The organism is Mycobacterium sp., from assembly GCF_032159775.1.
Lineage (GTDB): Bacteria > Actinomycetota > Actinomycetes > Mycobacteriales > Mycobacteriaceae > Mycobacterium.
In genome coordinates this window covers 1-50,900 of record NZ_JAVHWK010000109.1, presented here as the reverse complement: position 1 = coordinate 50,900, position 50,900 = coordinate 1, and the positions used below count along the sequence as shown (strand labels likewise).

At 65.3% G+C, this 50,900-nt stretch carries 43 protein-coding genes and 1 pseudogene; 20 read left to right on the top strand and 24 right to left on the bottom strand.

Translation table 11 applies throughout. From position 1 onward, the window contains the following. Both QOJ24_RS12440 and QOJ24_RS12435 read right to left on the bottom strand, forming a co-directional pair. Nucleotides 1-218: pseudogene (locus QOJ24_RS12440) on the bottom strand (hypothetical protein); the annotation flags it as partial. Then, complete coding sequence (locus QOJ24_RS12435; protein ID WP_526261540.1) at nucleotides 199-729, bottom strand: hypothetical protein; 531 nt, start codon at nucleotides 727-729, stop codon at nucleotides 199-201. The pseudogene QOJ24_RS12440 and the gene QOJ24_RS12435, both read right to left, overlap by 20 nt. Nucleotides 730-953: 224 nt before the next feature. On the opposite strand from QOJ24_RS12435, the gene QOJ24_RS12430 reads away from it, so the two are divergent. Further along, nucleotides 954-1,442 carry a hypothetical protein gene (locus QOJ24_RS12430; protein WP_526261538.1) on the top strand — a complete coding sequence of 163 codons (489 nt, stop codon included), beginning with the start codon at nucleotides 954-956 and terminating at the stop codon, nucleotides 1,440-1,442. Nucleotides 1,443-1,550: 108 nt separating this feature from the next. Here QOJ24_RS12430 and QOJ24_RS12425 read toward each other — a convergent pair whose 3' ends face one another. The 10 genes from QOJ24_RS12425 to QOJ24_RS12380 all read right to left on the bottom strand — a co-directional run bounded on the left by QOJ24_RS12425 (nucleotide 1,551) and on the right by QOJ24_RS12380 (nucleotide 17,296). After that, entirely contained in the window at nucleotides 1,551-3,212 is a 1,662-nt protein-coding gene (locus QOJ24_RS12425; protein WP_526261536.1) for an acetolactate synthase large subunit, read from the bottom strand. 48 nt (nucleotides 3,213-3,260) lie between these two features. Continuing rightward, the gene (locus tag QOJ24_RS12420) at nucleotides 3,261-4,289 is read right to left on the bottom strand and encodes a glycosyltransferase family 4 protein (RefSeq protein WP_526261546.1); all 1,029 of its coding nucleotides are present in this window, start codon (nucleotides 4,287-4,289) and stop codon (nucleotides 3,261-3,263) included. 22 nt (nucleotides 4,290-4,311) lie between these two features. After that, complete coding sequence (locus tag QOJ24_RS12415) at nucleotides 4,312-5,757, bottom strand: glycosyltransferase family protein (protein WP_526261534.1); 1,446 nt, start codon at nucleotides 5,755-5,757, stop codon at nucleotides 4,312-4,314. Nucleotides 5,758-5,984: 227 nt separating this feature from the next. Beyond that, nucleotides 5,985-8,468 (bottom strand): MMPL family transporter, encoded by a 2,484-nt coding sequence (locus QOJ24_RS12410; protein WP_526261532.1) that lies wholly within the window; start codon nucleotides 8,466-8,468, stop codon nucleotides 5,985-5,987. Nucleotides 8,469-8,473: 5 nt separating this feature from the next. Continuing rightward, on the bottom strand, nucleotides 8,474-9,166 hold the full coding sequence (locus tag QOJ24_RS12405; protein WP_526261530.1) for a thioesterase II family protein: 693 nt from the start codon (nucleotides 9,164-9,166) through the stop codon (nucleotides 8,474-8,476). Nucleotides 9,167-9,179: 13 nt separating this feature from the next. Then, nucleotides 9,180-13,370 (bottom strand): type I polyketide synthase, encoded by a 4,191-nt coding sequence (locus tag QOJ24_RS12400; RefSeq protein ID WP_526261528.1) that lies wholly within the window; start codon nucleotides 13,368-13,370, stop codon nucleotides 9,180-9,182. Further along, nucleotides 13,367-15,115 (bottom strand): fatty acyl-AMP ligase, encoded by a 1,749-nt coding sequence (locus QOJ24_RS12395; protein ID WP_526261526.1) that lies wholly within the window; start codon nucleotides 15,113-15,115, stop codon nucleotides 13,367-13,369. The genes QOJ24_RS12400 and QOJ24_RS12395 overlap by 4 nt, the downstream gene beginning before the upstream one ends. A 216-nt stretch (nucleotides 15,116-15,331) precedes the next feature. After that, nucleotides 15,332-15,601: an acyl carrier protein gene (locus QOJ24_RS12390; protein WP_526261524.1), complete on the bottom strand. Its 270-nt coding sequence runs from the start codon at nucleotides 15,599-15,601 to the stop codon at nucleotides 15,332-15,334. 143 nt (nucleotides 15,602-15,744) lie between these two features. After that, a complete protein-coding gene (locus QOJ24_RS12385) occupies nucleotides 15,745-16,473 on the bottom strand; it encodes a glycoside hydrolase domain-containing protein (protein WP_526261544.1) in 729 nt (242 codons plus the stop codon). A gap of 34 nt (nucleotides 16,474-16,507) precedes the next feature. Next, on the bottom strand, nucleotides 16,508-17,296 hold the full coding sequence (locus tag QOJ24_RS12380) for a cutinase family protein (protein WP_526261522.1): 789 nt from the start codon (nucleotides 17,294-17,296) through the stop codon (nucleotides 16,508-16,510). A 397-nt stretch (nucleotides 17,297-17,693) separates the two neighbouring features. On the opposite strand from QOJ24_RS12380, the gene QOJ24_RS12375 reads away from it, so the two are divergent. Then, entirely contained in the window at nucleotides 17,694-18,995 is a 1,302-nt protein-coding gene (locus QOJ24_RS12375; protein ID WP_526261520.1) for a heparin lyase I family protein, read from the top strand. A gap of 111 nt (nucleotides 18,996-19,106) precedes the next feature. Here the strand turns inward: QOJ24_RS12375 and QOJ24_RS12370 are convergent, their stop codons facing one another. After that, a complete protein-coding gene (locus QOJ24_RS12370) occupies nucleotides 19,107-21,479 on the bottom strand; it encodes a lysylphosphatidylglycerol synthase transmembrane domain-containing protein (RefSeq protein WP_526261518.1) in 2,373 nt (790 codons plus the stop codon). Nucleotides 21,480-21,872: 393 nt separating this feature from the next. On the opposite strand from QOJ24_RS12370, the gene QOJ24_RS12365 reads away from it, so the two are divergent. Beyond that, nucleotides 21,873-23,474 (top strand): sensor domain-containing protein, encoded by a 1,602-nt coding sequence (locus QOJ24_RS12365; RefSeq protein WP_526261516.1) that lies wholly within the window; start codon nucleotides 21,873-21,875, stop codon nucleotides 23,472-23,474. A gap of 19 nt (nucleotides 23,475-23,493) precedes the next feature. Here QOJ24_RS12365 and QOJ24_RS12360 read toward each other — a convergent pair whose 3' ends face one another. Next, complete coding sequence (locus tag QOJ24_RS12360; protein WP_526261514.1) at nucleotides 23,494-25,089, bottom strand: aldehyde dehydrogenase (NADP(+)); 1,596 nt, start codon at nucleotides 25,087-25,089, stop codon at nucleotides 23,494-23,496. A 105-nt stretch (nucleotides 25,090-25,194) separates the two neighbouring features. Here QOJ24_RS12360 and QOJ24_RS12355 point away from each other — a divergent pair, with 105 nt between their 5' ends. After that, entirely contained in the window at nucleotides 25,195-26,403 is a 1,209-nt protein-coding gene (locus QOJ24_RS12355) for a DUF7159 family protein (RefSeq protein ID WP_526261512.1), read from the top strand. Between the two features lie 12 nt (nucleotides 26,404-26,415). Here the strand turns inward: QOJ24_RS12355 and QOJ24_RS12350 are convergent, their stop codons facing one another. Continuing rightward, a complete protein-coding gene (locus QOJ24_RS12350; RefSeq protein WP_526261510.1) occupies nucleotides 26,416-27,105 on the bottom strand; it encodes a M15 family metallopeptidase in 690 nt (229 codons plus the stop codon). A gap of 78 nt (nucleotides 27,106-27,183) precedes the next feature. After that, nucleotides 27,184-28,494, bottom strand: coding sequence for a sensor domain-containing phosphodiesterase (locus QOJ24_RS12345; protein WP_526261508.1), 1,311 nt, complete (start codon nucleotides 28,492-28,494; stop codon nucleotides 27,184-27,186). Nucleotides 28,495-28,825: 331 nt separating this feature from the next. On the opposite strand from QOJ24_RS12345, the gene QOJ24_RS12340 reads away from it, so the two are divergent. Both QOJ24_RS12340 and QOJ24_RS12335 read left to right on the top strand, forming a co-directional pair. Then, nucleotides 28,826-30,100 (top strand): diguanylate cyclase domain-containing protein, encoded by a 1,275-nt coding sequence (locus tag QOJ24_RS12340; protein ID WP_526261506.1) that lies wholly within the window; start codon nucleotides 28,826-28,828, stop codon nucleotides 30,098-30,100. 52 nt (nucleotides 30,101-30,152) lie between these two features. Beyond that, nucleotides 30,153-31,196: a PQQ-dependent sugar dehydrogenase gene (locus tag QOJ24_RS12335; protein WP_526261504.1), complete on the top strand. Its 1,044-nt coding sequence runs from the start codon at nucleotides 30,153-30,155 to the stop codon at nucleotides 31,194-31,196. An 83-nt stretch (nucleotides 31,197-31,279) separates the two neighbouring features. On the opposite strand, the gene QOJ24_RS12330 is transcribed toward QOJ24_RS12335, so the two are convergent. Beyond that, nucleotides 31,280-31,666 (bottom strand): DUF2237 family protein, encoded by a 387-nt coding sequence (locus QOJ24_RS12330; RefSeq protein ID WP_526261502.1) that lies wholly within the window; start codon nucleotides 31,664-31,666, stop codon nucleotides 31,280-31,282. Nucleotides 31,667-31,700: 34 nt separating this feature from the next. Between QOJ24_RS12330 and QOJ24_RS12325 the strand changes: the two genes are divergently transcribed. Further along, complete coding sequence (locus tag QOJ24_RS12325) at nucleotides 31,701-33,056, top strand: alpha/beta hydrolase domain-containing protein (RefSeq protein ID WP_526261501.1); 1,356 nt, start codon at nucleotides 31,701-31,703, stop codon at nucleotides 33,054-33,056. Nucleotides 33,057-33,065: 9 nt separating this feature from the next. Here the strand turns inward: QOJ24_RS12325 and QOJ24_RS12320 are convergent, their stop codons facing one another. Then, entirely contained in the window at nucleotides 33,066-33,548 is a 483-nt protein-coding gene (locus QOJ24_RS12320; RefSeq protein ID WP_526261499.1) for a hypothetical protein, read from the bottom strand. Between the two features lie 189 nt (nucleotides 33,549-33,737). On the opposite strand from QOJ24_RS12320, the gene QOJ24_RS12315 reads away from it, so the two are divergent. From QOJ24_RS12315 to QOJ24_RS12300, 4 genes are all read left to right on the top strand, one after another. Next, a complete protein-coding gene (locus QOJ24_RS12315; protein ID WP_526261497.1) occupies nucleotides 33,738-35,252 on the top strand; it encodes a serine/threonine-protein kinase in 1,515 nt (504 codons plus the stop codon). Nucleotides 35,253-35,404: 152 nt separating this feature from the next. Beyond that, on the top strand, nucleotides 35,405-35,560 hold the full coding sequence (locus tag QOJ24_RS12310) for a hypothetical protein (RefSeq protein ID WP_526261495.1): 156 nt from the start codon (nucleotides 35,405-35,407) through the stop codon (nucleotides 35,558-35,560). A gap of 94 nt (nucleotides 35,561-35,654) precedes the next feature. After that, on the top strand, nucleotides 35,655-37,475 hold the full coding sequence (gene stpK7, locus QOJ24_RS12305; protein WP_526261493.1) for a serine/threonine protein kinase StpK7: 1,821 nt from the start codon (nucleotides 35,655-35,657) through the stop codon (nucleotides 37,473-37,475). A 278-nt stretch (nucleotides 37,476-37,753) separates the two neighbouring features. Beyond that, nucleotides 37,754-39,073 carry a DEAD/DEAH box helicase gene (locus QOJ24_RS12300; protein ID WP_526261542.1) on the top strand — a complete coding sequence of 440 codons (1,320 nt, stop codon included), beginning with the start codon at nucleotides 37,754-37,756 and terminating at the stop codon, nucleotides 39,071-39,073. Here the strand turns inward: QOJ24_RS12300 and QOJ24_RS12295 are convergent. Beyond that, the gene (locus QOJ24_RS12295) at nucleotides 39,065-39,586 is read right to left on the bottom strand and encodes a DUF5994 family protein (protein ID WP_526261492.1); all 522 of its coding nucleotides are present in this window, start codon (nucleotides 39,584-39,586) and stop codon (nucleotides 39,065-39,067) included. The genes QOJ24_RS12300 and QOJ24_RS12295 overlap by 9 nt on opposite strands. 307 nt (nucleotides 39,587-39,893) lie before the next feature. On the opposite strand from QOJ24_RS12295, the gene QOJ24_RS12290 reads away from it, so the two are divergent. Together QOJ24_RS12290 and QOJ24_RS12285 are read left to right on the top strand one after the other, a co-directional pair. After that, a complete protein-coding gene (locus QOJ24_RS12290) occupies nucleotides 39,894-41,084 on the top strand; it encodes a glycosyltransferase (protein WP_526261490.1) in 1,191 nt (396 codons plus the stop codon). A 95-nt stretch (nucleotides 41,085-41,179) separates the two neighbouring features. Beyond that, nucleotides 41,180-41,500: a hypothetical protein gene (locus QOJ24_RS12285; RefSeq protein WP_526261488.1), complete on the top strand. Its 321-nt coding sequence runs from the start codon at nucleotides 41,180-41,182 to the stop codon at nucleotides 41,498-41,500. Here the strand turns inward: QOJ24_RS12285 and QOJ24_RS12280 are convergent. Together QOJ24_RS12280 and QOJ24_RS12275 are read right to left on the bottom strand one after the other, a co-directional pair. After that, complete coding sequence (locus QOJ24_RS12280) at nucleotides 41,497-42,693, bottom strand: N(5)-(carboxyethyl)ornithine synthase (protein ID WP_526261486.1); 1,197 nt, start codon at nucleotides 42,691-42,693, stop codon at nucleotides 41,497-41,499. The genes QOJ24_RS12285 and QOJ24_RS12280 overlap by 4 nt on opposite strands. Next, a complete protein-coding gene (locus QOJ24_RS12275; RefSeq protein ID WP_526261484.1) occupies nucleotides 42,677-42,814 on the bottom strand; it encodes a hypothetical protein in 138 nt (45 codons plus the stop codon). Before QOJ24_RS12275 ends, QOJ24_RS12280 begins: the two co-directional genes overlap by 17 nt. Nucleotides 42,815-43,046: 232 nt before the next feature. Here QOJ24_RS12275 and QOJ24_RS12270 point away from each other — a divergent pair, with 232 nt between their 5' ends. Together QOJ24_RS12270 and QOJ24_RS12265 are read left to right on the top strand one after the other, a co-directional pair. Beyond that, nucleotides 43,047-44,276 carry a fatty acid desaturase family protein gene (locus QOJ24_RS12270; RefSeq protein ID WP_526261482.1) on the top strand — a complete coding sequence of 410 codons (1,230 nt, stop codon included), beginning with the start codon at nucleotides 43,047-43,049 and terminating at the stop codon, nucleotides 44,274-44,276. A gap of 76 nt (nucleotides 44,277-44,352) precedes the next feature. Further along, nucleotides 44,353-44,511, top strand: coding sequence for a DUF6307 family protein (locus QOJ24_RS12265; RefSeq protein WP_526261481.1), 159 nt, complete (start codon nucleotides 44,353-44,355; stop codon nucleotides 44,509-44,511). Nucleotides 44,512-44,516: 5 nt separating this feature from the next. Here the strand turns inward: QOJ24_RS12265 and QOJ24_RS12260 are convergent, their stop codons facing one another. Beyond that, complete coding sequence (locus QOJ24_RS12260; protein ID WP_526261479.1) at nucleotides 44,517-45,305, bottom strand: aminoglycoside phosphotransferase family protein; 789 nt, start codon at nucleotides 45,303-45,305, stop codon at nucleotides 44,517-44,519. A 43-nt stretch (nucleotides 45,306-45,348) separates the two neighbouring features. Between QOJ24_RS12260 and QOJ24_RS12255 the strand changes: the two genes are divergently transcribed. The 4 genes from QOJ24_RS12255 (at nucleotide 45,349) to QOJ24_RS12240 (ending at nucleotide 48,798) form a co-directional block, all read left to right on the top strand. Beyond that, on the top strand, nucleotides 45,349-46,002 hold the full coding sequence (locus QOJ24_RS12255) for a rhomboid-like protein (protein ID WP_526261477.1): 654 nt from the start codon (nucleotides 45,349-45,351) through the stop codon (nucleotides 46,000-46,002). Next, nucleotides 45,999-46,406, top strand: coding sequence for a cysteine hydrolase family protein (locus QOJ24_RS12250; protein ID WP_526261475.1), 408 nt, complete (start codon nucleotides 45,999-46,001; stop codon nucleotides 46,404-46,406). The genes QOJ24_RS12255 and QOJ24_RS12250 overlap by 4 nt, the downstream gene beginning before the upstream one ends. 31 nt (nucleotides 46,407-46,437) lie before the next feature. Beyond that, entirely contained in the window at nucleotides 46,438-46,686 is a 249-nt protein-coding gene (locus QOJ24_RS12245; protein ID WP_526261474.1) for a hypothetical protein, read from the top strand. A gap of 144 nt (nucleotides 46,687-46,830) precedes the next feature. Continuing rightward, a complete protein-coding gene (locus QOJ24_RS12240; protein ID WP_526261472.1) occupies nucleotides 46,831-48,798 on the top strand; it encodes an MFS transporter in 1,968 nt (655 codons plus the stop codon). 7 nt (nucleotides 48,799-48,805) lie between these two features. On the opposite strand, the gene QOJ24_RS12235 is transcribed toward QOJ24_RS12240, so the two are convergent. Both QOJ24_RS12235 and QOJ24_RS12230 read right to left on the bottom strand, forming a co-directional pair. After that, entirely contained in the window at nucleotides 48,806-49,972 is a 1,167-nt protein-coding gene (locus QOJ24_RS12235; RefSeq protein WP_526261470.1) for a zinc-dependent alcohol dehydrogenase, read from the bottom strand. A gap of 13 nt (nucleotides 49,973-49,985) precedes the next feature. Continuing rightward, nucleotides 49,986-50,519 (bottom strand): hypothetical protein, encoded by a 534-nt coding sequence (locus QOJ24_RS12230; protein WP_526261468.1) that lies wholly within the window; start codon nucleotides 50,517-50,519, stop codon nucleotides 49,986-49,988. A 124-nt stretch (nucleotides 50,520-50,643) separates the two neighbouring features. Here QOJ24_RS12230 and QOJ24_RS12225 point away from each other — a divergent pair. Further along, on the top strand, nucleotides 50,644-50,900 hold a 257-nt coding region (locus QOJ24_RS12225; protein ID WP_526261466.1), incomplete at its 3' end, for an acyl-CoA dehydrogenase family protein.

Genomic DNA, 50,900 nt, shown 5'->3' with positions numbered 1-50,900 from the left:
ACGCTTCGAATGACGTATTCGCGGGTGCTCGGCGCGAGCACGGACGAGTCGACGCCGAAGTAGTCGAAGAACCAGTACACGTGGGCCCAGCCGAAGTAGAAGAGCAATGCCGCAAGCAAGGTCGTCGGTGCGATGAATTGACCGAGGATCCGGACGAGCCGGGAGAAGCCCGCGAACGGCGAAGCCGCCGGCGTCGGCTCAGCCGAGTGGTCTGACATTCGTCACTGTCTGGGTGGCCGTCGGCGCGGGCGTGGACTCCGTCGGCTGAGACTCGGACTCGGTCGGCTCTGGCTCAGTCGATGACCTCGTTTCGCAAGGCCACGTTCCGGTGAGCAGGGTGAGCGTCGACCCAGGCTTGAGGGTGATCGGGTCGCTGGTGTCAGGCAGCGTGGAGGCGAACTGGCACTGGTCGTAACTGTCGTCGTCGCCCATGGCGACGGTTACGGTGATGCACAGTTCGCCGTTAGCGCATTCTGTCCGGACGAGACGCTCCACCCGGTGTCTGACCTCATCGATCGGATTGCCTTGCCACGCATTGGTGGATGGAATCGATATCGGAGCAGTCGGAACGTTCGGAGCATCGGTCTTGCGCGGTTGGCCGGGAACGCTCGGCTGGCCGACGGCGGTGCTGGCGGCCCCGTTCGTGGGTAGACCGGCGCCGCTACAGGCGGCAACGACGGCGAGGGCACACACGGATGCGGCAAGCCCTAGGAACTTGGCGAGGGACATCGATGCTCCTTCACACCCGAATTCGAGTGAAGACCATTCCGCCGCATTGTGGGCAGTAATCAGTAATCCGTTAATGGACTGTGACACCGGCTGGATAACGCGCACTTTTTTCGGGTTTCGGTGTTAATTCTGCGGCGGGTGCCATATTGCGCCATGCGGAGATTGACCCTGATACGGTCGATTTCCCATCAGAAAGAATTGCTATGGTAGCTATCTTGCTCAGTTTGCCGAAAACGTCTGTGGCTCTTGCCGGGGGAATGGCGTTGCTGTCGGCCGGGTTCGCCGCCGCACCGGTGGCCTTCGCTGCTCCCGAGTTGAGTGTCTACATAACTGGTCCGGAACAGCTACGGGTCGGCTTGAGCGGAACCTACAACGTCTCCGCGACCAATGACGGTGACGTCGGCGCACCGGCTGAGATCTTCATCATCTTCGCGGGCCAACTGGATCAGACTGACCAGGTCACGGCCAGCGGTGGCCTCGATTGCGAGGTCCGCCACGATGCAGGCATCAACGCGGCGGTTCGCTGCACAACTCCCCAACTTCTGGCGAAAATGCGTTACGACATCGTGGTGCAGGGGCGGGGGTCGGCGCCGGGCGCAGGCCAGCTGGTCGCGAAAATCAATGGGGATCCGTCTGTCCCAGAGGGCGGTTTCGGCAACCCCGCAACGGCGTCTGCCGACAATACTTTTCAAAAGAACGTCGCGCTGAGTTAGCGACAGGCGGGTTGGCCGCGCGCGGGATGTGTGGGAGCCGCCGCGTGTCCTCGTCCTGCTCCGTCGCCATAGATGGGATCTCGGTGTAGCTGGGGCCAGCGCGGTTCGTCAGGACAGCGACTCGTCCAAATCGCCGAGTGCGGCGATCAGGGCGCTGTTGGCCGAGTAGTCGACCGGGCAGGCGATGATACTGACGGTGTCATCTGCGAGCGCTGTGCGCAGTGTCGGAAGCAGTTCGTCGGCGGCCGAGATCCGGTAACCCTTCGCGCCGAAACTCTCGGCGTAGGCGACGAAGTCGGGGTTTCCGAAGTGGGTTTCCACGTTGTGGCCGATCTCGAGGTCCATCTTCCAGCTGATCAGTCCATAGGACTTGTCGTCCCAGATCAGGATCACCATCGGTGTTCCGAGTCGCAGGGCAGTCTCGATCTCCTGCGAGTTCATCAGGAATGCGCCGTCGCCCGTGGCGACGAGCACCTTCGCGGCAGGCCGGGCGATCTTGGCCGCGATCGCCCCCGGCACCGTCCACGCCATGGTCGAGAGTCCGTTGGAGATCAGGCACGTGTTGGGCTCATAGGTCGGATACAGCCTGGCCATCCACATCTTAAGTGCGCCGGTATCCACCAGGACGATGTCATCTCTGTTCATGGCTGCTCGCGTGTCGGCGACGATGCGGGCGGGGGCCAACGGGAAACTGTCGTCTGCGCGTCCGCCGTCCAGTTCGGCGAAGAGCAGTTCGCGGATCCGGTCATGACCGGGTGAGGAGCGATGATCCCGCGCGACCCGGGTTGCCAGGGCATCAAGGGTTCCGCCGATGTCGCCCAGCAAGCCGACGGCGACGTCGTAGTGCGCATCCACCTCAGCGGGAAATCGGTGGATGTGGATGATCTTGGTATCGCCGTCCGGATTGATCCGGACCGGGTCGAACTCCTGTAGCTCGTAACCGGCGGCGACGATGACGTCGGCTCGGTCGAAGCCGAAGTTGACGTAATCGTGGCGCATGAAGCCAACCGCACCGAGGGCGAGCCGATGGTCGTCCGAAAGGACACCTTTGCCGTGAAACGTTGTCGCCACTGGGATATCGAGCGCCTCGGCGAATCGGCGTACCGCCTCAGCCGCTCCACCACGGGCAGCCCCGTGACCGGCCAGCAGGATGGGGTTCTGGGCGCCGCCCAGAATCTCTGCAGCCCGCTCCAGCTGTGCAGCAGAGGGATCTTCTGGTCGTGGCACATTGACCGGCAGTGGGCTCGAATCCGCTGGTGCTGCTGCCTCCTCGACGTCCTCTGGTACCGCAAGATAGACGGCGCCAGGGCGCTCGGTCTGCGCGAGCTTGAATGCCTTCCTGAACATCTCCGGCACTGAACCCGGTGTCGCAACAAGCGCAGACCATTTCGTTGCCGGCCCGAACATCGAAACGAGGTCAATGCCCTGGTGCGATTCCTTGTAGCTGCGACCCATTCCCACTTGCGCCGAGAGAGCAACCAGGGGAGTCGAATTCGTGGTCGCGTCTGCGACGCCGAGCAGTAGGTTGATCGCTCCGGGGCCGAGGGTCGCCGAGCAGACGCCGGCGCGGCCGGTCAGGCGACCGTAAACCTCGGCCATGAACGAGGCGCCCTGCTCGTGACGCGTCAGCACGTATTCGATCGACGATCTCGACACCGCCTCGGTGAAGCGGATGTTCTCCTCGCCTGGGATACCGAAGACGTGCGTGACCCCCTCGTTCTCCAGGCACTCGACGATAAGCTCCGCGGTCGTTCGAGTCGGTTCGCCCATAGAACCGAGCGTAGCCGCGGCAGCACCGTGTAGTTCGAATCCTGCGCTTCAGCTCAGTCCTTCATAGACCGCCTCGTAACCGGCAACCATGCGGTCCAAACCGAAGCATTCCTGGACATGAGATCGGCATGCCTCCGGATCGATATCGCCGACAACCTCCAAGGCGGCTCCGAGGTCCGACGGCTCGTCGCAGACGTACCCGGTTTTGCCGTCGACGACGACCTCTGCGACCGAGCCGGCCCGTAGGGCCACGACGGGTGTGCCAGTCGCCATCGCCTCGATCATCACCAGCCCGAATGGCTCCTCCCAACGGATCGGAAACAACAGGCACCGCGCCGCAGCGAGAAGTTCACGCTTCGCCAGGCCGCCGATAGGCCCGATGACCGTGTCGCTGTCGGTTAATCGTGGCCGCACCTGCTGCTCGAAATATGGGCGGTCGGCCGGTTCGACAAAAGCTCCGGCGAGGACTGTGGGAATGCCCGCAAAGTGAGCGGCATCCAACGCCAAGTGCGGCGCTTTCTCTGGACAAAAGCGACCAAGGAACAGCGCAAAGTCATCCTTTATCGCGCGAAAGGGCCAATCGGTGACACGAAGGCCGTGGTGAACGGTCCCTACCCAGTTGAGATCTGGCGCCAACATTCGTTGACGAGAGCTGATCGCCACGAGGCCGAGGTCGCGACCGAGAGCCGCGTAGTAGCGTCGCATGTCTGCGTCAATCGTCGCGTGCAGTGTGGATACCGTCTTGGCGCCGAGGCTGCCGTAGTCCGATGCATTGAGGGCGCCGGACATGGTGTGGTCATGAACGATATCCAAGCCATCGCGGTCTGCGATTCGCGCGATTGCCCGGCGTACTTCTATGGCGTGCACGATCTCGGGGCGAACCTGTCCGAGTCGTTCTGGCACAGCCTGAGGAGATACCGCGACAAACCGCGCGTTCGTCGTGGATCGCCCCGCACCGAGCACGAAGACGTTGTGGCCGCGCGCGACAAGGCCATCGGCCAGATCCGCGACGACCGTCTCGGTTCCGCCGTAATCCTTTGGCGGAACCTCGAAATAGGGTGGCGCGACAAGAGCCACTCGTAGTTGTTCGGAGTTCACATCATTCGCTCTTCACCACAACATCGCCCGACGCGGCGATATCGCCGTCCATCGACTTGAGCAGTGCCCTCCAGGGATCCGCCGGAAACAGTGACTCTACGGCTCGCCGGTTCCGTTTCAGGCCGGCGATCAGCACCGCGTCCTGACGAGCAAATCTCGCCAGCACGTCGACAAACTCCGTTGCCGCTTGGCTCATGCCACTTCCGCCAGGCTCGAACATGGTGCAGGACACGCCGGCGGCACCGTAGACCTCGTCGAAGGCGTTGTATCTCGTCGAAACGGCGGGAATCTCCGCGGCAGCTGCCAAGCCGGGACCCAGGCCGACCGTCTCGAAATCGCTGACGGAAGGCGTGAAGACAACACCGCCGCTGGTCACCCGGGCCAGCCGCAACAGATCGACTTCATCTAACCGCCAGTCTCCGTTCGCTTCCCGGAACGTCTCCAGAGGGACGCCGTCGAGGAATCGGACGTATTCCGCGGTACCAAGCTCGTCGCGGAGTGCGACGAGCTCCTCTGCGTACGCCGGATCTTCATCCAGGCTGCCGAAAATGAGGAGGTAGGGCGGAGGGCGGGAACGGCGGGAGCATTCACTTACGACTTCCGCGTGAAATCGCAGTGCCTGATTCACGCCCTTCACCCGGTATATGCGTACCGGGCTCACGAGTATTGGTCGTTGGAGATTCAAGTCGAACTGCTGTGCAAATTCACGATGTCGTTGATCGATTCCCGGTGGAACGGAGGGCAGCATGTTGGCGAGGATCTGTGGGCGCGCTGTGGTGATGTAGCTTTCGGCCTCCCGCGCAAGCGCTTTGGAAACGACGATCCACTTGATGTGCCGCGCGTCGGCAGGCAGAGGCGTCACGTCGTTAGGGGCGCGCGGATAAAACCGTCGATCAATCGCGGTGTCCCAGCGCCCGTTAGATCCACAGAGATCATGGTCCCAAACCACGAGTCCACCTGGTCGTCGGCAGAAATGAAGGTCTGCGGCCATGTACAGCGCGGAGGTGACACTCACCGCGTGCGGAAGAGTGAGGTTCATCGCGAAGACCCAATCTGGCTCATGCCGCTCCAACCAAGTTGAAAAATGGTCGAAGTACACCTTTCGCAGGTTTTCGATCCGGTCCGCCGTTGACGTCTGCTGGGGTTCATCGAGTTGATCGAATATGGCGACGCATCGTCGGACGTCCTCCAGCTCTACCGACAACTCGGCACAGTTCAAACCTGCGATCGAACTGTTGATCGTTGGTCTGAGCCACCGCGGATATCGGTGAGGATTCGGACCGTTCGGAAAGAATCGCGCTTTGTCCGATCGCCATGAGAACCCGAGATCAGCGACGACCACATCGTCGAAGAGTTCCATCGACTGTCCGAGGTGAAACACGTTGCGAAACACCGTCAGCAGTCCCGATACAGGCAGGCCATCGCCAGAAACGAGCCCGATCTTCACCCCGACTCACCTCTCACGGCTAGCAGCGCGTTCCCGATGCGGCTAACGACGGTACGGCTGAAGCGCATCAGACCTCCTCCCGCACGAAGCGTGACAGACCTGAACCATTCGGAACACGGGTTTGCAGAAGTCGCAGCCGGTTGAATTGCCGCCACGGGCTCATATTCGCGCGGCATCGGAGGTTGCGCCGGTACTGCGAACCGGGAGTTGTCTTCACGCGTGACGTATCAGTGGCGTGGACGTTGTCGGATCGTGGTGTCGTCGGAAAACTGGTCGCTGCTACCCGGGTCAGCGGCGACATCGTCCGTTACCCCGGGCGTCGCATGCCGGACGGTGTCCGGTTCGGGCGCGTCGATCGGCCGGAGTCGCTGTGTCTCTTCGTCTTGCCGGGTGGTCGGCCTTGGGTGCCGGACGGTGTCGGGTTCGGGCGCGTGGATAGTTGGGAGTCGTTGTGTCTCTTCGTCTTGCCGGGTGGTCGGCCTTGGGTACCGGACGGTGTCGGGTTCGGGTGCCTGGATCGGTTGGAGCCGCTGCGTCACCTCGTCTTGCTCAGGTGCCTGTGGTGGGATCTCGGTGTGGCTGGGAGCTTCGCTGAAGCCGATGCGTGCGTGCAGCCACTTCAACGACCGTGGCGCCCACCAGTTGAGGTCGCCCGCGACGCGCAGAAACGCGGGAACCACGACTCCGCGGATCACGGTGGCGTCAATGACGATGGCCAACGCGGTGCCGATGCCGAACATCTTCATGAACGACAGACCGTTGGCGAAGGACAACAACGTGATGGTGAGCAGGAGTGCGGCACTGCTGATGATCCGGCCTACCCGGCCCAGTCCGACGACGATGGCATCGTTGTTCGACAGCCCCGAATCGCGGGCTTCTTTGATTCGGCTGAGCAGAAAGATCTCGTAATCGACGGACAAGCTGAACGCGATACAACAGAGCAAGACGACCATGGACAGGTTCAGCGGCGCTGGAGTGACTCCGAGTATGTGCGCCAGGTGTCCGTGCTGGAAGATCCAGACCATTGTGCCGAGTACCGCGCTCAGCATCAGCAGGTTCAGGACGAGTGCCTTGATCGGCACGACGATGCTGCCCGTGAACAGGAACAGCAGCACGAACGTGGCCAGGGCGATCAGGAGAATGGCTACCGGAAGCCGGTTGCCGACGGCCGCGCTGGTGTCGATGAGCGTGGCGGTCGGACCGCCCACTTCGACTTGCTGGTCGACGATCTTCGCGCGGATGGCGTGTACCACCTGCTGCGCGGCATCCGTCTGAGCGGGTGCGGACAGATACACCAGTCCGTAGGCAGCGCCGTCGTTTTCAAATCCTGGCGTCGGTCCGGCGGTGAGCTTGCCGCGCTCATAGGTGCCGCTGGCCGCAATCACCCGGACCACACCGTCGATCGACGACACCGGTCCGACAAGGTCATCGAGTGCCCGGGTGTCGTTGCGGGACAGCAGTGTTACGGCCTGCGAGTTGTCTGCCGGGTAATTCTGACGTAGCGATTCAGTCACCAACCGAGCGTTGGAGTCGGACGGCAATGCCCGTTCATCGGGCATCGCGAGCTGCACGCCAACGAAGGGAATGCCGAGCACCAGCAGCACCGCAATCACCGGAAGGGCGCACAGCAGTGGCCTCTTCGTGACCGCCTCGGCACACCGTCGCCAAAAGGCCGAATCCGCTGAGAGTGGAACCTTTCGGCGGATTAACGCGAGCGAGTCGATCCGCTTTCCGAGCAGAGCCAGCAGCGCCGGCAACACCACGATGGCGCTGAGCGCTGACAGGATCACGACGGCGCTAGCAGTAAGGGCGGTCGAGCGAAGGAAGTAGAGGGGGAACACCAGAAGTCCGGACATGGCCAAGGTGACCGTCGCCGCGCTGAAGATGATTGTCCGACCTGCGGTCGTGACGGTCGCGACGATGGCCGCCTCATGGTCTTTGCCCTTGTCGCGTTCTTCACGGAATCGCGACACCATCAGCAATCCAAAGTCGATGGACAACCCGAGGCCGAACGCCGTTGCGACCGTGAGCGCGTGCACCGACACATCGGAGACGGTGACCATGATCGACAGCACCAGCAGAGTCATGACGATCGACGTGATGCCGATCGCCAGGGGCAGAAACGCGGCAACGAGACCGCCGAAGACGATCAGCAGGACGGCGAGCAGGATGGGCAGCGCAACGCTCTCGCTGATGACGAGATCGTGACCGACCCGGTCCTCGATCTCCACTGACACGCCGAGCGGGCCGCCTGCGCGCACTTCGACCGCCGGGTCGTCGGCGGGCAAATTGTCGATGATCCGAATCGACGTCTTCGTGGCTTCGTCAAGGGTCCCGCCCACGTGCACGAGGATGACACCGGAACGTCCGTCCGTACCGCGTAGATCGGCTGCGGCTTGCTGGCTGAACGATCCGACCACCTGCGCCGACGGCTCGGCCTTGACGAGCTGCCGCACCCCCTCCGCGGCGCCCGCGACGGCAGGATCGTCGAGGACCCCGGCGCGTGCGATGACCTCCAACACGAGGTTCGGCGTTGTGGGAAAGCTCTGGTCGAGGTAGTCAGCAACCTGTGACGACTCCGCGGCCGGGTCGACGAATCCGCCGACGCCGAGTTTCTCGGTCACCGTGCCGCCGAATACGATGCTGATGGCGAGTAGGGCCAGGACGGCGATCAGGACCAGCTTGGGCCGCCGCACTGTGAAAACGGCCAACTGGCTCAGCATTTTTCGCTCACGTGCCGGAGTCTGTTCAGCAGTGGGAGAAGAGTGGCGAACAATTGCGGTCCGTCACTGAGATAGAAGTGATCGCCCCGCAGCACGTGCACCGAGAACGCGCCGGTTGTCCGCGAACGCCATTCGTGCAAATCGGATTCGGTCACCAACGGGTCGTCGCTGCCACCGAAGGCGTGAATCGGGCAGGGTAGCGCCACTGGTTCGGCTTCCTCGTCTGTCGTGCACAACCGCAGGTCGATTCGAGCCGCCGCGACGGCGTTGTCACGAAGAGCCGGCCATTCGGTGAGCTCGGGCGGAATGCCGCCCAGATGGGATAACAGCGCCGTCAGCTGGTGATCGTCGAGGTGGTCGACGGCTGGGACCGGTGCCGGAAGATGCGGTGGCGCAAAAGAAGACACAATTAGTGCGCGTGGCAGAGGATAACCCGATGCCGCGCGCAGACACGCCAGCCTGTATGCGAACAGCGCGCCAAAGCTGTGGCCGAAGAACACGTGCGGACCGTCGAGTGTCGGTCGCAGTTGATCATTCGCCTCCTCCACGATCTGGCGCAGGGTGGCGAATCGCTCGCGGTTGGGAATCTCCACCGGAACGACGTCGACTCGCGGACCGAGGCCCTTATTCCAGGCGTTGAACATCGCCGCGGCACCGCCGGCGTGAGGGAAGCAGAACAACCGCATGGTTTGTGCGCCCTCAAGAGGCTTCTGCGAGAAGCGCGAGTTCCTCGGCAATCGCCTTCACTGTGTACCGGATCTGCTCGTCAGAATGGCAACTGGTGACGAAGAACCGCAGTCGCGCTTTGTCTTCCGGCACCGCCGGGTAGATGATCGGGTTGGCGTTGATGCCGCGCCCAAGAAGAGCGTTGGAGAGTTTCAGTGCCGTGGCCGAGCTGCCCACAATGCATGGAATGACCGGCGTGCCCTCGCTGTCTCCGGTGTCCAGGCCGGCTTCGCGCGCCAGCCCAAGGAATAGTGCAGACAGCTCACGAAGTCGCCGGAGGTGCTGCGGCTCGCTGCGGATCGTGCGGATCGCCGCGAGCGATGCCGCCGCGGTGGGAGGTGGCATGCCGACGCTGTAGACGAAGCCCGGCGTCGTGTATTTGAGGAACTCGACAAGTTCCCGGCTTCCGCCGATGTAGCCGCCGCAGCCGGCCAGGGCCTTCGACATGGTGCCCGCCCAGAGCTCGACGTCGGTGCGGTCGACGCCGAAGTGTTCGCCTATGCCGCCGCCGGTCGCGCCGAGCACACCGATGCTGTGTGCTTCGTCGATCATGAGCAACGCATGGTGCTTGCGCTTGACCGCGATGAACGCGGGCAGATCGGGGATGTCACCGTCCTGGCTGTAAATGCCTTCGATGATGACGAGCACCCGGCGGTATTGGTGGCGGATGCGTGCGAGCAGCTCGTCGAGCGCGGCGTGGTCGTTGTGCGGGAACGGGCGGCGCGTTGCGCCGGAGAGCATGCAGCCCTGCATGATGCTGTCGTGCGCGAGGCTGTCGTGGATTACCAGGTCGCCTTCGCCGAGCAGGTGCCCGATCACCGTGACGTTGGTGGCGTGGCCGCTGACCAGGGCGATCGCGTCCTCGGTGCCGAGCAGTGTCGCCAGCTCGAGCTCCAGTTCACGGTGGACAGGCTTCTCGCCGGAGATCGGGCGCGACGCCGAGCAGGAGCTTCCCCATCGTCGCACCGCATCCGACACCGCCTCGGCCACCGCGGGGTGGCCAGACATACCCAGATAGTTGTAGCTGGAGAAGTTAATCACCTGGGCGCCGTTGATGATCGAGGTGTCACGGGTGACGCCGTCGTTGACCATGAAGTAGGGATTCTCGATGCCGATCGCCTCGCCGAAAGCGAACCGGTCGGCCAGCGCCTTGACCTCCTCGAACTCGCCGATCTGATATTGCGGGGTAACTGTCGCCGCCTCCCGAACATCCGCTGCTGTGACCTCATGTGGCTGGCCGCCCGCCATGCCGATCACGTCGGCGATCGTTGTCGCCGGGCCGAAGCCCGCCGGGTCGAGAGGTACACCTGGGATCTTGCGGGTGAGCCCGCTGAACACATCGGCCACCATGATCGAGTCGAATCCGAGGTCGCCGGAGATGGTCTGCGTTGAGCGCAAATTCTTCTCGGGAAATCCACTGACGCGCGCGATCTCAGAGCGGACGATCGCTGCCGTGTCAACAGCTGGATTCGCTTGCGGCGCAGACTCGACCGGTGCCACGGCCGGCGTGCTGCCCTGCCCGTATGCGGCGAGCACGGCGGCCTGTTCGCGAAACAGCGCGATGAGATTGTCCATCGTCGAATCCTTTGGTGAGTCGGTCGCGGTAATCGCCTTCGGGGCAGCGCGCTGAGCGCCCTCCCTGATCCAGAACCGGTTCGCTGTGCTGAACGCGTAGCCGCTGAGCCGATGTGCCACCCGGGCTTCGTTGGGGTAGAGCAGGTTCCAGTCAGGATTCAGGCCATCGCGATAGAGCGCGGCGACCGTGTCCGTCAGATCCGTCGCGACATTCAGTGCAGGCGGCGCGCCTTGGTGCGATCGCGTGATCATCGGGCCGAGAGTGCGTTTAGCGCCGAACTCGACCAGGTGCGTAGGTTCGGCCTTCATCGCTGCGGCCGCTGCGTCGGCGAATCGAACGGTTGCGCCAACATGGGCAGTCCAGTAGACCGCGTCCATCGGCTCGTCATCGCCGAGCAGTCGGCCGTGCAATGTGGAGAAGACCGGAAACGCGGGCAACCCGTAGTTGCACTCCGCCGCCACCGCCGCGAACTCCGCTGTCATCGGCTCCATGAGCTGGGAGTGGAAAGCATGCGACACGTTGAGCTCACGCACGGTGATCCCCGCATGTTGCAAGGTGCGCGCGGCGGCTTCGAGCGCTTCCGTTGCACCGGACAACACCACTTCGCTCGGGCCGTTCACCGCGGCCAAATCGAGCGGAAGGCCTGCGACGTCTTCGGCGGTGGCGCGGACCGCGAGCATGCCGCCGCCGGCAGGCAGTTGCTGCATGAGACGACCGCGAGCGACAACCAGGCGGCAGGCGTCGTCGAGACTGAATACCTCGGCGATGGCGGCCGCGGCGTACTCACCGATGCTGTGCCCGAGCAGCCAGGCTGGTTCGGCACCGAGCCGAATTAGTGCCTGTGCCTGCGCATACTGCATCGCGAAGATCGCGGGCTGCGCGAATTCTGTGCGGTCGACGCGGTCGTCGTCCATGACCTCGCGAATCCGGCACCCGAGGTGGGGCGCCAGCGCTTCGTCGACTTCGTCGAACGCCTCGCGGAAAACCGCGCTGCTCTCGTACAGTTCGGCCGCCATGCCGGGCGACTGCGTGCCTTGGCCACTGAACAGCCAACCCGTCGACATCCCCGCCGCGGTGCCGATCTCGAGCTCGCCGCGCAGCGCAGCGACGGCCTCGGTGCGGTCTTCGGCACTGATCGCGACCCGCGCCTTGCCGGAGGCCTTGATCCGGTTGGTTGACCAACACAGCTGTACCAGCGGGACATCGCTGTTTTCGATATCGAGGGCCAGCTGCAAAGCATTGCGGCGGAGAGCCTCTGGATTGTCTGCCGAGATGGTGAGGACACCGGCGCCGTTCGCCGTCGGCGCGCGTTCGGCCACTGGGACCACTGGGGCGCTGGCGAGCACCATGTGACAGTTGGTGCCGCCGAGACCAAAGCTGGAGACACCGGCATGAACGGTTTCCGCCGGCAGCTCCATCTGTTCGGACAGCATCCTCAGTCCGCCGTCGGCGAGCCGAAGCTGTTCGTTCTCTGTGTCGGCGAAGCGCGACGGTGGAGCAACGCGATGGTGCAGGCCGAGCACGACCTTGATCAGACCGGCGATACCCGCTGCACCCTCGGTGTGGCCCAAATTGCCCTTGATCGACCCGATCGCGCAGGGTGTCTCACGGCGCGAACGATGCGCGTGTGCAAGCGCTTTCGCCTCGATCATGTCACCAAGGAGGGTGCCGGTGCCGTGTGCCTCGATGAAGTTGATCTGCTCGGGCACGATCCCGGCAGACCCGCACGCCGAGGCAACGACCTGCTGCTGCGCCCACCGGTTCGGCGCAGTGATCCCATTGCTGCGGCCGTCGCTGTTGACGGCGCTGCCCTTGATCACGGCGTAGACCGGCAAGCCCGCAGCGACCGCGTCCTGCAGACGCCGCAGAACGACGACGGCGACACCTTCACCCCTGCCGATTCCGTCGGCCTTGCCGCTGAACGGTTTACAGCGGCCGTCCGGCGCGGCGAGGCCCGCCTTCGAATAGAAGACGTTCAGGGCCGGGGTCAATGTGAGGTTGACGCCCGCGGCGACCGCCTGATCGCATTCCGCATTGCGTAGCGCCTGCGCGGCCAGGTGCGCTGCGACCAACGACGACGAGCACGCCGTATCCACAGCGAGGCTCGGGCCTTTGAAATCGAGCTGATAGGAGAGCCGGTTTGCGGTCATGAAGTAGCCGTTGCCCGAACCGTCCTGCGCCGTGATCTCGCGGTAGTCGCTCATGTGCAGGTGGGCCCACTCGTTGGCCATCACGCCGACGAATACCCCGGTGTTGGAACCGGCCTGCCCGCGCGGGTCGAGGGTCGCGTTTTCCAGCGCGCGCCACGCCGTCTGCAGGAGAAGGCGTTGCTGCGGATCCATTGCCATGGCCTCGCGCGGGGTGATGCCGAAGAAGTCGTTGTCGAAGGCATCGGCATCGCTGATCAGCCCGCCGGCACGGTGATTGATGGAGCCATCGCGATGCAAGTCGGCCGCGTTCCAGCGCTCGGTGGGAATCTCGTCGATAGCGTCCGCACCGTCGAGCAGCAATTTCCATAGGGCGGCGGGGTCATCTGCCTTCGGGAAGCGGCAGTCCAGCCCCACGACCGCGATGTCGACAGGACTCATTTGAGGTGCTCCTCGTGGACGACGTCGGTGAGCTCGCCGTTTCGGAACGCTGCCCGCATTGATGCGCGCTGTACCTTCCCGCTCGTGGTGAGGTGGATCCCGGCACGGTTGACGAACACCACGGCCGGGGCGGGAACCTCGAAGGCCCGCGCGACGGCGCTCTTGACGGCGGCGGCGAGCTCGTCAAGGCTCGTGTCGCCGAGCAACTCGGTCTTGACGGCCTGTATCAGAACTAGGCGCTCGGCGTCGTCGACGTCGACCGGGACCACACACCCGCGTGAACCGGCCACCGCCGGGTGCACATCTTGCACGAACTCTTCGATGTCCTGCGGGTACAGGTTGCGGCCGTTGACAATCAACAGGTCTTTGAGGCGGCCGGTCACGTACAGCTCGTTAGCGTGTAGTAGCCCGAGGTCGCCGGTGCGCAGATAGGGCTGCTCGCCGTCCGAGGTGTGGGCCGCAAACCGTTCGACCGTCTCCTCGGGGCGGTTGTGGTATCCACTTGCCACGCTGGCGCTACGCAGCCATATCTCTCCTACCTGGTCTTCGGTCAGCACACAGAGGGTTTCGGGCTCCACGATCCGCACCTCGACGCCGGGCGCCGGCTCGCCGGAGCTCACCAGACTGATCGCGCGGTCCTCGGCCGGTAGGTAGCGGTGTTGTTCGAGGGCGTCGGCGTCGGCGTCGAGGTGGCGCGGCACACCGCGGCTCACGGTGGCCATCAGCGTCACCTCTGCCATGCCGTATCCGGGGCGCATCACCGACGGTGCGAATCCGGCCGGGGCGAGCAATTCCGTGATGCGCTCGACGGTGCGGCGGCGAACGGGCTCCGCGCCGTTGAGCGCGACCTCCCAAGCAGATAGATCCAGGCCGGCGAGTTGCTCTGGAGTAACCCGGCGCGCGATCAGGTCATAGGCGAAATTCGGTGCAGCGGTGATGGTTCCGTGGTAATCACTCAGCGCCTTCAGCAGTCTGATCGGCTGCTTCAGAAAAGCCAGCGGCGACATCGTGACGAGGTTTCCTCCATTGAAGAAAGCCAGCAACTGGCCGATGAGGCCCATGTCGTGCCAGTGCGGAATCCAGCCGACGAGCACCGACGTGGCGTCGGCGCGCAGAGCTTCCGACATCGCGGTCTCGTTGTTGACCACGTTGCCGTGAGTAACGGCGACGCCTTTCGGGTCGCCCGTCGACCCGGACGTGTATTGAAGGAATGCGACGGTGTCGTCGGCGAGGTGCGGCATGGTCCACGAGTCCGCATCGCCAAGCGGCGCCTCATCAACGGCCACGCAGTGCAGCGGGCGATCGAGATCAAAACCCTCGATGCCCGCGGCGAGTAGACCGCGCAGCTTTTCGGTGGTCAGTGCCAAGCTGCTGTCCGCGTCGCGAAGTATCCCGGCGACGCGCTTCATGCTCCGCTCATCGAGGGGCAGCGGCGTGGGCACAGCGACCACTCCGGCATACAGGCAGCCGAGGAACGCCCGCCAGAAATCGATTCCCGGCTCGAACAAGAGCAGCACTGGTCGCTCGGCCTCCTGGCGGGTGCTCAGCCAAGCGGCGACCGTGCGCGCATCACGGTCGAGTTCGGCGAAACTCGTCACTTCGGGGACGAGATGTCGTCCGGACTCGTTCAAGTGCGTCAAGCAGCGGGTGTCGGCGTGCGTCTCGAACTGCGACCGCACGTGGGACACGAGGTTGTTGTGGCCGATACCTGGCGTCGGTCGGTTTCCGTTGTCACCGATGGTCATCGCTGCTCCTCTTGGGGGCCGCGCCGGCGAGCCGGCGGGACCTGGGTAACGCAGACCATGCGCGACGCCCCCTGGACGGCACCGGCCCCGCTGCGGCCACTCCCAGCAAACCGGTGCTGTGATGATAGTGGCCCCATAAGTATGGTTTTTCAACCCCTAGATACTGGTCAGATGCGAGTGCTGGCCGCATCGGACCGTTCAGCGCTTGGCAAATGTTTATGCAACCTGCTGCTGCTGATGCTGGCCGACGGCGGTGCTGATGAATTCGGCGATGGCTGAGAGGGTGGGGTAGTCGAAGATCATCGTCGCGTCGACGTCGATGTCGAAATGGAGTTCGACGTCACCGACGAGGCTGACCGCGTGGACCGAGTCGACGCCCATTTCGGCGAGCGGGACCATGGGGTCGACCGCGGTCACAGGGACCTCCAGGTACGACGCGAGCCGAATGGTGAGCCAGCGGAGGATCGGGCGGCGGTTGGCGTTCATGTGGGACTCCTTGAATAAGGTTTCGCCACTGCGTGCGGCTTGCGATTAATGCTCACGGATAGGCATTGGCTCCGTAATTGCAGAGAAGCCAGATTCCGCGCCGATAAAGGAAGGGTTTTCTATCTGCGAGGCAAGGCTCGGGTTCAGCGAGACAGATCCCACTGTCCGAAGTCGGCCGCCAAAATGTCGTCCTCGTCCACGTGCGTGCCGCCCAGACTGATGCCAGGGTCCGACGCGGTGACGATGACTCGCTGATACAGCACAGCAGCTGGTTCGCGTTCGCCATCCGACCATGCCCTGGTCTGCCATGCCCAGCGGTATCCCGGAGTGGTCGATTGCCCGATGACCCCGTCGGCGATCGCCCACCCGCACACCTCGGCGTGGCCGTAAACACCGGTGCGCTGCACGCCCAGCACCGAGTTGATGCCCCTAAGCCATTTGACCGCAACATTTTTCCAGGTGCCGAAGTCGATGTCCTCGTCGATGCTGAAGAAGATCGGCGCGGTATCCGGACCTCCCGCCGCGGCGTGCAGCCGAAGGGCGGTTTGGGCGTCGGAGACGCCGCCGTCGTAGCCGCGGGTGAAGTCGGACGGCGTCGGCCATCCGGGCTTGCCGTACTGGTAGCAGCTGACGACGTGAAGCCCTAACCCGCGCAACGCATCCGCGTACTCGCGCGTGACGGGCTTGAAGTCGAAGGTGGCACCCGGCCGCAGCTCGGACACATAAACCAGGGCGCCCGCGTAACCGGCGGCGGCAACTTGATCTGCCGGGACCAGTCGCTCGGTGAAGTCGATGAGGGTTGAGTTGGCGGCCGATGCGATCGGCGGGCTGCCGGTCAGCGCGCCGAGGCCCGCCAGGACCGGACCACACAGCGCGTATCCGAGGACCTCACGCCGTGAGAATCCCCTATTCAGGTCCGACGACACGGCATTCGGTTGTACACGAGGTGATGGTCTCCGGGCTGCTTTGCAGATGCGGTTGCGGGGGAGCGGCTGCAGGCGCCTGTCCGTTCCCCTCGGGTGGGATGGCCGTCAACACCTTGCCTGCGGCGAATATCGCCGCCCGGTCGACCATCCCGGTCTCGACGTACTGCGTATGCGCGTTGAAGTCTCGGCCACTCGAGCAGACGAAGTCGTCATCGACGCACAACTCGACGGTCTTGTCCGCGTACAGCGGTCCGACATCGACGTCCGGCTGATTGATCGCACGCATGAACCGGTCGTTGGGCTTCCCGAACAGCGTGACCGCAACGACGCGCTTGGCGACGTCGTCGGGCATCGGGTTCGGTGCGCCTTCCGGTGCCCCGTCGGGGATCATGTCGGCGGTGACGTAGCCGGCCACGGCGGCGCCTTGGGAGAATCCGCCGAGAACGATGTTGGTGTTGGGACAATTCGCCGCCATCGACTCGACGCGGGCGCTCGCATCCCGCACTCCGTCAAGTGCTTTGGGGAAATCGGTGGTCGCGGGATAGTCGACTGGATACAGGTCGAGGGTCTTCGTGCCGATACGCGACCGCAGCGCCTTCACGAAAGCATCGCCAGTGGGTCCCGCGCCGGGTTCCTCGGTGGTACCGCGCGCGAACACCACTTCTACGTCGGGGCACGGTTGGGCGAACGCGGTCGCAACACCGCCCATCGGAGTCGAACTCGCTATGGTCGCCGCGCCAAAGAATATGGCGATATCGCGTCGCCTCATGGCGCAATGCTGGCATACGCGCAGGCGATCGGGATTCGAATATCGAACAGCTAATGAACGTCTTACCAATCGGCCAGAAGTAGCTTAGCCGCTAATTTCGTCCGCCACATTGCAGCATTGCGAAAGCGCGGGTGCGGTCGACTGTTGAATTGCCTGGTCGACTGCGGGCCTACAAGCGGCCGATGGCCACGTGGTGGCCACGAGCGCCTGAAGCCTCGCCGAACGATGTCCGATTAATGCAGACGCCCTTGTTGGTACCTGTCGAATCAAGATCAATTGTTACCAAAGTGATAGTAGATGCTGTTGTTACTTAAGTAAAACAAGTGAATGCTGAGCTAGCTGCGTTCACTTACCTGCGGAGTCGCCGATGTTCGCTTTACGTGGTGCCCTTGCTCTCGTGTCGACCACGGCACTTGTCGCCGCTGTTGCAGTCACCGTGTCGGGAACACCCGCTGCGACAGCGGCAGACTCGGCATCGCTGGAAGCCGAGTCGATGACTGTCACACCCTCAAACGCCGGCAGCACGGTGCGTGACGGCAGCGCATCTGGAGGCCTGGCGCTGAGCCTTCGCGCGGGGGCGACTGCATCGAAAGCCGTTGCCTTGACAGCGTCGTCGGCTGTCGTCGTTCGCGCCCGTGGTCAACGAACGTGCGGAGGCGCGCCGGTGATGAATGTGATCGTCGACGGCAGGAGCATCTCGACGGTGCAGGTGACCGCTACGTCGTGGACCGATTACACGACGCCGATCGCCATTCCGGCGGGTTCACACACCATCGGAGTCGCCTTCGCCAACCAGGGCGGGTCGTTCTTCTGTACCCGGAGCCTGTTGGTGGACAGAGTGACAGTGGTCGCAAGCGCTTCACAGACGACGACGACGCCGAGTGCAACGACCACCACGCCGAGCCCGACCACGACGACGAATCCGCCTACGCCGACGAGCAGTACGCCGATCCCGACGAGCCCGACATCGGTACCGGCACGCGTGTTCAACGGCGACTACTCCACGGGCAACTTCGCGCAGTGGCAGACCGTGCAGACCAAGTTCTACAACTCGACTGCTGCGAACTATCAACCGGCTTATCCCGCAACTATCGTGTCCGACCCACTGAAGGGCTACGCCGGGCGCTTCGAGGTTCGATCAGGGGATGTGCCGAATTTCGGTGGCGGTGAACGTTCCGAGGTGTCCGCCGACAGCCAGAGCGGTGGAACCGAAGGACAAACCAGGTGGTATCAGTTCTCGACCCGGTTCGATCCCACCTTCCCGCAGAATCATGCCGATCTGGGCTGGGGAGTGACTAACCAATGGCACTCCAATTCGAGTACCGGTAGCCCGCCGGTGGCATGGGTTGTGAACGCGCGAAACGGATACTGGTCGTTGTTCATCCAGAGGCAGTCGTCGCCCGGCACCTACCTGAATACGTTCTCCATCTTCGATGTCCCCCTCGGCACCGACTGGCGCGACGTGAAAATGCAAGTCAACTGGTCTACCTCAGACACCACGGGCTGGATCAGGTTGTGGCTCAACGGTGTACGACAGACATTCGTTAACGGTACGAACACCTATTACGTCCGCACGATGATTCCAGGCACGTCCAGCGTCTACTACAAGGAGGGTTACTACCGACAGGCCATGCGGCCAACGGGCATCCTGTACCACTCCGGCTTCCGGAGCGCGACGGACGAAGGCGGGCTGAACTAACCACCACGCTCGAACCTCACGACGAAGTTGGCCGCATGCAGCACCGACACCGGGGGATGTGAGAGCACGACCGCGAGTTCCGTCATGTCGCAACCCTATCGGCGAGCGCGGCTAGATCATGTCCTTGTCGGCCAGCCATCGCATCAGGAACCAGCCGACGAATACCGGTAGCCAACACGTGAGTACCCGGTAGAGCAGCACCGAGGACACAGCAATTCCGGCAGGCACGCCGAATGCCGCGAGACCGCCGATCAGCGCGGCTTCCACCGCACCGACCCCGCCGGGAGTGGGTGCGGCCGACGCCAGCGTTCCGCCGATCATCGTCACCACGGTCACGGTGACGAAAGAGGTGTCACCTCCGAACGCCAGGATGCACGCCCACAGTGCGAGTGCTCCGCCGAGAGTCGTTGCCGCACAGCCGATAACGATGAGAACGAGCCGCCTCGGTTCGCCGGCCAACTCTCTCAGGTCGCGCAGCACCCCTCGCGTTCGCGGCCCGACGGTCTCGGTCAACCACCTCCGCAGTTTGGGTACGACGACGAACGCCGCGACCACCAGCAGCAGGATGCCGCCGACGAGGTACACGATCGTCGTCGACGGCACGAAACGCGTCAGGTTGGCTGATGCCCCGGCGAACGCGCTGAACAGGATCAGCAGCGAAACGTGCGTCACCACCTGCACCGACTGCTGCAGCGCCACCGCCGTGGCCGCGCGCAGAGCGCCGAGCCCGCCCTTCTGTAAGAACCGTGCGCTCAACGCCAAACCGCCGACGCCCGCTGGTGTGGTGGTGGCGGCGAAGGTGTTGGCCACCTGCATCAAGGTGAGGTTGCGGAAACTCACCAGCCCGTCGGCGCACGCCCACAACGCCGCGGCTGCACCGACATATTTCAGCGCGGACACCACCAGACCCAGCAGCCCCCACCACCAGTTCGCCGTCCTCAGTTCGGACAGGAACGTCGGCACGCTGCTGATGAACGGCAGAGCGACGTATATCAACGCGACCAGAAGCACCATCTGGATGATTTGGTTGCGGTTGAACCGGGTTACCGTCTCGGTCTGAATCTCGTCGGCGCCGGTCTGCAGCTTCACCTCGTCGCGAACCGTTCCGAGCATGCGCTTGGAGTCGGGGATGAGCTCCCGGATCCGCCTGGGCACAGCGGCTTTCGTGAGACGCGCCGACGCCGTCAAGACGTCGCCCTTGCCGAAGACGCCGATCGCCGCGCGCACCGCGGTGGGGACGTCGTACAGTGCGCTCGTCGTCATCAGCAGTTGCGCGATGTCCGACTGCAGTTGCGCGTCCGTCGCCCCATACTCGGCGAAGTCGAAGCCGCCGAACAGCACCGCGTCACCGTCGACGGTGATCTTCTTGGCGCGCAGGTCGCCGTGAGAGATGTGCTGATCGTGCAGGGTACGCAACGATCCCCAGATCCGCGGCACCAGCGTCGTTTCGGTGACGTCGTCGAGCGGGCTGCCCTTCTCCGGCGTGTGCGCGTACAGCGTCCACCCGCGATCAAGCGGCGTGACGGCCATCGGCGACGTGTTGGCGATCCCCAGCTCGCCGATGGCGATTGCCATCAATGCGCGGTGCTCGACGATGCGCCGCATCGACGCGTGGAACGGCGCCGTTTCCCCGCCGCGCAGCGTGAACTTCCGCCACAGCTGGCGCACCGCGCCGCCGCTGCGCTGATTCGGGCTGTACAACTCGATCGATGTGGTAGCGCCATCGCAACAGTCAGCGGCGAGCAGGAGCGATCCCCGACCGGCCCGTCGCAGCACAGTCAGCCCGGTCACCGTGCAACCCCGGCGGTCCATGGCCCGCACCGCACCTTCGAGTGGCACTTCGAGGGCGGGCGTGCCGACAACCAGGATCACCAGTGCACCGACGAACCACCCCACCGCGAGCCCGAGCAGGGAACGGGCAGGCACGACGGCGCTGACGACCAGATGGATTGGCACGAAGGCCAGCAGCAGCGCCCACCACCAGTGCCGCCACCGGGCAGGCAGCCACGGGCCCGACACCGTCAGCATCGCCGCGAGCATGGCGATCCAGCGCGGGTCGTCGAGAAATTGGGAGAGGAAGGTCTTGGGTTGTTCGGCCAGGTCCCAGTGCCATTGCGGCGCCGCGAAGCCTCCCGGCCTGATCGACAACGCCAGCAGGGCGATGACGCCCGCCGCCGCATACGCCCCGAGCAGCTTCCAGTGCCTACCGGCGATCAGCCCGATCAGGATGGCGAACGGCAATGCCAGAATCGCGATGCCGTAGGCCAGGTAGACCAGGTTGGACTGGGTGGGGGTGAGGACTCCGACGATGTCGGAGATCGACCTCTCCAGGGTCACCCAGTCATATCGGGTGATCAGCGAACTGGTGATGACGAGCCCGAGGAACATCGCCGCCAACAGCAGCCGCAGGATGTCGCTGGTGCGCCGGGTCAACGGCTGCAGCAAGCTGCCTGAAACGGTGATTTCCCGCCCGTCGACTCGCACGCCGACTAGTTAACACCGACAGGCTCAGCGGCCGTGCACGACATTGCGCAGCGTCGCACAGGTTCGTCGTACCGCTTGCTGGAATCTCGTCGCAGTTCAGTCTCAGCTTGCCGTGATGTCAGGCTTCACCGGGCATGCGCACGACCGCGACCGGCTGCGCGAAATGACCCTTGTCGCAGTCGAACACATCCTTGCCCTTCATCAAGCGATCCAAATCCGGTACTTGTCAGGTGTGGGCGGCGGGGCAGGTTGTGACGGCGGCTGCGCCTGGCTAGCGATGACACGGATGGACTCCGCGCGTTACTGCCCGTTTCCTATGCAACAAGTAAGCATCAGTTTAGTGCTCGGCAATCGCGTGCGGCTTTTTCCCTGCGACCCGGTAGCTTTGCGAGGGTGGATCATCGGCAGCCCCATCAGGCGCTGACCGAAGAACGCTATCGCCGCCTGGTCGAACGCAGCCCCGACGGGATCTGCGTTCACAGGGACGGCCGCATTCTCTACGTCAACGACGCCGGTGTGCGGCTGATGCTGGCGGACTCCCCTGAGGCGATCACCGGTCGTCGGATCACTGATTTCGTGTCGCCGGAGTCGATCCCGCTGATGCAGGCGGGCGTCGCCGCGCTGCGCGAAGTCGGCGACTGCTCCCCGCACTATCAGGCGCAGATGATCCGGACCGACGGCACGTTGCTCGCGGTCGAGATCGTCATCGTGCTGACGTTGTGGGACGACGAATTCGCCCACCAGGTGATCACCCGAGACGTCAGCTCGCGCCATGCCACCGACGTCGCCGTGAGATACCAGGCGGCGCTGGTCAATCACGTCAGCGACGCCATCATCGGGACGACGCGAACGGGCGTGATCACCAGTTGGAATCCCGCGGCCGAGGCCATCTACGGTCGATCCGCCGACGAGGCGCACGGCAAACTCATCAGCGAGGCGGTCGGCGCTGCAATGGATCCGGTCGCGATCGTGGCATCGGGCGGAGTCGTGCACAGCGCCCACCGCAGCGCAGACGGCACGCCGCTGGACGTTCGTGTCTCGGCCGCCGCGATGGCACACGGATATGTGTTCGTATGCTGCGATCTGACCGCTCTGCATCGCGCAGAACAGCATTACGAGGCGGTCGTGACGACGATGTCGGAAGGCATCATCGTCACCGACAAGGACGGCCGCATCAAATCGATCAACCCCGCGGCAGTGCAGATCATGGGCACCGGACCCGAGCACCTCGGCGGCGACTTCTTCGCACTCACAGGGCAATTGCCCTTCTACGACTCCGATGGCGTGAACATCCCCGCCGAGCTACGGCCGGCGCTAGCAGTGCTGCGAACCGGTGTGCCGTTCTTTAACCAGGTGTTCGGGGTCGACAGGATGGGCCGTGACCGCATCTGGTTGATGTCGAGCTGCCGTCTGCTGAACCCAGACCTGCCGGGGGAGTCCGACATGCTCATGACGTTCACCGATGTCACCGCCGAACGTAAGACCACCGAGAAGGTGCTGTTCTATGCGACGCACGACGCGCTGACCGAGCTGCCCAACCGGGTTTCGGTGCTGCGCAGGCTCAGGAAAGCTCTCGCAGCGCCCGACGAAGGTGACCGGTTGCGCGCGGTGCTCTTCATCGACATCGACGACCTCAAGTCGACGAACGACACCTTGGGCCACACCGCAGGCGACGAGCTGCTCCGCGCGGTGGCGGCGAGCCTGCGTCGCGTGGTGCCCGAAGCCGATGTTGCGGGCCGACTCGGCGGCGACGAATTCGTCGTCCTCGTCTTCCGCGACCTCGTCGAGGGCGAACTGGACGGCATGGTCGAGCGGCTGCGCTGTGAACTGGATACTCCGGTGGCCGTTGGTGCGAGCAGCGTGCGGGTCGGCGCCAGCGTGGGCGTGATCGAGGTGCAACCCGGTGAGGGGCGGACGGCCGATGAGATTCTGCGCGACGCGGACCTCGCGATGTATCAGGCCAAGCGCGCCCGCCGCGGCCGGGGCGCCTCCTAAGGGGCCTTGGCTGGTTGGGTCAATCTTGCTGGAGCCGGCCGTCGATGCGCCGCCACAGGTTGTCGGGATTGCCGTCAGCGATTGCGCTGGGCAGCAAGGACTTCGGCACATCCTGGTAGCAGACGGGCCGCAGATAGCGTTCGATCGCACGCGCGCCGACCGATGTGGTACGCGAATCCGACGTCGCGGGTGACGGGCCGCCGTGCACCATCGCGTGGCACACCTCGACACCGGTGGGCCAGCCGTCGAACAGTATCCGGCCCGCCTTGAGTTCGAGCAGGGGCAACAGCTGCCGCGCGTCGTCGTAGTCGGACTCGTCGGCATGCACCGTCGCGGTGAGTTGGCCTTCGATGTTCTCGGCGACGGTCCGCATCTCGGCGGCGTCTGCGCAGCGGACGATCAGGCTCGAGGAGCCGAAGACTTCGGCCTGCAGCGTCTCGGATTTCAGGAAGCTGTCCACATCGGTCGCGAAAAGGGCGGCGCGACAAGCTGTTTGATTGTCACTCGCTTCACCGCGGACGACCAGGTCGGCTTCGCCGGTCAGGCGCGTGACCCCTGCGGCGAACGCCTCGGCGATGCCGGGGGTCAGCATCGGAGTGGCCGGCGACTGCACCAGCGTGTCACGGGAGGCGGCGATGAACGCGTCGAGTCCGGCCCCGTCGGCGGCAATCACCAGGCCGGGGTTGGTGCAGAACTGCCCCGAGCCGAGCGTGAGCGAACCGACGAATGCGCGACCGAGGTCGGCGCCACGACTGGCCAGTGCGCCCTCGAGCAGGAACACCGGGTTGATCGAACTCATCTCGGCGTATACCGGAATCGGCTCGGGTCGACCGGCCGCCGCGGCGACGAGTGCCATTCCGCCGGAGCGGGATCCGGTGAAGCCGACGGCCTTGATGCGCGGGTCGGTCACCAGTGCGACTCCGAGTTCGGGCCCGTATCCGTACAGCAGCGAGAAGGTGCCTGCGGGCAGACCCGTGGTGGCGACGGCGTCGGCGATGGCGCGGCCGACGAGCTCGGACGTGCCGGGGTGGGCGTCGTGGGCCTTGACGACGACGGGGCATCCCGCGGCGAGCGCCGACGCGGTGTCTCCGCCCGCGACCGAGAAGGCCAGCGGGAAGTTGCTGGCGCCGAATACCGCGACGGGGCCCAGCGGAATGGAGCGCTGCCGGATGTCGGGTCGGGGCAACGGGCTCCGATCGGGCAGCGCCGAGTCGATGCGTGCGCCGTTCCAGCTGCCCTCACGCAGGACGCCGGCAAACAGCCGAAGCTGTCCGGTCGTGCGGCCGACCTCACCGGTGAGGCGGGCCTGCGGCAGTCCACTTTCGGCGACGGCTCGCTCGATGAGGGCGTCCTTAGTGGCCTCGAGATTGGCGGCGATCGCCTCGAGGAACTGGGCGCGCTGCTCGGCGGGCGTCGACCGGTACTCGGCGAAGGCGGCCGCAGCGGCGGTGCAGGCGGCGTCGACGTCAGTCGCGTCGCCGTAGAAGTACGCCGGCTCGAGCTCCTGGCCTGCAGCGGGATCGAAGGCACGGATTTGTTGGCCGGAACCCCGAACGGGTTCACCGGCAATGAGCAGCTGTCCCGTCAGCGCAGTGTCGGGCATCGTGGCAGTCATGGTATCGATCGGGCGCTGCGGATCGGCCGCTAACTCATTGAATGTCCAAGTGACAGGCTACGGCGGTAATGTCTGATCCGGATGAAAGGCAGAGGGGGATAGCGAATGGACCTGGTGCTCGGTCTTTCGGTCACCTCGACGGCCGTCCGGTGGGTGCTCGTCGAAGGCGTGACGGGCGACGGCGATGCCGTCGACCGCGGTGCGCTCGACATCGTCGACGGCGTGGAATTCGACGCTGACGCCCTGCTCACGGTGTTGCTGGATGCCAACGAGGCGGTCATCGAGAACGGCGTCCATGCCGTCGGCGTGACGTGGACTCCCGCCGGGGAGCCCATCGCGGGCCCGATCGTCGAGGCGTTGCAGGAGCGGGGCGTGCAGAACGCTATCTCTGTCTCGGAGTTGGAGGCCGCAGAGGCGCTGGCCAGCGGTATCGCCGACCTTGGCGGATTCGACAATGTCGCCGTCTGCGTCTTCGAGCCCGGCTACACGATGGTCGCGGTGGTGAACGCCGACGGAGTGACCGCCGAGCCGCAGAACCTGCCCGACGATGTCGAGTTGGCGGCCAGCGTGATCGCCCTTGACCTCAACGACCGCCAGTTGGACGCCATCTTCGTCGTCGGCTCGGCCGACCTCGATCCGGTTGTCTCCTCGATGGACACCGTTGCGGCGGCGCCGGTGATCTCCGCCGCCGAAGCCGATATGGCCATGTCGCGCGGCGCGGCGGTGGCGTCGGCCATGGCGGTGAATGCACTGGCAGGCGATCCGACGATGATGATGCGGCTGCGCGGGATGTCGAAGACCAGCATGTTGGCCTCTGTCCTGGTTGCCGCTGGGGTCACCCTGGTGATCTCGCTCTCGGTCGCTCTCGGCCTGCAGGCGATATCGGATTCGCCGTCTGAGACACAGAACGCCAGCGCCACCGGCGAGCAGATCAAGGAGATGACCGCGCCGTCGAAGGCGAGGGCCGCGCCCAAGCTGGAACAGCATCCGGCCGCAAAGCCCGTACCCGCGGCGCGCCCCTCCGCCCCCGAGCCTGCTGCCCCTGTGCCCGCCGCTCCACCGGTCGCGCAGACGATGGTGGCGGTGCCGCCCGCACCCGCAGCGGTTCCGGACGCTGACGTGCCCGCCTATGTGCCACCCGCCCCCGCCTATGTGCCGCCCGCGCCGGCCTACACGCCGCCTCCGGCTTATGCGCCGCCGCAGCCGCAGGTGCCTGCCGTGCAGCCGGAGCCGCGGCTGCGCGACAAGATCATCGAGCGCATACCGATCATCAACAGGTTTCACGACCCGCAACCGATGTACCCGCCGGGCTAGCTTCCTCCAGCGTTAGCTGCGCTCGAAATGTTGATAGTCCTTCGGGCTTCGCCAGTCGCCACCCCAGCGCCAACCGCGGTCGGTGAACGTTCGCACGGCGGGGTCGCCTTCGTGCAGGATTCCCGGATCGGTGCGGGTGCGGTCGAGGTACGGTCCGGCCGTCTTCGGCTGGATGTCGCCGCCACCGTCGATGAACGGATTGATCAGCGGGTTGACGTCGATCGCGCGGCCGTAGGCGTGCAGTGCCCACGCGCGCCCGGACGGCAGCAGCCGGCAGTTGAACGCTGAGGTGTTGTTGTCCTCCATCGACAGCTCGTCCTCGGCGCCGGGATAGTCGGCGACCGTGCGCATCTTCGCGATCGGATAGTGCATTCGATGCAGCTGCTCGAAGATCGAGATGACATCGGCGACCACGTCCTGGTGCACAACGAGCTCGCCGCGGTGCGTCTGCCCGTCGAAGCCGACGTAGTTCACCTCGACCCGACGCAACAGCTCCGGACCGACGGGACACTCGGGTCGCCACGTCGCACCCAGGTCGTCGACGGTGACGGGGTGGACGGCGGCGGGCGGCGGTGTGGGTGACGTGCGCGTCGGTGTGGCGTGCGGCGTCGTCGTCAACCATGTCGTCGCGGTGGACGACGAGCCTGGTTTGGCCGGTTGCGCGGATTCAGGAGCGCGGCATTGCAACAGGGTGGCGCTCATGGCGGCCAGCACCACCACGATCGCTATTCGCCGATAATCCGTGATGCCTCAACGGTAACGGGCACCGCAGCCAAGCAGCTACGGCACGCGGGCAAGCAGGTCGCGCGCGGCTTTGGTCACCATCGTGCGATCGGTGGTGACGAGGAATTCGAAGCGTCGTTCGCCCGGGCGGTCCACAGGGTCGGCGACCTGGCGTGCGACGAGCGCGCGGCAGGTGTCGGCGCCCAGCGTCACCACCGCCCACTCCTCGCGCAGCGGATCGTCGGCCGCGAGCGCGACCCCGCGGACACCGCCGCCGAAATCGGCAGGCATGTCGCCGCCGAACACGACGACCAGTGGCGACATCTTCGCCAACTCCTGATACAGGTAGCGCGAGCTCTCCGAGAAGTTGTCGATCCGTTGCACCGCCGCCAGCACCATCGGGTGGTCGACGGCGTGGCGCGCCTGCTCCTCGATGTGGTGGGAGAACGCGGTCACGATCTCCTTGCGCGCGACCCGCAGCGCCTTGCGGTGCTCGGCCCGGTGACCGGACCCGCCGTCACGCCGCGCCGCGTGCACGAGCCGCGGCAATCCTTCGGCGCACTGGTGTCTGTTCAGTGGCGCGGCATGGCCGAAGCGGAAGCCCTGCGCTAAGCCGGCGCCGACCGCGAGCGCCTGTTCGAGGTGTTCCTCGGTCTCGACGCCCTCGGCGATGATCAGTGCGCCGGTGCGTTCGTGATGGGCGAGCACACCGGTCAAGGTGGCGGCCCTGTCACGCTCGGGACTGTTCTGGATCACCGTCATGTCAAGCTTGACGATGTCGGGATCGAGGACGTCGAGCACGGCGAGCGAATCAGGATGTGCGCCAACGTCATCGACTGCGATCGCGATGCCGTCGGCGCGGATCGCCGCAACCTTCTTCAGCAATGACTGCGGGTGTGCGAGCAGTTGTCGCTCGGTGAGTTCGAACACCACCTGGAATCGGTCGCAGGCGGCGGCGAGCGCGGGCTGACGGGACCTGGGCACGTGGGCCACCGTCGGCTCGGTGTTGACCAGCAGCAGGCTGCCGCGCGGCATCGCCGCCTCGAGCGCGCTGCGGACGGCGGCGTCGATGCACCGCTGGTCGAGCAGGTCGGCCCGCCGCGATGCGTTGGCGAAGGAGAAGACGTTCTGCGGGGTGACCGTGTCGAACATCGGCCAGCGGGCCAGCGCCTCGTAACCGATCACCCGTTCATCGGGCAGGGACACCACCGGCTGGAACATCGGAACCAGACCGACGCCGTTCGAGGCGGCGTCCACGCCCGGGTCGGTTCGGACGCCAAGCCGGCTGACCAGCCCCTCGTAGGTGGGGGTGGAATCCGCCTGCGGTGAGCCGTCCGGGTCCGGCGGTACGAGCCGAGGCCAGCTCATGACGGGGCCATGGGCGCAGCACCGCGAATCTTTGCCACGTCTACCCCTGATTGCCGGACCGATGCTGTCGGTACGCCAGATTAGTGGAAACGTCGCACCGAGCAGCTGATTTCGCAAACGTGTCGCGTGTTGCCGAAGTGACGACTCGATAACTTTCACCAGCGTCAGTTCTGAGCGCGTTGCGAATGGACATGGTTACTAGCGAAACCAAGTCGCAGATGAGGGCGCTGGACGCGCCGCCGAAAGCCGGATACAAGAACATCTTCGGCGTTTATGCTGAACTGTATCCAGCAAAGTTTGCACGAAACAGCGCGGAGGGGAGCGGACGCAGGTGGCCAGGCTGCAAAGCCAGCAGATCGACCACTGGATGACCGGTGAGTGGTACCGCCGGTTGGTCGAGCATGCCTCGGACGCGATCCTGGTGCTGACGAACGAGCGACTCAGCTACGTCAATCCCGCTGCGGTGCAATGCATGGCGGCGCAATCGAGCGACGAGCTGATCGGCCGCCACATCAACGACGTGCTCGACTCGAACGCGATAGAGGTGCTGCGGTCAGCCAACGCAGCGCTACGGGAGATCGGTGAGGTCTCTGCCGACTTCGAAGCGAAGATACGGCGCCGCGATGGCGCGACTCGCAGCGTGTCGGTTGTCTCGGTGTTGACGCAGTGGGACGGCAGACCCGCCCATCAGGTCATCTTCCGCGACGCTCGCTCGTCGATGACCACCCGACGCTTCTCAGCCGTCATCGACTCACTCGACGACGGGGTGATGCTCGTTCGAGCCGACGGTCGTATCACGCTGGTCAACGCCGCAGCCCTGCACATCTATGGTCTCGGGCCGGACGCAGCCGTCGGTGACTTCGTCAGAAAGGCTGCGGCAGCAGCGGTTTACGACGTCGATGGCAATCCCGTGCCGCCCGAACTGCGTCCTGCGGCGCGGGTCGCGGGCAACGCTGTTCAGTGTTCGGGGCAGGTGTACGGCGTCGACATGCCGACCGGTGAGCGCAAATGGATGCGCACCAGTGCGCGGCTGCTGGATGCCGACGATCCCGGGTCCGACGTGCTTGTCGCATTCTCTGACATCACCTCGGAGCGCGAAGATCTCGATCGCCTTGTCTACCAAGCCAATCACGATCCGTTGACGGGTCTGCCCAACCGCGCCTTCGTGCTGCGGAAGATCAGTGAGGCGTTGGCGTCCGACGAGTGCGGACACTTGCGTGGCGTGTTGTTCATCGACCTCGACGACCTGAAGACAACCAACGACACCCTCGGCCACGAGGCGGGCGACGACCTGCTGAACGCCGCCGCGGCGCGCCTGCGCCAGGCCGTCGGCCCGGCCGATGTGGTCGGACGGCACGGCGGCGACGAGTTCGTGCTTCTCATCTACGGGGATGCCACCCGCGCCGAGCTCGACGATCTGGTCAACCGGCTACGGGTGCGGCTTGCGGCGCCGGTCGACATCGCCGACACGTCGGTGCCGATCCGTGCAAGTGTGGGCATCGTCGAGGTCGACCGGGACGACAGCAGAAGCGCAGAGGCGATACTGCGCGACGCGGACCGGGCGATGTACAAGGCCAAACGGGCCGGACGCGGTCAAGGCCGCTGACGCGCAGACGCCTCCGGATTTTGCGCGGCGAGAACCGGGGTACAGGACAGTCATGGCCATCAGAACGCGCACGGCTTTGAAGCGGACCGTTGTCGCGCTGGCGTCGACGTTGATGCTGGTTGCCGGTTGCGCAAACGCCGAGAGTCAACCGAACGGTGGCCCGGCGGATATCGCCACCAACCTCGCGGTGCCGTGGGGCATCGCGTTTCTCGGCGACGGCAGCGCGCTGGTCGCCGAACGCGACAGCGCAGCGGTTAAGCGGGTGGCGTCCGGCGCGGTGACCGATGCGGGCACCGTCGCAGGCGTCGCGCCGCGCGGGGAGGGCGGCCTGCTGGGTTTGGCTACGGCGGGTCAGACGGTCTTCGCTTACATCACGACCGGCGGTGACAATCGCGTCGTCAAGATGGGCTTCGACGGCTCAAGGCTCAGCGGATCGACGCCGGTCTTCACCGGCATCCCCGCCGGCAGCCGCCACGACGGCGGACGCATCGCGTTCGGGCCGGACGGCAAGCTCTACGTGGCCACCGGCGAAACCGGCAATACCGATCTGGCGCAGGACAAGTCATCGCTGGGCGGCAAGATCCTCCGGATCAACTCCGACGGCTCGATCCCTGGTGACAACCCCGACCCGAAGTCGCCGATCTGGTCGTACGGTCACCGCAACATCCAGGGGCTGGCGTGGGATTCCGGCGGTCGGCTGTGGGCGACGGAGTACGGCGCAGACAAGGTCGACGAGCTGAACCTGATACGGCCGGGCGGCAACTACGGGTGGCCTGTCGTGGAGGGCCGATCCGATGATCCGGGCTTCATCAATCCGGCCGTCGAGTGGGCGACCGGCGATGCGTCACCATCGGGGCTGGCCTACTACGGCGGCTCGCTGTGGGTGGCATGCCTGCGCGGTGAGCGGCTGTACCAGATCCCGGTCGGCGGCGACGGCGCGGTCGGCGAACCCACCGCTTTGTTCGCCGGGCAGTACGGCAGGCTGCGCACCGTCGTCGCGGCACCGGACGGCACGCTGTGGTTCTCCACGAGCAATCGCGACGGCCGCGGCGACCCGCGCGCAGGAGACGACCGGATTCTGCAACTTCGGCCCTAATCCTTCCGCGAAACGGAATTCCAGCACGGCCTTACTCGATCTTTCGGTGCTGGAATTCCGTTTCGCGGAGACCCGCCGTCGTGCTAGAGGTCGCTCGCGTCGTCCGGCACGTCGACCGCATGCTCGGCGAGGGCTTCGAGTGGCACCACCTCGAGCGTGCGCTCGTGCGTCGACGCCATCACGACCGGTGCGGCGCGGCCGTCCTCGTAGGCCTTGCGCCAGTTCGCGGCAGTGACACACCAGCGGTCGCCGGGCACGAGCCCGGGAAAGCGGTATTCCGGCCGCGGGGTCGACAGGTCGTTGCCGATGAGGCCCTGGTGTTCGAGGAACTCGGCGGTCATCACCGCGCAGATGGTGTGCAGTCCGACGTCCTCGGCCGCCGAGGAGCAGCAGCCGTCGCGATAGAAACCTGTCAGCGGGTCGGTGCCGCACGGCTCCATCGGGGTACCCAGCACGTTCAGATCCGGCATCGGCTCAGTATCGCCCGATGACTACTGTCGTGGCATGCCAACCGTCACGCCCGTCGCGGGCAAACCGAACCTGCTCATCGGCGGCTACGACCTTGCAGACCTCGGCTACGCCGCGAGCGAGTTCTTCATCTCCGGAACAGCGTCGTCCTACGCAGGCGAAGGCGTCGCCGGTGAGGCGGAGTACACCACCCGCATCGTCGCGCTGACGCCGATCGACGCATCGGCGTTCAACGGCACCGTCCTCGTCGAGTGGCTCAATGTCAGCGGCGGGATCGACACGCCCGCAGTCTGGATGATGGCCCACCGCGAGATCGCCCGCGAGGGCTACGCCTATGTCGTCGTCTCGGCGCAGAAAGTCGGTGTCGACGGCGGGCTGACCATAACCGGCATGGACATGTCACTGAAAAAGCAGGATCCGGAACGGTATTCGAGTCTCAGCCATCCAGGTGACGCGTACGCGTACGACATCTTCAGCCAATGCGGCAAACTGGTACGGGACGCATCGGATGCGATCCTCGGTCGGCTGGATCCGGAAAGCGTTGTGGCAGTCGGTGAATCGCAGTCGGCGATGTTCCTGACCACGTACATCAACTCGGTGGACCGCATCGCCGGCGTCTACGACGGCTTCCTGGTCCATTCCCGCTTCGGTGCCGCGGCACCGCTCGACGGCGTGTCGGCGTTGGAGGCCCTGCAGGAGGGCACGTCGGATCCCGCCCCGTTCCGGACGGATCTGCGCGTCCCTGTGGTGAACATCATCACCGAGACCGATCTCGTCGGCGCGGTGCTGGCCGGTTACTACCGGTCCAGGCAGCCCGACAACGACCGGCTGCGGACGTGGGAGATCCCGGGGACCGCGCACGCCGACGCCTACACCATCGCGGTCGGCTTCATCGACGGCGGTTCCACACCGGTGGCGCAGCTCGCGGCCGCGTATGCCCCGACCACGATGCTGATGGGTCAGGACATGGGCTACTACTTCAACTTCGCCCCGCAGCATCATTACGTGCTGCAGGCGGCCATCGCCGGCCTCGAAAACTGGGTCCGCACCGGCACGGCACCGCCGAGCGCGCCCCGCATCGAGATCGGGGACGGCGATCCGCCACCTCTGGTTCTCGACGCGAACGGGATCGCGAAGGGTGGCGTCCGCACGCCGTGGGTCGACGTGCCGATCGCCAGGACGTCGGGGATCGCCGAGAGTGACAACGTCTTGGCGCACCTCTTCGGTTCGGGGGAGCCGTTCGACGCGGCAACGCGCGGCCGGCTCTATCCCGGTGGCAAGAGCGAATACCTCGAACGGTTCGCGGAGTCCCTGGACGCGACGATCCGCGCGGGCTTTCTGGTGCGGGCGGACCGTTCGGAGATCCTCGAACTGGCCGCCGCGACGTATTAGCGAGGCGTCCTAGGCGGGCGTGAGCTTGACGGCGCGCATACCTTCGCGCTGCGCTGCCTCGGTGAACTCTGCGAGTGTGGGCACCCGGTTGTCGCGGAACTTCAGGCCCATCATGCGCTGGGCCTTCTTCGGTCCGTAGGACTCGGCGACGCGGTGGCCGATGTCGGCGACGGTGGCCGGGTCGCGGATGAGTTCGCCGCGCATGGCGGTTCTCTTCCCGTCCCAGAGCACTTCGGCTTTGGCGCCGTCGCGGAAATTGGCCGTCCAGCCCGCGCTGGCCAGCGCGTAGAGGACGTTGTCGAGCTGGTGTGCGCTCACGGGGAGGGCGAACTCGCGTCCACTCTTGCGTCCCGTGAAGTGCAACACCATCATCTGACGCCGCAGCCCACCGGCCAGCGGTGTGCCGAGCAGGAACTTCACCGCTGGATTGACGGCGCGCAGGATTCCCTGGGGCGGGTGGGCGATGGTGACGGCGGGCGTCTGTTCTGTCATGGCGCTACCGTATGACGTGTCAGGGCGGCAGGCCCTTGAATGCACCGCGTTCGTCGGGGAGCTTCGCGCCAGGTCTTCTGGCTGACGGATGCGTTAAGCGGACCTCAGATGCGGGAACAAGAACGGTAGCCGCATGTCTGACTGGACCGCGGCAACCTATGGCTTCACGAGTACCAGAAAGGATCACCGATGGCCTCCGCGCAAGATGGCTCGCGGCTGGGCTCCCGATTCGGACCCTATGAGCTGCACGAGCTGATCGGGATGGGCGGCATGGGTGAGGTCTACCGCGCGTTCGACACCGCCAAGGAACGCATGGTGGCCCTGAAGGTGCTACGGGCCGACATGGCCGCAGACACGAGCTACCAGGCACGCTTCCGGCGCGAATCGCGGATGGCCGCCCGACTGCAGGAACCGCACGTGATCCCTGTGCATGACTTCGGCGACATCGACGGCACCCTGTACATCGACATGCGGCTGGTCGAGGGGGCCAGCCTCAAAGACGAGCTGCGAGTGAACGGGCCGCTCGAGCCGCGGCGCGCGGCGTCGATCATCGCGCAAGTGGCAGCGGCTCTGGACGCCGCCCACGCCGACGGCCTGGTCCACCGCGACATCAAGCCGGAAAACATCCTGCTGACGGCGGGTGACTTCGCCTACCTCGTCGACTTCGGGATCGCGCACGGAGACGGCGACGCGAGCGTGACCTCGACGGGGTTGATCATCGGGTCGTGCGCCTATATGGCCCCGGAACGGTTTGCCGGCGGTCCGGTCGGGCCCGCGGCCGACATCTACTCGTTGACCTGCCTGCTGTACGAATGCCTCACCGGCAGGGCGCCTTTCGAGACCGGCGGAGATCTGCGGCAGTTGATGAGTGCGCACATGTTCTCGCCACCGCCGCGGCCCAGCATCATGAGCAGGGGTATCACGCGCGCGTTCGACGACGTCGTCGCCCGGGGCATGGCCAAGACGCCGACGGACCGGTACGCAACGGCGGGCGAGCTGGGCCAGGCGGCGAATGCGGCCGTTGGTTCGGTCGAGCCGCCGCGGGCCCCGCTGCCTGCGCCTGCCCCACCGATGAGCACCCGGCAGTTCTCGTCGGTCTACGACAATCCGTCGGGAACGGGTTACACGCCGTATCCCCCTGCGCTCCAAGCTCCGCCACCGCCGCGGAAGTCGCGATTCAGCCGGACCCAGGTGGCGCTGACGGCGGGCACGATCCTGCTGTTCGCCGTCGCCGCGCTGCTGGCGTCGCTGCTGGTCTCCGGGGGGAGCGACGGCAGCGCGACACCCAGGACGGCACTGGCGGCGCCACCGTCGGGCGGCACGACGACCGTCACACCGTCCACCACGACGTCCACGACGACGAGGTCGGCGGCGCTGGCGGGGATGACCGGCATCGACAGCCAGGGCTTCGTCGGGCACACCACCCGTTGCGACCCCGGCGCCAGCCCGGTGGCCGCGATCGAGACGTCGCAGTCGATGGCGGTGGTGTGCGAGACCGCGCCGGGCAGGTATCAGTACCGGGGTGAGCGGCTGCGCGACGGCGCCAACATCCAGCTGGACAATGCGGTGCCCGCCGGTGGGGGATTCGACGCCACCAACCCGGCCGACGGCGCGCACTACGAGGTGCGCCCCGACCGGCTGCGGATCCTCAGCAACGGCGGAGTGGACTCCGACGAGCCCGCGCTGCAGTACGGCTCGCGATAGCCCGCCGGACGCAGCCTCGAACTGCCCGCCTCCGCGCGAATAATTCGCGCTTCTCGATTCCGTTTCAGTACCAGCGACAAAGTCGCTCAGAGGTGGGCAACTCGGCAAGTGTGCTTTGTTTACGCGTGTGGAGTTCTGGCGACCCTCGCGGCATGGGACAACCCAACGATCCACCGGCAACGCCGAAGGACGCCTCCGAGGCGACCGACGAGCAGCGTGAGCTGCAGAACGAACTCGACCATCAGGACGACGATCCGGACGCGCCGGGCGGACATCAGACGCACAAACAGGTCGCCGACGAGACCTGACGGTGGATTGACGCACGCGCGGACAACCTCGGCAAACGTGGTGTAGCTTCAAGCGACACATCAGCGCGGGTTCGCGTGCCGAGGAGTAAACGCGGTGGATGCGACACCATTCGGGCAATATCAGCTCCAGGAGCTCATCGGCCACGGCGGAATGGGCGAGGTCTACAGGGCTTTCGACACCAGGACCGACCGTGTCGTCGCTCTCAAAGTACTTCCGTCGCACCTGGCCAAGGACCTCGTCTTCCAGCAGCGATTCCGGCGCGAGTCGCAGGCCGCCGCGGGCATCAACGAGCCTCATGTGGTGCCGATCCACGGCTTCGGCGAGATCGACGACAAGCTCTACCTGGACATGCGGCTGATCGACGGCCGCAACCTCGGGACGGTGCTGGGCGAGGACGACGACAAGAAACCGCTGGCCCCCGCACTGGCGGTGTCGATCATCGACCAGGTCGCCGCCGCGCTGGACGCCGCGCACGAACTGGGCCTGATCCATCGCGACGTCAAGCCATCCAACATCCTGGTCACCAAGAACGACTTCGCCTATCTGATCGATTTCGGCCTCGCGCGCACCGCAGGCCAGCAGGGGTTGACCACCGCGGGCAGCACGCTGGGGACGATGGCCTACATGTCGCCCGAGCGGTTCGAGGGCGGCGAGGTCGATCGCCGCTCGGATGTCTACGCGCTGACGTGCGTCCTCTACGAGTGCCTGACCGGTTCACGGCCCTATCCCGTGGACAGTCTCGAGCAGCAGATCGCCAAGCACATCAACGCGCCCGCGCCCAAACCCTCCGCCATGAATCCGAAATTGGCGGCGTTCGACGAGGTCATCGCAAAGGGCATGTCGAAGAAGCCGGGTCGGCGGTATCAGACGGCGGGCGAGATGGCCGCCGCGGCACGCCAGGCGCTGAGCGTTCCGGTGCGGACGACCGGCTCCGGCCGTCATTCGGCGAGCCGCGTCAAGCAGAAGTCGAGTCGTGGTGGCCCGTCGGCGAAGACACTTGCCATCGTGGGCGCCGCGGTTCTGCTGGGCGTGGCGCTGGTGTTCGGTGCGTGGCAGCTGTGGGGCGGGCGTGATGACGGTGGCGGGTCCGCGGAACCGCCGTCGACGTCGGCGACACCAGGACCCTCGGACGGATCGAGCGGGCTGGTGCCCGCGATCGCGGCGACACTGCCTGCCGAGATCAGGGACTCGGGCCGGCTGACGGTCGGCGTCAATGTTCCTTATGCACCAAACGAATTCAAGAACTCGGGGGGCGACATCGTCGGCTTCGACGTCGACCTGATCAACGCGGTAGCCGCGACCCTGGGGCTGATTCCCGAGTACCGGGAGTTCTTGTTCGAGGACATCATCCCGACGGTGCAGCGCGGCGAGATCAACATCGGCATGTCGTCGTTCACCGACACGCTGGAGCGCCAGGAGCAGGTCGACTTCGTCACCTACTTCGAGGCGGGGACGTTGTGGGCGCAGCGCACCGGGTCGGGCGTCGACCCGAACGCGGCGTGCGGGCTGCGAGTCGGCATGACGCCCGGCTCAACCCATGAAACCGTTGAGATCCCGGCCAAGAGCGATCAATGCGTCGCGGCCGGCTTGCCACCGGTTGAGGGCGTCACCTATCCCAGACAGGACAAATTGACCGCGGCTCTGATCAACGGTGAGATCGACGCGATGTCCGCGGATTCGCCGGTCACCGGGTTCGCCATCAAGGGCAGCGGCGGTGCGCTGGCACCCGCAGGGGAGCAGTTCGACACCGCACCGTACGGGTGGCCGGTGCAAAAGGATTCGGGGCTGGCCGAGTCGATACGGCAGGCGCTCGAGCACGTGATGTCGACCGGCGAATACAAGGCCATCGCCACCAAATGGGGTGTGGAGAAAGGCACTATCGCCAAGCCGGTCATCAACGGCGCGACCGGCTGATTTCGGCGGCAAGTCGATGCCAGGGGGTGACGGAGATCATTGTCTTCGCTGCCGCAGCTGGTTTCGCCCGCAGGTTGTCGCCCTGTAGTCTGGTGGCAACGTTGGCGTTCAACTGATCTTGCCAACAGCGTCGTGGATCACTTCCCCATCGTGCACACAGCACAAGGTTTTCTCACGGCGATCGATATTGCCCACCGGCAATCTCGCCAGACTTGTGCTCGCTCGTGCCGATCATTCGCGCGCAGCGCAGTGCAACAAATGCCTGAAAGGCACTCGCAATTACCACTCAACAAACTTTCGCTGATCTCTGCGTCGACGACAAGCTGATCCAATCGCTTGCCGCGCGCGGAATCCTCACCCCTTTCCCCATTCAGGAGAAGACGCTTCCTGACACTCTCGCCGGTCGAGATGTGTTGGGCCGCGGCAAGACTGGCAGTGGCAAGACGCTTGCGTTCTCCATCCCACTGGTCACCCGGCTTGCGGCCATGCAGCGCCGCGGTCGGCCGACCGGTTTGGTGCTCGCGCCCACCCGGGAGTTGGCGACCCAGATCGCTGCGACGCTGGCGCCGCTGGCAGCCGCACATCAACTCAAGGTCACGACAATCTTCGGCGGTGTACCGCAGAGCCGTCAGGTCTCGGCGCTGCGTTCCGGCGTTGACATCGTTGTGGCATGCCCCGGCCGGCTCGAAGACCTGATGCGCCAGCGCGTCATCAGCCTCGACGCGGTCGAGGTCACGGTTGTCGACGAGGCCGATCACATGGCTGACCTCGGCTTTTTGCCGGGCGTCACCCGAATCTTGGCCGCCACCCCCGCACGCGGGCAGCGCATGATGTTCTCCGCGACGCTGGACAACGGCGTCGACAAGCTCGTCAAGAAGTTCCTGCACAACCCGGTGACACATTCCATCGACGAGGCGCACTCACCGGTGCCTGAGATGACGCACCACGTGTTCCACGTGACCGGAGTTCAGGCCAAGAAGGATCTCGTGCACCATCTCGCCTCTGGCACCGGACGGCGAATCCTGTTCATGCGCACCAAACACCAGGCCCGCAAGCTCGCCAAGCAGCTCACCGATTCCGGTGTGCCCTCAGTCGATCTGCACGGCAACCTTTCCCAGAACGCACGCGACCGCAACCTGGCCGCGTTCAGCACGGGCGACGCGCGTGTGCTGGTGGCCACCGACATCGCCGCGCGCGGCGTGCACGTGGACGACGTCGAACTGGTTGTGCACGTCGACCCTCCGGTCGAGCACAAGGCCTATCTGCACCGGTCCGGTCGGACGGCGCGGGCAGGCAATTCGGGCGATGTGGTCACCGTCGTGCTGCCCGAGCAACGCAGGGACACCAACGCGCTCATGCGCAAGGCCGGAATCAACGTCCGCCCGCAGGAAGTCGTCGCGAACTCCGCGCCGGTGACCGCGCTGGTCGGCGAGGTTGCCCCGTTCAAGGCGCCGCCGAGTCGTCCGGCGCCTGCCGGGAACGCTACCGGCGCGAATACGTCCGGAGGGCCGCGTCGAAGGCGCAGTGGAGGCAATGGCGGTTCAGCGCGCGGCCAGCATCGCAACCCCGCAGGGCGTCGGCGCAGCGTCTCACGCTGATCCGGACGCCGACCTCGCAAACATGGGGTGTTCGGCGCGGGCGGCCAGGACGATGTCCTCCGCCGTCCGGAACGCGTCGGTGTCTCGGTGGACCGAGAAGACCGCAAGGCCGGCGGCTCGTCGCAGCAGCATGACGGCGAGCGCCGTGCTGGTCTGGCACGGCACCACAAGAAGGCGCGCGCAGGCGCGGCTGCCGGTGACGGTGATGACGCGTTGCGGGCGGGTGTTGCGGCTGCGAACGGCGGCATTGCCGCGGTAGTTCAGCGAGTCGAGATCGGGCACACCTTCCAGCGGCGACCAGTTCACGCCGATGTCGATGATCTCGCCCAACGGGCGTTCCAGCGCCTCGATCAGCTCGGGAAGTTCCTTTGCGACCGACGACGTGTACGGCCACCAGCCGCCGTCGAGCGCGCCGCCCAGTTCCGATACCAGCGTGAGACGGACCTGGCCGGACGGTTGGCGTCGATTTTGTTCGTGCGTAGAGGTTTTCGTATTCGTGCCAGCGCGATCCATGGGCAATTCCCTTACCTCGAGCTGGCCCTTCGCACGAATGCGGGGGTTGGTTCACCTCCGACGTTACACCTGCGGCGATGCGGCGTGCGCGCCGTCTCGCTCATCACGGACCTGGGCTTGTTCACATCGTTGGTGAAATATGTGCTGGCGCAAGCAAAAACGCGCCACGTGCACCCAAAGGCGGCATTCCGATGCCCGAGGTGTACCGTTAAGTGGTTGGGAACCCAGCCAGTCCGGAATGCATCAGTTGGCATCCGCTGATTTGTCGAGCAACCGCTCATGTCGGACACGCCGGTAACAACCGTCCATGGGATTTACCTTGAGCGCTCCGCCGTTTCTCCCATCGTTGGCTCCCCCTATTCGAGTGCCGCACTCATCTCGCCGCGCCGATGTAGGCATCCTCACTCCCTATCCGCCCACATTGGGTGGACTGGCGACATTCAGCGCTGCGCTGTCCGAAGCCCTGAGGGCGCACGACGCCAACGTCAGGGTGGTCCGGGTGGCCGACGGATCGCCGTCGTCGCGGGGCGACGTGGTCGGAGAGCTTCGCGGTGACTCGGCGACATCGGTCGAGGTGTGCGTCGACCTACTCAACCAGGGCAATGTCGCGATCATCCAGTATGACTACGGCGTCTACGGAGGTGTTGACGGCAACGATGTGGTGGACATCATCCGCGGGCTGCATGTTCCGTCGATTGTGGTCGTGCACACCGTACTGAAAACACCTACACCACATCAGCATTCGGTCCTCGCATGGATCGCCGCCACGGCCGGCCAAGTGGTCGTCATGTCCGAGGTCGCCAAGCAACGGCTGTGTGAGATCTATGGGGTCGATCGGCGCAAGGTCACCACAATCCAGCACGGAGCGGTCGTCCCGAGCGACCCTCCGTTGAAGCGCCCGAGCAGGCCCACGATTCTGACGTGGGGACTGTTGCGCCCAGGTAAGGGCATCGAGCGCGTGATCGAGGTGATGAGTTCGCTTCATCAGCTGCCCGGCAGGCCCCGATACATGATCGTCGGACCCACGCACCCGGCTGTGCTCGCCGAAGAAGGCGAGGCATATCGCGAGGCCCTGGTCGAACAGGCTCGCAGCAATGGGGTGGCGGATTCTGTGGTCTTCGACGCCCGCTACTTCAACGGGACGATGCTGACCGCGCTGATCCAGTCTGCGGCTGTCGTCGTCCTGCCCTATGACTCCACCGACCAAGTGAGCTCGGGCGCGCTGGCCGACACCATCGCGGCTGGCCGGCCGACCGTCGCCACTGCTTTCCCGCACGCTGTCGAGGTCCTCCGCAACGGTGCCGGCACCTTCGTCGACCACAGTGATCCCGACGCATTGGTGACGGCGCTCCGCAATATCCTGACGCAGCCGCGCCTCGCCGGTTCGATGGCGGCCGAGGCACGCGGGTTGGCACCGGACATGGCCTGGCCCAATGTGGCCGGTGCGTATCTACGTGTGGCGCAACGGCTTATCGTTGAGCGGCCTGCTGCGACATGACCGCCACCCGAAGGAGAGCCACCACGATGACGAAGTCCGAAAGCCAGCAACGAGATGCCAGTCGTGAGAACTCAATTCATGTAGGCGCCGGCTTCGTGGCAAAGGAACACCACCATGTGGTGGAGATGTTGTCGACGCTGGGACCACACCTGGGAAAGTGGGACCCGCGAAATGTCGAACTGGACGTCTCGCTGCAGGACCGCGGCGGCAAGGAACAGCGGGTCACTCTGCGTACCGTCCTGCCTGGCCGTCCGCAGCTGATCGCGGTCGCCGAGAACACCGACATCGATTGCGCTCTCTCCGAAGCCAAGCGTGAGTTGATCCGGCAGCTCGAACACCAAAAGTCGGCATACGAACCCATGCACAACCGTCGGCTGCGGGAAGCGACGATTCGTCATCCGGGCGGTTCGGGTTAGGGCATTGCCCCCGAGGGCTCGGTTTGTTCTTTTCTGACCGCGTGCGGATAGGCGTCGTCGCGGCGTTGAAACGACAGGATGCTCGGGTTCTGAATGACTCCGTCGCGGATCTCGATTGCCCGAGCGATGGTCGGCGCCGCATCCCACGCTGACGGTCCGGCAAGAATCGTGTCGAGGTGCGGCAACAACGCCTCGCTGATCTCCCACGTCGCCGAGTTCCACAGGTACGACGGGCTGTGGTCCACCGCGTAGTAGTGGACACCGCCCGCCAACTCGATGATCGGGTGCGTGAACGAGGTCGGACGGGCCCAGTCGAACCCCATGCCGGTGTCACATGAGACGTCGACGATCAAGCTTCCAGGAGTGAAGGACGCCAAGTCCTTCTCGGTGACGAAGATCAGCGGGGCGTCGGGATCCTGCAGCACGCAGTTGACGACGATGTCGTTGTCGGCGAGGAGTTCGGCCACCGGGATCACCCCGTCGTCGGGGGTGTCCGCCCAGGTCCGGTCGGGCGTCGCCTCGTCGCGGCCCATCTGAACGATCTGGGTCGAATGGATCGGGGAGCCGACGGCGGCCACATCCCGGTTGGTCAGCACGCGCACATCGTCGACGCCGTGGGCGTTCAGCGCGGTGACCGCCCCGCGGGCGGTGGCGCCGAAGCCGATGACGGCGGCGCGCAGCCTTCGCCCGTAGATGCCCGTGATCCCCATGAGTTGCATCGCGTGCAGGACTGAGCAGTAGCCCGCGAGCTCGTTGTTCTTGTGAAAGACATGCAGGCCGAACCCGCCGTCGGCCTGCCAGTGATTCATCGCCTCGAATGCGATCAACGTCAATTGCTTATCGATCGCGACCTGCGTCAATGCGGAATCCTGCACGCAGTGCGGCCAGCCGAGGACGATTTGTCCTGTTCGGTATTCCGCCACGTCCTCGGCCTGCACTTTGGGCAGCAGAATGACGTCGCAGTCGGCGATGAGTTGTTCTCGGGTGCGGATCCCGCCGACGAGGTCGGCCAGCGCGTCGTCCGTGGCACCGAAGTCCGAGCCATATCCATGCTCGAGGAAAATCCGCGGCAGGATCCGGGGGTCGATCCTGCTGAAGTGCGCCGGGTGAATCGGCAACCTGCGCTCGTTCGGCTTGCGCGAACGAGCCAGGACCCCTATCGAAAGCTCTTGCGTCTCAGCGCTTCTTGTCATGGAACAGCGCCTGGGCGGCAGAATCCTTGGCCGCTGTCTTCGCGTGCTTGGCGGTCCGTTTCTCCTTGAGGGATTTACCGGACTTCTTGGTCATCGCTTGTCGAGGAGATTTATCAGACATCACTGACCCCTTGATCGTGGGGCCTGGGTGGTCCCGATGCCCTGACCTTACCCCGCTTTGGTTAGCCCTGGGCCGGCCCAAACGGCACGACGTTGCCGCCGACGGCGATGGTCCGTAGGCTGGGGATACGCCGACGCGCTGCCGCCGTCACTTCGATTTCGGCCGGTGTTCCGCACGCCCCTCGGGTTGTCACAACAGCCCTCGCAATCCGACCGGATCGACAGGACACCAATTGGCAATCGCCGACATCGCCGCGTACGCGCATCTGACATCTTCTGACATCGAGGCCCTCGGCAACGAGCTCGACTCCATCCGGAGCGACATCGAGGAGTCACTCGGTGAGCGGGATGCCACCTACATCCGGCGCACCATCAAGTTCCAGAGGACGCTCGAGGTGGCGTCGCGGTTACTGATCGCCTGCAGCCGGTCACGAGCCGGCTGGGCGCTGGGGACCGCGTCGCTGACCTACGCCAAGTGCATCGAGAACATGGAGATCGGCCACAACGTCACCCACGGCCAATGGGATTGGATGAACGATCCCGAGATCCACTCCACCACCTGGGAGTGGGACATGGTGGCCGTCTCGTCGCAGTGGAGGTACTCGCACAACTATCGCCACCACGTTTTCAGCAATGTGGTCGGCGTGGACGACGATCTCGGATTCGGCGTCATCCGGGTGACTCGCGACGAGGCGTGGCGGCTCGAGCATCTGTTCCAGCCGCTTCGAAACTTGTTGCTGGCGAGCATTTTCGAGTGGGGAATCGCCCTGCACGGCATTCACTCCGAACGTGACCGGCTGGCTCCGGACGCCGAAAAGGTTTCTGAAGCCAGGCGGACGTTCGCCGACAAGATCATCCGCCAATCCGCCAAGGACTACGTGATCTTTCCGGCGCTGAGCTTGTCTCGCTGGCGAAGAACGTTGGGCGCGAACACGCTCGCGAACCTTTTGCGCAATCTCTGGACGTACGTGGTCATCTTCTGCGGTCACTTCCCCGACGGTGCCGAGAAGTTCAGCGCCGACGTGCTCGAGAACGAAACTCGAGGCGAATGGTATCTGCGCCAGATGCTTGGCGCTGCCAACTTCAAAGCCGGTTCCCTGATGGCATTTTCGACCGGGAACCTGTGCTACCAGATCGAGCATCATCTGTTTCCTGACCTGCCGAGTAATCGCTATGCGCAGATTGCGGTGCGGGTCAAGGCGTTGTGCGACAAGTACGACCTGCCCTATACGACCGGTTCCCTGCCGCGTCAGTACTTCCTGACGTTGCGCACCATCCACAAGCTGGCTCTTCCCGACAACCTCCTCAGGGCCACCGCCGACGACGCGCCGGAGACGGCATCGGAGCGGATGTTTGATGCCGACGCTGCCTCAACCACCGGATCGGGTGACGGGACGAGCGGGCTCGGTACGGCGTTACGCGCGCGTGCCCGTCGGCGTAAGCGGGTGCGCGAATCCCGATGACGCGCAACAGAGTACTGTTGTTGGTATCGGGCAGCTCGGTTGCGAGCGAACATACTCGACTAAAAAGGACAATGTGATGGCTTCGCCAACAACTCTCCGCACCCCCTATGACGTTCGCGTCGACATGGTCAAAGACGCCATCGTGGCTCACTCCAAGCTGAAGGACCAGGACGCGGGTGAACTCGCGGTGCACGTGCTGCACGCGCTGAATTCCATCCCCGAAAAGGTGCGCTGAGGCAGTTACTCCGCGATGGCCTTCGCAACCGCGACGTAGGTCGTGAGGTTCGCGGGATCTCGCGTTGCCTCTCGAACGACTCGGACGACCGCCCACCCGCGGGCACGTTCCTCGTCGAGCCCTGATGCGTCGAGAAGACGGAAGAAGCGTCGTCGCACGGCTTCTCTGACGTCGCCGGCCACATCGGACCAGCGGTGCCACAGCATGGGGGCGAGTTCGTAGTGCGGGTCACCGTTGCGCGGGGTCGGGGCGATCGCCAGCCAGGCTTCGCGGTCGCCGGCGAGCACGGTTCCGTAGTGCAGGTTGCCATGCAGCACAACGGTGGCTGGTTCGGTGCTCAGGTCACGGCCGAGCCCGATCGCCTGCTCGACCAGCCGATGCGGGATCGGCGCGCTGCGGGGCAGCGATTCGAGCTCGCGCGTCCAACCTTCGAGCTCCGTTGCGACTGAGCGCAATTGGGGCATCGTCGGCACGTGCAGCCGTCGGTAGAGACCACCCACGATGTCGCATGCGTCGATGTCGGGGATGGTGTGCAGGGTCGCCGAATTCAGTCGCTCCAGCAGCAGTGCACGGTGCGGCGGGTCGGCACTCAACAGCCGGACGGCACCCTCGCCGGCCCAACGCCGGAGCACGAGATGTTCATGCTCGCTTTCCTCGTCGGGGCCGCCGATCTTGAGGACGGCCCGCGCGCCATCGGCGGTGCGCACTGGCTGCACGATCGAGCCGCGGTGACCGATGGCATCGCCATCGATGCGAAGCTTCCACTGCTCCAGCTGTCGCTGGACCGCGTTCATAGCGCCCACGGTATGACGAACACCGAGGCGCTAGGTTGACGAGGTGGAGGACGCGAGGCCAGACGGCATGGTGCGGGCCATCAGGAGTGCGCCGCTGACCTTCGGGTGGCTGCTCGTACTGTTCGTCACGACCCGGATTCAGCGGTCGGCTGGGCGCCGGGGGTCGAAGCGGATCCAGCGCAAGCATTCGACCAACCTGCGCCGGCTGAACAGCGAACCGTCGCGGGTGCTGGCGGCGAGCCTGTTCTGGCTCGACGGCCGCATGTGGTGGCCGTACGTGCCGATGTTCGTCGCAGTGGTCGCGCCGGCCGAGCGCCGGTTGCGTTGGTGGCGCTGGCTTCTCATCGGATTTGCGGCGCATGCCGGCGGCACCTTCGCCGGGCAGGGCTTTCTGAGGTGGTCGTTGAAGAGGGGCGAGGCGCCGAGGCGGTTGGTGAATGCCCGCGACGTCGGGGTGAGCTACTTCGTCCTCGGGGTGGCGGGCGCGTTGACGGGCTACGTCCGCCCGCACTGGAGGGCGCGCAGCCAGGTGGCGGGCGTCGCTGCGCTCGCAGGCAACGCGGCGCTGCGGCCGACGTTCACGGAGGTGGGCCATCTGACCGCGTTCGTCGTCGGACTGGCGGCGGCCCCGGTGGTGCCCGACCGCGACGCCATGCCATACCCGCCGGACGCGGCCGAGAGGAGGATGGCGCCATGACCTTCGCGCCGGGCATCACGGGACTTGTGGTGATCGACCCGTACAACGACTTCATCTCCGAGGGCGGGGGCGGCGAGCTGCGCGACGAGTTCGCACCGCAGCCGGGCGATATCGTCGCTCAAGAGCATTGGTGCTCAAGCGGTTTCGCCAACACCGACCTTGACCTGCTGCTGAAGAAGCACGGGATCGGTGAGCTCATCGTCATCGGCCTCATCGCGCACAGCTGCGTGGAGGCCACCGTTCGATACGGCGCCGAGCTCGGCTACCAGGTCACGGTGGTCAGGGACGCGACGGCCAGCTACTCCGACGACCACATGCACGCGGCACTGGAGATCAACCTTCCGAACTACGCTGCCGTCGTGTCCACGGTCGAGGTCGTCGACGCGATCCGTGCCGCCCGATGACCAGCCGGGCACAGCGATTTTTGCAGTCGGTGTGACACAACTGATGTTGCTCGTCTTCGGGGTCGCTGCTGTGGCGATGCTGGCGGTCGGTGTGGCGCTGGTGGGGCAGAAGGTGGGCGGGCCGTTCCCTCTGCCGACGCACTCCGGTGCCGTCGGCGCGTTGCTGGTGGTGCCGTTCGCGATGCTCGGCACCAGCGTTGCGGCCATCTTCTCGATTGCGCTCGGCACGCTGGTCGGCTGGGGTGTCCTCGAGACGATCAGGACCCGGCTCAGGCGATGACCGCCTGTGTGTCTGCTGTACAGGAATAAATTCAATCTGCTGCCAGTTGCAGCGACGCGTGTGCTTTCCCGTCCAACCGAGTAACCGCCCCACCGTGATGTGGAGGCGCCGAATGGACCCGCCGGCCACCTATGAGTTCCCCTGATGCGCCAGGGACCGCTCGCCGGACGGTATCCGGCGGTGGCCGCCATGGTCACTCTCGCACTGATTCCCTATCTCGCGCTGTCGGCGGCGATCGACCCGCTGGTCCCGATCATCTCGGCCGACCTCCATATGAGCACCCAGGCGATGACGTTGGGTTCGGGTCTGGGTAATGCGGCGTACGCGGTCGGTACGGTCCTTGCCGTCCAGTTCGCCCAGCACCTGCCGCAGCGCAGGATGCTGGTGGGCTACGCGGTGCTGTTGGTGGTGGGCTCGATACTCGCCGCATCCGCGCAGAACGGAGGCATGTACATCGGCGGGCACGTGCTGCAGGGACTATCGACGAGCATGCTGTTGATCGCGGCCGCGCCGCCCCTGACGATCGGCTTCCCGAGGGACAAACTGCGCATCACCGCCGTGATCATGAACATGTGTGTGTTCGGGGCGGTGGCACTCGGCCCGTTCATCGGTGGTGTGCAGGCCGAAGCTCATGCGTGGCGACCACTGTTCTGGATCATCGCCGCGATCGCGGTGCTGGCTCTTGTGATGGCGGCGTTGACATTTGACGACGCGCCGCCCGCCGATCTGGACGCGCCGCGCGACTTGAAGGCCATCGCGTTGGCGACGGTCGGATGTACGGCCGCGTTCGTCGGCGCTGCGCAACTCACCACGCACGCGTTCAGCGATCTGGCGGCCAGCCTGCCGATGTTCGGCGGCCTGGCACTGATCGTGGCGTTGATCGTGTACCAGTTCAGGGCGAAGCGACCGCTGTTGACGGTGCGCACGATGTTGACGAGCGCGATCCCGGTCGCGGGCGTCGGCGTCGCGTTGTTCGCCGCTGCGGCCTCGGTCGCGGCGACGGCGCTGACGGCCAATGTGCTGTTGGAGAACTTCAGCCCGGTTCAGGTCGGGCTCATCTATCTGCCCGAGGTCGGCGGTGCCATCGTGATGGCGGTCGTGTTCGGCTTCGTCATCTCCCGCAAGGCGATGCATTACCTGCCGCTGGTCGGCATGGCGCTGCTGGCGGCGGGAATCCTGGTGTTCTCCTACGCCCTTCCGGCGAACCAGCCACTCGCCATGGTCGGCTCGGCGTTGACGGGGCTGGCCTTGGGCGCGACGGTGGCGCCGGCGCTGTTCGTCGCGGGCTTCTCACTGCAGTCGGCGAGCCTGCAACGGGTGTTCGCGATCATCGAGCTGTTGCGCGCGGTCGCGGCGTTCATGGTGGCGCCGATCCTGGCGCACATCGCCGATGCGCTGCCCGGCGACCTGGCCGCAGGCACCGGCACCACGCTGTGGATCGGTTTCGGGTTGGCGATCGGCGGTGCGGTCTTCGGGCTGGCGGTCTACCTGTTGAGCGGGGCGCGACCGCAGAAGCCGGATCTCGACGAATTTCTCGACGGCGACTCGCCCGCCTGGTATTCGCCGCCGTTGTTGGCCCGCCTCCGGTCCGGCGTGCCGTCACCGGCACCGGCGATCGACCGTCGGGAACCCGTGCCTGCGGCGCCGAAACGCCCGCCGACGTCGGTTGGTCCGGTGGTGTTCGCGTACGACGGGTCCGACCTGGCGGCGTGCGCTATCGAACAGGCCGCACTTCAGTTGCCGCAGGGACGATGCGCGTTGGTGGTGTGCGTGTGGCAGCCGGCCCACGTCGGGTTCACTCCGGTGGACAAGAAGCACTTCGACGCCGATCAGGCCGGCGAGGTACGGCTGGCCGCCGAGAGCACCGCGGCCCACGGCGCGTCACTCGCGGAGAAGGCCGGGTTCGCCGCGGACAGCATCGCGATGGAGGCGGCGCCGACGTGGAAAGGCATCGTGGCGGCCGCGCAGGAAAGTGACGCGAGCCTGATCGTGCTCGGGCCGCACCGGCGCAGCGGGCTGGTCGGGCACCTGCAGGGCAGCGTGGCGGCCGCAGTGATCGCCCACTCGACGATCCCGGTGATGGCCATCCCGGAGCAGCCCTGCCGTCGCTGACCTCGAGCTAGGGCCGCAGCGCCACCCGGATGCAGCCGTCGGTCTTGTTCTTGAACATGTCGTAGGCACGCACGCCGTCTTCCAGCGGCAGGTCGTGGGTGATGAGGATCGACGGGTCGAGATCGCCCTGCTGGACGTAGTCGAAGAACTGCGGGATGTAGCGCTGCCCGTGCTGTTGCGCCGAACGCAGTGTCAGGCCCTTGTTCATTATCGCGCCCATCGGAAACTTGTCGGTCACTCCGAAGACACCGAGCACCGAGACGACACCGCCCTTGCGGCACGCGATGATGGCTTCGCGCAGGCTGGCGGCGCGGTCGGTCTCCAGGCGCAGCGCTTGCTTGGCGCGGTCGTAGGCGTGCTGGATACCGGTGCTGTGTGCCTCCATGCCGACGGCCTCGATCACCGAGTCGGGACCGCGCCCGCCGGTTCGCTCCCGCAACACCTCCTGGACGCTGTCGACCTGTTCGTAGTTGATGGTCTCGGCGCCGAGTTTCTCTGCCAGGGCGAGCCGTTCGGGGATGCGGTCGATGGAGATGACTCTCCCCGCGCCGTTGAGCAGTGCGCTGCGGGCGGCCATCAGGCCAACCGCTCCCGCGCCCCACACTGCGACGATGTCACCGCCTGCGATGTCGCAGAAGTCGGCGCCCATATAACCCGTCGGCACCGCGTCGGACATGAACAGCGCCTGCTCGTCGGTGACGAAGTCTGGAATGGCGAAGCAGTTGACGTCACCGAACGGCACGCGGACGTATTTCGCATGCGAGCCGGCGTAGCCGCCGAACGTGTGGGTGTAGCCATAGATGCCCGCGGTCGGCGCACCCAGAAGCGGAGCCTGCAGTTCGGCGTTCGGGTTGGTGGTGTCGCACAGCGAGTACAGGTCGTGGTCGCAGTACCAGCAGCTGTTGCACGCGATGAAGGACGGCACCACGACGCGGGTGCCGACCTTCGTCGTCGTGACCTCCGAGCCCACCTCGATGACCTCGCCCATGAACTCATGACCGAAGATGTCGCCCTCGCGCATCCCGGGGATGTAGCCGTTGATGAAGTGCAGGTCCGAACCGCAGGTGGTGGTCAGCTTCACCTCGACGATCACGTCGTGCGGGTTGAGAATCGCCGGGTCGTCGACGGTTTCGACGGAAAGGTCGTTGACGCCGTTCCATACCAGTGCTCGCATGTGAATCCTCCGCTCAGCGGTCCGAGTCGCGCGCGCTCGGGTTGTGTTGGATGGTCGGCACTTCGCCGGTTGTCAGCAGGGCCCGTGCCCGGTACAGCGCCTTGAAGGTCAACGGCCCGGTGATGACACCCGGCGCCGGGCTGGTGGTCCGCGCGATGACTTCTGTTCCGCGGTCCTGGGGTGCGTCGCGAAAATTCAGCACGATGCTCGCGTCCTTGTCCGGGTTGACGTCGACGAAGCGCAATTGCGCGTCGTCCTCGGTGGCGACGACGCAGTCCCACGCAGTACCGCCGTTGCCGTCGAACTTGAAGGTCCAGCGCAGCCGCTCGGGTCCGGCTTCGCTGACGTCGGCCACATCGCCGAACACCTGCGACAGAAAGCCGGCGTCCTGAAACCGGTGCATGACCTCGTTCCTGGGCCGGCCGATGGTGACCGCCTGAATTCGGGCATTGGACGAGACGGTGTCCGTGACCTTGTCGGTCACTTTGTCGGTCACTTTCTCGACGATCTGCTTCACCTGCGCCTTGGCGGTGTCGACAACGTTCACGGCTGCTCCTGTAGATGAGGTTGACGACGCGGTTACCCCTCGCAGGGTGGCCAAAACGTCAATATTTTGGGCGGAAATTACGGCTAGCCAGACCGGTAGACAACTTGTCGATAGTGTCGCCTGCGTGGACTTCGAGCTCGACGACGAGCAGCGCGGGTGGGTCGCCGAAGTGCGGCAGTTCCTCGCGGAGAACGTCACGGCGGCGCTGAAGGCCGAGATGGCCGAGCACGGTCTCGAGTTCCAGGGCGGCGAGCTGACCGCGTTCCGCCGCAAGATCGGCGAGAAGGGCTGGTTCGGGCTGAACTGGCCGACCCAGTACGGCGGCCTCGGCCTCACCCCGACGCATCAGCACCTGCTGATGAGCGAGTTCGAGTACGCCGG

Bases quoted from the DNA above. Each gene is read 5' to 3' on its own strand.
- QOJ24_RS12435 (WP_526261540.1), bottom strand. From the start codon at position 729: ATGTCCCTCGCCAAGTTCCTAGGGCTTGCCGCATCCGTGTGTGCCCTC.
- QOJ24_RS12425 (WP_526261536.1), bottom strand. From the start codon at position 3,212: ATGGGCGAACCGACTCGAACGACCGCGGAGCTTATCGTCGAGTGCCTG.
- QOJ24_RS12405 (WP_526261530.1), bottom strand. From the start codon at position 9,166: ATGCGGTTGTTCTGCTTCCCTCACGCCGGCGGTGCCGCGGCGATGTTC.
- QOJ24_RS12400 (WP_526261528.1), bottom strand. From the start codon at position 13,370: ATGAGTCCTGTCGACATCGCGGTCGTGGGGCTGGACTGCCGCTTCCCG.
- QOJ24_RS12395 (WP_526261526.1), bottom strand. From the start codon at position 15,115: ATGACCATCGGTGACAACGGAAACCGACCGACGCCAGGTATCGGCCAC.
- QOJ24_RS12390 (WP_526261524.1), bottom strand. From the start codon at position 15,601: ATGAACGCCAACCGCCGCCCGATCCTCCGCTGGCTCACCATTCGGCTC.
- QOJ24_RS12380 (WP_526261522.1), bottom strand. From the start codon at position 17,296: ATGAGGCGACGCGATATCGCCATATTCTTTGGCGCGGCGACCATAGCG.
- QOJ24_RS12360 (WP_526261514.1), bottom strand. From the start codon at position 25,089: ATGACTGCCACGATGCCCGACACTGCGCTGACGGGACAGCTGCTCATT.
- QOJ24_RS12355 (WP_526261512.1), top strand. From the start codon at position 25,195: ATGGACCTGGTGCTCGGTCTTTCGGTCACCTCGACGGCCGTCCGGTGG.
- QOJ24_RS12350 (WP_526261510.1), bottom strand. From the start codon at position 27,105: ATGAGCGCCACCCTGTTGCAATGCCGCGCTCCTGAATCCGCGCAACCG.
- QOJ24_RS12345 (WP_526261508.1), bottom strand. From the start codon at position 28,494: ATGAGCTGGCCTCGGCTCGTACCGCCGGACCCGGACGGCTCACCGCAG.
- QOJ24_RS12335 (WP_526261504.1), top strand. From the start codon at position 30,153: ATGGCCATCAGAACGCGCACGGCTTTGAAGCGGACCGTTGTCGCGCTG.
- QOJ24_RS12330 (WP_526261502.1), bottom strand. From the start codon at position 31,666: ATGCCGGATCTGAACGTGCTGGGTACCCCGATGGAGCCGTGCGGCACC.
- QOJ24_RS12325 (WP_526261501.1), top strand. From the start codon at position 31,701: ATGCCAACCGTCACGCCCGTCGCGGGCAAACCGAACCTGCTCATCGGC.
- QOJ24_RS12320 (WP_526261499.1), bottom strand. From the start codon at position 33,548: ATGACAGAACAGACGCCCGCCGTCACCATCGCCCACCCGCCCCAGGGA.
- QOJ24_RS12315 (WP_526261497.1), top strand. From the start codon at position 33,738: ATGGCCTCCGCGCAAGATGGCTCGCGGCTGGGCTCCCGATTCGGACCC.
- QOJ24_RS12310 (WP_526261495.1), top strand. From the start codon at position 35,405: ATGGGACAACCCAACGATCCACCGGCAACGCCGAAGGACGCCTCCGAG.
- QOJ24_RS12295 (WP_526261492.1), bottom strand. From the start codon at position 39,586: ATGGATCGCGCTGGCACGAATACGAAAACCTCTACGCACGAACAAAAT.
- QOJ24_RS12290 (WP_526261490.1), top strand. From the start codon at position 39,894: ATGGGATTTACCTTGAGCGCTCCGCCGTTTCTCCCATCGTTGGCTCCC.
- QOJ24_RS12280 (WP_526261486.1), bottom strand. From the start codon at position 42,693: ATGACAAGAAGCGCTGAGACGCAAGAGCTTTCGATAGGGGTCCTGGCT.
- QOJ24_RS12275 (WP_526261484.1), bottom strand. From the start codon at position 42,814: ATGTCTGATAAATCTCCTCGACAAGCGATGACCAAGAAGTCCGGTAAA.
- QOJ24_RS12265 (WP_526261481.1), top strand. From the start codon at position 44,353: ATGGCTTCGCCAACAACTCTCCGCACCCCCTATGACGTTCGCGTCGAC.
- QOJ24_RS12260 (WP_526261479.1), bottom strand. From the start codon at position 45,305: ATGAACGCGGTCCAGCGACAGCTGGAGCAGTGGAAGCTTCGCATCGAT.
- QOJ24_RS12250 (WP_526261475.1), top strand. From the start codon at position 45,999: ATGACCTTCGCGCCGGGCATCACGGGACTTGTGGTGATCGACCCGTAC.
- QOJ24_RS12240 (WP_526261472.1), top strand. From the start codon at position 46,831: ATGCGCCAGGGACCGCTCGCCGGACGGTATCCGGCGGTGGCCGCCATG.
- QOJ24_RS12235 (WP_526261470.1), bottom strand. From the start codon at position 49,972: ATGCGAGCACTGGTATGGAACGGCGTCAACGACCTTTCCGTCGAAACC.